Source organism: Ruegeria sp. CDSA020 (genome assembly GCF_059612345.1).
This window is the reverse complement of sequence record NZ_JBXWQK010000006.1, coordinates 1-55,745: the sequence shown is the minus strand read 5'-3', so window position 1 is coordinate 55,745 and position 55,745 is coordinate 1. Positions and strand designations below refer to the sequence as shown.

General features: G+C 56.0%; 55 protein-coding genes, 2 tRNA genes and 2 pseudogenes (1 of these 59 running past the window's edge). 29 read left to right on the top strand and 30 right to left on the bottom strand.

All coding sequences use genetic code 11. The features are described from left to right. The 6 genes in view from nuoL to AC2FJW_RS11790 are tightly spaced (at most 36 nt apart) and all read left to right on the top strand, a layout consistent with a single transcriptional unit that may run on beyond the window. Window positions 1-1,620, top strand: partial view of an NADH-quinone oxidoreductase subunit L gene (gene nuoL / locus AC2FJW_RS11815; RefSeq protein WP_282021421.1) — the 3' portion only. Its footprint begins 531 nt before the window's first position; 1,620 of the gene's 2,151 nt are visible here — the last part of the coding sequence; its start codon lies beyond the left edge, outside the window; its stop codon occupies window positions 1,618-1,620. Beyond that, entirely contained in the window at window positions 1,620-3,164 is a 1,545-nt protein-coding gene (locus tag AC2FJW_RS11810; protein ID WP_271950170.1) for an NADH-quinone oxidoreductase subunit M, read from the top strand. Before nuoL ends, AC2FJW_RS11810 begins: the two co-directional genes overlap by 1 nt. A gap of 15 nt (window positions 3,165-3,179) precedes the next feature. Further along, the gene (gene nuoN, locus AC2FJW_RS11805; protein WP_496750162.1) at window positions 3,180-4,622 is read left to right on the top strand and encodes an NADH-quinone oxidoreductase subunit NuoN; all 1,443 of its coding nucleotides are present in this window, start codon (window positions 3,180-3,182) and stop codon (window positions 4,620-4,622) included. A 36-nt stretch (window positions 4,623-4,658) separates the two neighbouring features. After that, complete coding sequence (locus AC2FJW_RS11800; protein WP_496690841.1) at window positions 4,659-5,408, top strand: biotin--[acetyl-CoA-carboxylase] ligase; 750 nt, start codon at window positions 4,659-4,661, stop codon at window positions 5,406-5,408. 11 nt (window positions 5,409-5,419) lie between these two features. After that, the gene (locus AC2FJW_RS11795) at window positions 5,420-6,199 is read left to right on the top strand and encodes a type III pantothenate kinase (RefSeq protein WP_496750161.1); all 780 of its coding nucleotides are present in this window, start codon (window positions 5,420-5,422) and stop codon (window positions 6,197-6,199) included. Then, a complete protein-coding gene (locus AC2FJW_RS11790; protein ID WP_496750160.1) occupies window positions 6,196-7,863 on the top strand; it encodes a ribonuclease J in 1,668 nt (555 codons plus the stop codon). Before AC2FJW_RS11795 ends, AC2FJW_RS11790 begins: the two co-directional genes overlap by 4 nt. 6 nt (window positions 7,864-7,869) lie before the next feature. On the opposite strand, the gene AC2FJW_RS11785 is transcribed toward AC2FJW_RS11790, so the two are convergent. Both AC2FJW_RS11785 and AC2FJW_RS11780 read right to left on the bottom strand, forming a co-directional pair. After that, a complete protein-coding gene (locus AC2FJW_RS11785) occupies window positions 7,870-8,574 on the bottom strand; it encodes an NUDIX hydrolase (RefSeq protein WP_496750159.1) in 705 nt (234 codons plus the stop codon). Between the two features lie 25 nt (window positions 8,575-8,599). Further along, window positions 8,600-8,998 carry a DUF983 domain-containing protein gene (locus AC2FJW_RS11780; RefSeq protein ID WP_142634860.1) on the bottom strand — a complete coding sequence of 133 codons (399 nt, stop codon included), beginning with the start codon at window positions 8,996-8,998 and terminating at the stop codon, window positions 8,600-8,602. Window positions 8,999-9,221: 223 nt separating this feature from the next. On the opposite strand from AC2FJW_RS11780, the gene AC2FJW_RS11775 reads away from it, so the two are divergent. The 4 genes from AC2FJW_RS11775 to AC2FJW_RS11760 are packed head-to-tail and all read left to right on the top strand — an operon-like array spanning window position 9,222 to window position 11,114. Beyond that, window positions 9,222-9,689 carry an EF-hand domain-containing protein gene (locus AC2FJW_RS11775; RefSeq protein WP_496750158.1) on the top strand — a complete coding sequence of 156 codons (468 nt, stop codon included), beginning with the start codon at window positions 9,222-9,224 and terminating at the stop codon, window positions 9,687-9,689. 6 nt (window positions 9,690-9,695) lie between these two features. Continuing rightward, on the top strand, window positions 9,696-10,310 hold the full coding sequence (locus tag AC2FJW_RS11770) for an RNA polymerase sigma factor (protein ID WP_281972822.1): 615 nt from the start codon (window positions 9,696-9,698) through the stop codon (window positions 10,308-10,310). Further along, window positions 10,303-10,644 (top strand): hypothetical protein, encoded by a 342-nt coding sequence (locus AC2FJW_RS11765; protein ID WP_496750157.1) that lies wholly within the window; start codon window positions 10,303-10,305, stop codon window positions 10,642-10,644. Before AC2FJW_RS11770 ends, AC2FJW_RS11765 begins: the two co-directional genes overlap by 8 nt. Beyond that, window positions 10,641-11,114, top strand: a complete 474-nt coding sequence (locus AC2FJW_RS11760; protein WP_496694900.1) for a periplasmic heavy metal sensor — start codon at window positions 10,641-10,643, stop codon at window positions 11,112-11,114. The genes AC2FJW_RS11765 and AC2FJW_RS11760 overlap by 4 nt, the downstream gene beginning before the upstream one ends. A 5-nt stretch (window positions 11,115-11,119) precedes the next feature. Here the strand turns inward: AC2FJW_RS11760 and AC2FJW_RS11755 are convergent, their stop codons facing one another. Further along, window positions 11,120-12,520 (bottom strand): diguanylate cyclase, encoded by a 1,401-nt coding sequence (locus tag AC2FJW_RS11755; protein WP_496750311.1) that lies wholly within the window; start codon window positions 12,518-12,520, stop codon window positions 11,120-11,122. 87 nt (window positions 12,521-12,607) lie between these two features. Here AC2FJW_RS11755 and AC2FJW_RS11750 point away from each other — a divergent pair, with 87 nt between their 5' ends. The 5 genes from AC2FJW_RS11750 (at window position 12,608) to AC2FJW_RS11730 (ending at window position 16,992) form a co-directional block, all read left to right on the top strand. Continuing rightward, window positions 12,608-12,892 carry a DUF3572 domain-containing protein gene (locus AC2FJW_RS11750; RefSeq protein WP_142634849.1) on the top strand — a complete coding sequence of 95 codons (285 nt, stop codon included), beginning with the start codon at window positions 12,608-12,610 and terminating at the stop codon, window positions 12,890-12,892. Window positions 12,893-12,917: 25 nt separating this feature from the next. Continuing rightward, the gene (locus tag AC2FJW_RS11745; RefSeq protein WP_496750156.1) at window positions 12,918-13,613 is read left to right on the top strand and encodes an HAD family hydrolase; all 696 of its coding nucleotides are present in this window, start codon (window positions 12,918-12,920) and stop codon (window positions 13,611-13,613) included. A 118-nt stretch (window positions 13,614-13,731) separates the two neighbouring features. Continuing rightward, window positions 13,732-15,291 (top strand): trimethylamine methyltransferase family protein, encoded by a 1,560-nt coding sequence (locus AC2FJW_RS11740; protein WP_496750155.1) that lies wholly within the window; start codon window positions 13,732-13,734, stop codon window positions 15,289-15,291. Window positions 15,292-15,412: 121 nt separating this feature from the next. Then, complete coding sequence (locus tag AC2FJW_RS11735) at window positions 15,413-16,000, top strand: heme NO-binding domain-containing protein (RefSeq protein WP_496750154.1); 588 nt, start codon at window positions 15,413-15,415, stop codon at window positions 15,998-16,000. Then, on the top strand, window positions 15,997-16,992 hold the full coding sequence (locus tag AC2FJW_RS11730) for a diguanylate cyclase domain-containing protein (RefSeq protein ID WP_496750153.1): 996 nt from the start codon (window positions 15,997-15,999) through the stop codon (window positions 16,990-16,992). The genes AC2FJW_RS11735 and AC2FJW_RS11730 overlap by 4 nt, the downstream gene beginning before the upstream one ends. Before the next feature lie 45 nt (window positions 16,993-17,037). Here the strand turns inward: AC2FJW_RS11730 and AC2FJW_RS11725 are convergent, their stop codons facing one another. From AC2FJW_RS11725 to AC2FJW_RS11690, 8 genes are all read right to left on the bottom strand, one after another. Further along, complete coding sequence (locus AC2FJW_RS11725; RefSeq protein ID WP_496750152.1) at window positions 17,038-17,736, bottom strand: CbiX/SirB N-terminal domain-containing protein; 699 nt, start codon at window positions 17,734-17,736, stop codon at window positions 17,038-17,040. A 69-nt stretch (window positions 17,737-17,805) separates the two neighbouring features. Beyond that, window positions 17,806-18,738, bottom strand: coding sequence for an AEC family transporter (locus AC2FJW_RS11720; protein WP_142634838.1), 933 nt, complete (start codon window positions 18,736-18,738; stop codon window positions 17,806-17,808). 62 nt (window positions 18,739-18,800) lie between these two features. Continuing rightward, complete coding sequence (locus AC2FJW_RS11715) at window positions 18,801-19,598, bottom strand: MBL fold metallo-hydrolase (protein WP_496750151.1); 798 nt, start codon at window positions 19,596-19,598, stop codon at window positions 18,801-18,803. Next, a complete protein-coding gene (locus AC2FJW_RS11710) occupies window positions 19,595-20,401 on the bottom strand; it encodes a TatD family hydrolase (protein WP_496750150.1) in 807 nt (268 codons plus the stop codon). The genes AC2FJW_RS11715 and AC2FJW_RS11710 overlap by 4 nt, the downstream gene beginning before the upstream one ends. After that, the gene (locus AC2FJW_RS11705; protein WP_496750149.1) at window positions 20,398-21,519 is read right to left on the bottom strand and encodes a DNA polymerase III subunit delta'; all 1,122 of its coding nucleotides are present in this window, start codon (window positions 21,517-21,519) and stop codon (window positions 20,398-20,400) included. Before AC2FJW_RS11705 ends, AC2FJW_RS11710 begins: the two co-directional genes overlap by 4 nt. A gap of 10 nt (window positions 21,520-21,529) precedes the next feature. Continuing rightward, on the bottom strand, window positions 21,530-22,153 hold the full coding sequence (gene tmk / locus AC2FJW_RS11700) for a dTMP kinase (protein WP_496750148.1): 624 nt from the start codon (window positions 22,151-22,153) through the stop codon (window positions 21,530-21,532). Beyond that, a complete protein-coding gene (locus AC2FJW_RS11695) occupies window positions 22,150-23,271 on the bottom strand; it encodes a D-alanyl-D-alanine carboxypeptidase family protein (RefSeq protein WP_281994856.1) in 1,122 nt (373 codons plus the stop codon). The genes tmk and AC2FJW_RS11695 overlap by 4 nt, the downstream gene beginning before the upstream one ends. A gap of 64 nt (window positions 23,272-23,335) precedes the next feature. Beyond that, window positions 23,336-24,520, bottom strand: a complete 1,185-nt coding sequence (locus tag AC2FJW_RS11690; protein WP_496750147.1) for an SPOR domain-containing protein — start codon at window positions 24,518-24,520, stop codon at window positions 23,336-23,338. 204 nt (window positions 24,521-24,724) lie between these two features. On the opposite strand from AC2FJW_RS11690, the gene AC2FJW_RS11685 reads away from it, so the two are divergent. Further along, window positions 24,725-24,814 (top strand) — tRNA-Ser (locus tag AC2FJW_RS11685). Window positions 24,815-25,074: 260 nt separating this feature from the next. Here the strand turns inward: AC2FJW_RS11685 and AC2FJW_RS11680 are convergent. Further along, complete coding sequence (locus AC2FJW_RS11680; protein ID WP_496750146.1) at window positions 25,075-25,509, bottom strand: hypothetical protein; 435 nt, start codon at window positions 25,507-25,509, stop codon at window positions 25,075-25,077. A gap of 182 nt (window positions 25,510-25,691) precedes the next feature. Between AC2FJW_RS11680 and AC2FJW_RS11675 the strand changes: the two are divergent. After that, window positions 25,692-26,128: pseudogene (locus AC2FJW_RS11675) on the top strand (transposase); the annotation flags it as partial. Here the strand turns inward: AC2FJW_RS11675 and AC2FJW_RS11670 are convergent. From AC2FJW_RS11670 to AC2FJW_RS11630, 9 genes are all read right to left on the bottom strand, one after another. After that, on the bottom strand, window positions 26,119-27,240 hold the full coding sequence (locus tag AC2FJW_RS11670; protein WP_496750145.1) for a Gfo/Idh/MocA family protein: 1,122 nt from the start codon (window positions 27,238-27,240) through the stop codon (window positions 26,119-26,121). The pseudogene AC2FJW_RS11675 and the gene AC2FJW_RS11670 sit on opposite strands and share 10 nt — an antisense overlap. After that, window positions 27,237-28,313 carry a Gfo/Idh/MocA family protein gene (locus AC2FJW_RS11665; protein WP_496750144.1) on the bottom strand — a complete coding sequence of 359 codons (1,077 nt, stop codon included), beginning with the start codon at window positions 28,311-28,313 and terminating at the stop codon, window positions 27,237-27,239. Before AC2FJW_RS11665 ends, AC2FJW_RS11670 begins: the two co-directional genes overlap by 4 nt. Before the next feature lie 12 nt (window positions 28,314-28,325). After that, window positions 28,326-29,333: an ABC transporter permease gene (locus tag AC2FJW_RS11660; protein WP_496690824.1), complete on the bottom strand. Its 1,008-nt coding sequence runs from the start codon at window positions 29,331-29,333 to the stop codon at window positions 28,326-28,328. After that, window positions 29,330-30,271 carry an ABC transporter permease gene (locus AC2FJW_RS11655; protein ID WP_496750143.1) on the bottom strand — a complete coding sequence of 314 codons (942 nt, stop codon included), beginning with the start codon at window positions 30,269-30,271 and terminating at the stop codon, window positions 29,330-29,332. The genes AC2FJW_RS11660 and AC2FJW_RS11655 overlap by 4 nt, the downstream gene beginning before the upstream one ends. After that, window positions 30,268-31,752, bottom strand: a complete 1,485-nt coding sequence (locus tag AC2FJW_RS11650; RefSeq protein WP_496694927.1) for a sugar ABC transporter ATP-binding protein — start codon at window positions 31,750-31,752, stop codon at window positions 30,268-30,270. The genes AC2FJW_RS11655 and AC2FJW_RS11650 overlap by 4 nt, the downstream gene beginning before the upstream one ends. A gap of 73 nt (window positions 31,753-31,825) precedes the next feature. Beyond that, entirely contained in the window at window positions 31,826-32,863 is a 1,038-nt protein-coding gene (locus AC2FJW_RS11645; protein ID WP_142634734.1) for an ABC transporter substrate-binding protein, read from the bottom strand. Between the two features lie 45 nt (window positions 32,864-32,908). Continuing rightward, window positions 32,909-33,823 (bottom strand): sugar phosphate isomerase/epimerase family protein, encoded by a 915-nt coding sequence (locus AC2FJW_RS11640; protein ID WP_496750142.1) that lies wholly within the window; start codon window positions 33,821-33,823, stop codon window positions 32,909-32,911. A 10-nt stretch (window positions 33,824-33,833) separates the two neighbouring features. Continuing rightward, entirely contained in the window at window positions 33,834-34,988 is a 1,155-nt protein-coding gene (locus AC2FJW_RS11635; RefSeq protein ID WP_496750141.1) for a Gfo/Idh/MocA family protein, read from the bottom strand. A gap of 12 nt (window positions 34,989-35,000) precedes the next feature. Next, window positions 35,001-35,729 (bottom strand): SDR family NAD(P)-dependent oxidoreductase, encoded by a 729-nt coding sequence (locus AC2FJW_RS11630; RefSeq protein ID WP_496750140.1) that lies wholly within the window; start codon window positions 35,727-35,729, stop codon window positions 35,001-35,003. A gap of 177 nt (window positions 35,730-35,906) precedes the next feature. Between AC2FJW_RS11630 and AC2FJW_RS11625 the strand changes: the two genes are divergently transcribed. The 5 genes and pseudogenes from AC2FJW_RS11625 (at window position 35,907) to AC2FJW_RS11605 (ending at window position 40,198) form a co-directional block, all read left to right on the top strand. Beyond that, window positions 35,907-36,935, top strand: coding sequence for a LacI family DNA-binding transcriptional regulator (locus AC2FJW_RS11625; protein ID WP_496750139.1), 1,029 nt, complete (start codon window positions 35,907-35,909; stop codon window positions 36,933-36,935). 69 nt (window positions 36,936-37,004) lie between these two features. Beyond that, window positions 37,005-38,165, top strand: a complete 1,161-nt coding sequence (locus tag AC2FJW_RS11620) for a fatty acid desaturase family protein (RefSeq protein ID WP_496750138.1) — start codon at window positions 37,005-37,007, stop codon at window positions 38,163-38,165. Next, on the top strand, window positions 38,165-38,476 hold the full coding sequence (locus AC2FJW_RS11615) for a MocE family 2Fe-2S type ferredoxin (RefSeq protein WP_496694939.1): 312 nt from the start codon (window positions 38,165-38,167) through the stop codon (window positions 38,474-38,476). The genes AC2FJW_RS11620 and AC2FJW_RS11615 overlap by 1 nt, the downstream gene beginning before the upstream one ends. 22 nt (window positions 38,477-38,498) lie before the next feature. Continuing rightward, window positions 38,499-39,548 (top strand): hypothetical protein, encoded by a 1,050-nt coding sequence (locus AC2FJW_RS11610; RefSeq protein WP_496750137.1) that lies wholly within the window; start codon window positions 38,499-38,501, stop codon window positions 39,546-39,548. Between the two features lie 105 nt (window positions 39,549-39,653). Further along, window positions 39,654-40,198, top strand: a pseudogene (locus AC2FJW_RS11605) (DDE-type integrase/transposase/recombinase). 217 nt (window positions 40,199-40,415) lie between these two features. On the opposite strand, the gene AC2FJW_RS11600 reads toward AC2FJW_RS11605, so the two are convergent. From AC2FJW_RS11600 to AC2FJW_RS11565, 8 genes are all read right to left on the bottom strand, one after another. Next, entirely contained in the window at window positions 40,416-41,513 is a 1,098-nt protein-coding gene (locus AC2FJW_RS11600; protein WP_496750136.1) for a M56 family metallopeptidase, read from the bottom strand. After that, window positions 41,500-41,895 (bottom strand): BlaI/MecI/CopY family transcriptional regulator, encoded by a 396-nt coding sequence (locus tag AC2FJW_RS11595; protein WP_142634715.1) that lies wholly within the window; start codon window positions 41,893-41,895, stop codon window positions 41,500-41,502. Before AC2FJW_RS11595 ends, AC2FJW_RS11600 begins: the two co-directional genes overlap by 14 nt. A 65-nt stretch (window positions 41,896-41,960) precedes the next feature. After that, window positions 41,961-42,365: a DUF2160 domain-containing protein gene (locus tag AC2FJW_RS11590; protein WP_281972348.1), complete on the bottom strand. Its 405-nt coding sequence runs from the start codon at window positions 42,363-42,365 to the stop codon at window positions 41,961-41,963. Window positions 42,366-42,373: 8 nt separating this feature from the next. Continuing rightward, window positions 42,374-43,171: a carbohydrate ABC transporter permease gene (locus tag AC2FJW_RS11585; protein ID WP_142634711.1), complete on the bottom strand. Its 798-nt coding sequence runs from the start codon at window positions 43,169-43,171 to the stop codon at window positions 42,374-42,376. Further along, window positions 43,168-44,031, bottom strand: a complete 864-nt coding sequence (locus AC2FJW_RS11580) for a carbohydrate ABC transporter permease (protein WP_496750135.1) — start codon at window positions 44,029-44,031, stop codon at window positions 43,168-43,170. Before AC2FJW_RS11580 ends, AC2FJW_RS11585 begins: the two co-directional genes overlap by 4 nt. Next, entirely contained in the window at window positions 44,028-45,104 is a 1,077-nt protein-coding gene (locus AC2FJW_RS11575; RefSeq protein WP_496750134.1) for an ABC transporter ATP-binding protein, read from the bottom strand. The genes AC2FJW_RS11580 and AC2FJW_RS11575 overlap by 4 nt, the downstream gene beginning before the upstream one ends. A 1-nt stretch (window position 45,105) precedes the next feature. After that, on the bottom strand, window positions 45,106-46,155 hold the full coding sequence (locus AC2FJW_RS11570; protein WP_142634705.1) for an ABC transporter ATP-binding protein: 1,050 nt from the start codon (window positions 46,153-46,155) through the stop codon (window positions 45,106-45,108). A gap of 62 nt (window positions 46,156-46,217) precedes the next feature. Beyond that, window positions 46,218-47,957 (bottom strand): ABC transporter substrate-binding protein, encoded by a 1,740-nt coding sequence (locus tag AC2FJW_RS11565; protein WP_496750133.1) that lies wholly within the window; start codon window positions 47,955-47,957, stop codon window positions 46,218-46,220. Window positions 47,958-48,276: 319 nt separating this feature from the next. Here AC2FJW_RS11565 and AC2FJW_RS11560 point away from each other — a divergent pair, with 319 nt between their 5' ends. The 7 genes from AC2FJW_RS11560 to AC2FJW_RS11530 are packed head-to-tail and all read left to right on the top strand — an operon-like array spanning window position 48,277 to window position 55,663. Beyond that, complete coding sequence (locus AC2FJW_RS11560; protein WP_282021390.1) at window positions 48,277-49,638, top strand: V-type ATP synthase subunit B; 1,362 nt, start codon at window positions 48,277-48,279, stop codon at window positions 49,636-49,638. After that, window positions 49,616-50,221, top strand: coding sequence for a V-type ATP synthase subunit D (locus tag AC2FJW_RS11555; protein ID WP_496750132.1), 606 nt, complete (start codon window positions 49,616-49,618; stop codon window positions 50,219-50,221). The genes AC2FJW_RS11560 and AC2FJW_RS11555 overlap by 23 nt, the downstream gene beginning before the upstream one ends. After that, on the top strand, window positions 50,218-52,014 hold the full coding sequence (locus AC2FJW_RS11550; protein ID WP_496750131.1) for a V-type ATP synthase subunit I: 1,797 nt from the start codon (window positions 50,218-50,220) through the stop codon (window positions 52,012-52,014). The genes AC2FJW_RS11555 and AC2FJW_RS11550 overlap by 4 nt, the downstream gene beginning before the upstream one ends. Beyond that, window positions 52,011-52,454: an ATP synthase subunit C gene (locus AC2FJW_RS11545; protein WP_281972343.1), complete on the top strand. Its 444-nt coding sequence runs from the start codon at window positions 52,011-52,013 to the stop codon at window positions 52,452-52,454. The genes AC2FJW_RS11550 and AC2FJW_RS11545 overlap by 4 nt, the downstream gene beginning before the upstream one ends. After that, window positions 52,454-53,131, top strand: coding sequence for a hypothetical protein (locus tag AC2FJW_RS11540; RefSeq protein WP_142634693.1), 678 nt, complete (start codon window positions 52,454-52,456; stop codon window positions 53,129-53,131). Before AC2FJW_RS11545 ends, AC2FJW_RS11540 begins: the two co-directional genes overlap by 1 nt. 1 nt (window position 53,132) lies before the next feature. Beyond that, complete coding sequence (locus AC2FJW_RS11535; RefSeq protein WP_281994823.1) at window positions 53,133-53,825, top strand: hypothetical protein; 693 nt, start codon at window positions 53,133-53,135, stop codon at window positions 53,823-53,825. Further along, entirely contained in the window at window positions 53,822-55,663 is a 1,842-nt protein-coding gene (locus AC2FJW_RS11530) for a V-type ATP synthase subunit A (RefSeq protein ID WP_496750130.1), read from the top strand. Before AC2FJW_RS11535 ends, AC2FJW_RS11530 begins: the two co-directional genes overlap by 4 nt. 5 nt (window positions 55,664-55,668) lie before the next feature. On the opposite strand, the gene AC2FJW_RS11525 is transcribed toward AC2FJW_RS11530, so the two are convergent. Continuing rightward, window positions 55,669-55,743 (bottom strand) — tRNA-Glu (locus AC2FJW_RS11525). Window positions 55,744-55,745 lie beyond the last annotated feature (2 nt).

Genomic DNA, 55,745 nt, shown 5'->3' with positions numbered 1-55,745 from the left:
GTTGGGGACTTTGGCTTTGCGCTTGGTATCTTTGCGCTATTCCTGCTGACCGACAGCATCAATTTCTCGGACATCTTCGCCTCTGCCCCGGCATTGGCCGAAGAGAAGCTGCACTTCCTGTGGGGTGAATGGACCGCGATCGAGGTGATCTGCGTTCTGCTGTTCATCGGTGCGATGGGCAAATCGGCACAGTTGTTCCTGCACACCTGGTTGCCGGATGCGATGGAAGGTCCGACGCCTGTATCAGCCCTGATCCACGCCGCGACCATGGTGACCGCTGGTGTCTTCCTGATCTGCCGCATGTCGCCGCTGATGGAGTTCGCGCCGGGTGCGACCGGGTTCATCACCTTCCTTGGTGCGTCGACGGCGTTCTTTGCCGCGACCGTGGGTTTGGTGCAGACCGATATCAAACGCGTCATCGCTTATTCGACCTGTTCGCAGCTTGGTTACATGTTCGTCGCCGCGGGCGTTGGTATGTACTCGGCTGCCATGTTCCACCTGTTGACGCACGCGTTCTTCAAGGCGCTGCTGTTCCTTGGCGCTGGTTCCGTGATCCACGCGATGCATCACGAGCAAGAGATGACCGAGTATGGCGGATTGCGGAAGAAGATCCCTTATACGTTTTGGGCGATGATGATCGGTACGCTGGCTATTACCGGGGTTGGCATTCCGCTGACCACATTCGGTTTTGCCGGGTTCTTGTCCAAGGATGCCATCATCGAAAGCGCCTTTGCCGGAGGCACCGGCTATGCGTTCTGGATGCTGGTGATTGCGGCGGTATTTACGTCATTCTACAGCTGGCGTCTGATTTTCCTGACCTTCTATGGCGAGCCGCGCGGGGACAAGCACACGCATGACCATGCGCATGAAAGCCCGTTGGTCATGCTGGTTCCGCTGGGCGTTCTGTCGCTGGGTGCGGTTTTCGCCGGGATGATCTGGTATGGCAACTTTTTTGGCCACACCGACAAGGTCGGCCAGTTCTATGGCATTCCGGTTGCAGAGGCTTCGGTGGATGGCCACGCGGCAGAGGGCGCGCATGGGGACGATACCCATGCCGAAGATGATCACGGCGACGATACGCATGCGGATGCTGGTCACGCGGAGGACAGCCATGGTGAGAAGGACGCGCAGGGCGGCGATCACCATTATGCCTTTGTTGGAACGCCCGGAGAAGGCGCGCTCTACATCGCACCGGACAATCATGTGCTGGACGATGCGCATGCTGTTCCGAAATGGGTCAAGGTCTCACCCTTCGTTGCGATGCTGCTTGGTTTCATCGTGGCCTATTGGTTCTATATCGTGAATACGACGTTGCCCGCGCGCTTGGCAGCAAACCAGCGTCCGCTTTATCTGTTCCTGCTGAACAAATGGTACTTTGATGAGATCTATGACGCGATCTTCGTCAAACCTGCCTTGGCACTTGGGCGGTTCCTGTGGAAACGCGGCGACGGCAACACGATTGACGGTTTCCTGAACGGGGTAGCGATGGGCATCGTGCCATTCTTCACCCGCCTCGCAGGCAAGGCGCAGACTGGTTACATATTTACCTATGCCTTCTGGATGGTCCTGGGAATTGCTGCCCTGGTCACCTGGATGTCGATCGGCGGAGGCGCACACTAATGGACAATATCCTCTCGATCGTCACCTTCATCCCCGCAGCGGCGGCCGCCATTCTGGCGCTGTTTCTGCAGGGCGACGACGCAGCCGCGCAACGCAATGCCAAATGGGTGGCCATGGTTGCGACGACGGTGACCTTCCTGGTCTCGATTGGCATCTATACTGGCTTTGATCCTGAAAACACCGGCTTCCAGATGGTGGAAGAGGGCCAGTGGCTGATGGGTCTGAAATACAAGATGGGTGTGGATGGCATCAGCGTCCTGTTCGTGTTGCTGACCACTTTCATTATGCCGCTGACAATTCTGGCCAGCTGGAATGTGACAGACCGTGTCAAGGAATACATGATTGCTTTCCTGCTGCTGGAAACGCTGATGCTTGGCGTGTTCATGGCGCTGGACCTGGTGCTGTTCTACCTGTTCTTCGAAGCAGGTCTGATCCCGATGTTCCTGATCATCGGCATCTGGGGTGGTAAAGAGCGCATCTATGCCAGCTTCAAGTTCTTCCTCTACACGTTCCTTGGCTCTGTGCTGATGCTGGTGGCTATGGTTGCGATGTATGCGGATGCAGGCACGACGGATATCGAAGCGCTGATGGCGCATCATTTCTCGTCCGACAGCTTTACCGTTCTGGGCATCCATATCGTAGGCGGTATGCAGACGCTGATGTTCCTGGCGTTCTTTGCCTCATTTGCGGTGAAGATGCCGATGTGGCCGGTCCACACCTGGCTGCCCGATGCACACGTGCAGGCGCCAACGGCGGGTTCGGTCGTACTGGCGGCTATTCTGCTGAAGATGGGTGGCTATGGCTTCCTGCGGTTCAGCCTGCCGATGTTCCCGGTGGGGTCGGCGGTGATGACCGATCTTGTGCTGTGGATGTCGGCCATCGCTGTGGTTTACACATCGCTGGTTGCTCTGGTGCAGGAGGATATGAAAAAGCTGATCGCTTATTCCTCGGTCGCACATATGGGCTTTGTCACCATGGGCATCTTTGCGGCAAACCAGCAGGGTGTCGACGGAGCCATCTTCCAGATGCTCAGCCACGGGTTCATCTCGGCGGCGCTCTTCCTGTGTGTCGGCGTGATCTATGACCGGATGCACACCCGCGACATCGAGGCCTATGGCGGTCTGGTAATCCGGATGCCGGCCTACGCGCTAGTCTTCATGCTGTTCACCATGGCCAATGTTGGCCTGCCGGGCACCAGTGGGTTCATCGGAGAGTTCCTGACCCTGATGGGCGCATTCCAGGTCAATACCTGGGTGACTGCTGTGGCCGCGACCGGTGTTATCTTCTCGGCGGGATATGCTTTGTGGCTGTATCGTCGGGTCGTATTTGGGGATCTTATCAAAGAAAGCCTCAAGGCGATGACTGATATGAGCTCGCGCGAGCGGTTGATATTTGCCCCCCTGATCGTCATGACGATCCTGTTGGGTGTGTATCCATCGCTGGTAACAGATGTGATTGGCAACTCGACTGCCGCGCTGATTTCGAACTATGATACGGCTCTGGCCGCGGCTGAGACCGCGACCCAGACAGCCGCCTCGCATTAAGGAGGCTTTGGAGACATGATCCAGGCTGATCTGACAATTATCCTGCCAGAGATCGTTCTGGCACTATATGCGATGGCGGCATTGCTTGCGGCTGTTTACACCACCAAGGACGGGCTAGCGCCGACGCTGGTTTGGGTGACCGCCGGGCTGATGGCGCTGCTGGCGTTCTGGATCGCAACAAATGGCGACGGAACGAACATCGCGTTTAACGGCATGTTCGTTGATGACGGATTCGCGCGCTTTGCCAAAGTGGCGATCCTGCTATCTGCCGCAGCCGTTTTGATGATGAGCCAGGACTATATGACCCGCCGCGGGTTGTTGCGGTTCGAATACCCTTTGCTGGTGGCACTGGCTGCTGTTGGCATGATGATGATGGTCAGCGCGGGCGATCTGATGTCCCTTTATATGGGGCTCGAACTGCAGTCGCTGGCGCTTTATGTTGTCGCCGCGCTGCGCCGTGACAGCGCCAAATCCACCGAGGCTGGACTGAAGTATTTCGTTCTGGGCGCGCTTAGCTCGGGTTTGCTGCTCTATGGGGCGTCGCTTGTATACGGCTTTACCGGGACCACGCTGTTCTCGGGCATCATTCAGACCGTTCATCACGGCGATGTGACCCTCGGGTTGCTGTTCGGGTTGATCTTCCTGATCTCGGGGCTTGCGTTCAAGGTTTCGGCTGTTCCGTTCCACATGTGGACGCCGGATGTCTATGAAGGATCGCCCACACCAGTCACTGCCTTCTTCGCCACGGCGCCCAAAGTGGCCGCCATGGCCCTGTTTGCCCGCGTGTTGCACGACGCATTTGGAGGTGTCGTAAAGGACTGGCAGCAGGTGATCGTACTCTTGTCTGTTCTGTCTATGCTGTTGGGGGCCGTGGCTGCCATCGGACAACGCGACATTAAACGGCTGATGGCGTTTTCGTCGATTGCCCATATGGGGTATGCGCTGATCGGACTGGCGGCTGGGACCGAGCTGGGTATCAAGGCGATGCTGATGTATCTGGCGATTTACGTGACCATGAATGTCGGAACTTTCGCCTTTATCCTGATGATGGAACGGGACGGTAAACCTGTTACCGACATTGACGCCTTGCGCCAGTATTCCAAACGCGATCCGGGTAAGGCTCTGGCCGTGCTGGTCCTGATGTTCAGCCTTGCCGGTGTTCCACCAATGCTTGGGTTCTTTGCGAAATTCGGCGTCTGGCAAGCGGGTATTGAGGCTGGCCTGACCGGTCTGGTTATCATGTCTGCCATCGCCTCGGTGATCGGTGCATTCTATTACCTACGGATCGTATACTATATGTATTTCGGTGCCGAGAATGACGACCCGATCGACGCAAATTCGTCTCCGGTTCTGTGGGTTGCTCTGATGGGGTCAGCTGCATTGATGTTGGTTGGCGTATTCTATCAGTTTGGGATTGAGGGCGCAGCGGCAGCTGCAGCGGCGACGCTTGTTAACTGATTTCGACCATTGCCCGCGGCCTATTGTACTTGTGATATGAGTGATTGGCCGGATGGATATGGCCTGCATGTATTGCAAGAGGTCGATAGCACTCTGAACGAAGCCGCCCGGATCGCGCCGATGGCTCAGGGTCCGGTCTGGATCCTGGCGCACCGCCAGACACAGGCGCGCGGTCGGCGCGGACGGGTCTGGACCAACCCCGAGGGAAATCTTGCCGCAACGCTGCTGATGCGGCCCGCAGGACGCCCGGAACAGGCCGCTCTGCGCAGTTTTGTCGCTGCCTTGGCCCTGTTTGATGCATGTGTGGCGGTCACCGGACGCATATCGGGTTTGTCGCTAAAATGGCCCAATGATGTGTTGCTGAACGGTGGTAAGCTTGCGGGGATTCTGCTGGAAAGTACCGGGCAGGGGCGAGACGTCTCGCATTTGGCAATCGGCATCGGCGTAAATCTCGCGCAGGCACCGACTGCAGATAAAGTCGAACCAGGTGCGCTAAGGCCGGTTTCGCTGTTGTCCGAGACAGGGGCAGATGTCACCACCGAAGATTTTTTGACCGAGCTTGCATCGGCCTATGCGCGTTTTGAGGCCCAGTTTGTAACCTACGGGTTCGAACCCATCCGCGCTGCCTGGTTGTCCCGCGCAGCTAAGCTGGGCGAGGTCATCACCGCGCGTACTGTCACCACTGAGACGGTCGGGACCTTCGAAACGGTGGACGCAGGCGGTAACCTTGTCCTAAACACCGCGAAGGGCCGCGTCAGCATACCTGCGGCAGACGTATTTTTCTGAAAGGGGCACCAATGCTTCTAGCCATCGACTGCGGCAACACCAATACCGTTTTCTCGATTTGGGATGGTAAGGAATTCGTCTGCACGCTGCGCACGTCTACGCACCATGCCCGTACGGCAGATGCCTATTTCACCTGGTACTCTACGCTGGTCAAACATTATGAGATCCAAGCTGATATCACCGATGTGATTATCGCCTCGACCGTGCCGCGTGTGGTTTTCAATCTGCGCGTCTTTGCGGACCGGTTCTTTGGCTGTCGCCCATTGGTCGTGGGCAAGCCGGAGTGTCTGCTGCCTGTCAGCCCGCGCATTGATGAGGGTACGGTCCCTGGCCCGGATCGCCTGGCCAATGCGGCCGGGGCATTTGAACGGCATGGTGGGGATGTGGTTGTTGTCGATTTTGGAACGGCCACCAACTTTGACGTGGTGTCTTCGGATGGAGCATATGTCGGCGGCATCATCGCCCCAGGTGTAAACCTGAGCCTTGAGGCGTTGCACCAGGGGGCCGCCGCGTTGCCGCATATCGACATCACACGTCCCGAAAAAGTGATTGGAACAAATACGGTTGGCTGCATTCAATCTGGCGTGTATTGGGGCTATTCCGGTCTGATCGAAGGGCTGATTGCCCGGATCAAGGCGGAATATGGCATGCCAATGAAAGTCGTGGGAACCGGGGGGCTTGCGCCTCTGTTCGATCAGGCAGATGTTGGGTTTGACGCTATAGAAGACGATTTGACGATGCACGGACTGACCGTGATCCATCGCTATAACAAGGAAAATGGCTCAACATGAGCAGTGAACGACTGATCTATCTGCCCCTGGGCGGGGCGGGCGAAATTGGGATGAATGCCTATGTCTATGGCTATGGCAAGCCGGGAAAGGAGAAGCTGATCCTTGTCGATCTTGGTGTAACCTTCCCAGATATGGACACAACACCCGGTGTCGACCTGATCCATGCCGATATCAACTGGCTAAAAGAACGTGCCGACCGGCTTGAGGCGGTATTCGTCACCCATGCCCACGAAGATCATGTCGGCGCTGTGGCGCATTGCTATGACGACTTGGGCGCCCCGATCTATGCACGCGCCTTCACCGCAAATCTCGCGCGTCGCAAGATGGAAGAGAAAGCCCATCCGACAGACGCGGTTCAGACCCTGTCAGCCTGGCCTGAACAGGTGACGGTTGGCCCGTTTACAGTCGGGTTTTTGCCGGTATCGCACTCTATCCCCGAAAGTGCGGCGCTTGTCATAGACTCGCCTGCGGGGCGGATCGTGCATACAGGGGATTTCAAGCTGGATGCCAACCCTGTGGTAGGTGAACCGTTCGATCAAGACCTTTGGGCAGAGATTTCAAAGGACGGTGTGAAAGCACTGGTCTGCGACAGCACGAATGTGTTTTCAACGCATGCGGGCCGCTCGGAATCCGAAGTCGGGCCTGAGATCACCAAATTGGTCGAAAATGCCAAATCAATGGTGGTTGCGACGACTTTTGCCTCGAATGTCGCACGGGTGAAGACGCTGGCCGAGGCTGGGCAGCGCGCGGGACGCTCGGTCGTACTGTTAGGTCGTGCGATGCGGCGGATGATCGAGGCCGCGACGGAAACCGGTATTCTCACGGATTTTCCCAAGGTTATCAGCGCCGAAGAGGCCGTAGATATCCCGCGCCAGAACCTGATGCTGATCGTAACCGGCAGCCAGGGCGAACGCCGTGCGGCCAGTGCCCAGCTTGCACGCGGTAAATACCGCGGGATCGAGTTGAAGGAAGGCGATCTGTTCCTGTTCTCGTCGAAGACGATACCGGGCAATGAGAAGGGCGTGATCTTCATCATGAACCAGCTCAGCGAAAAAGGCGTTGATGTGGTGGATGACAGCTCGGGTCTGTATCACGTCTCTGGCCATGCCAACCGGCCTGATCTGGAAAAAGTGCACGCCATAGTCAACCCGCAGATGGTTATTCCCATGCATGGTGAACACCGACATCTGCGCGAACATGCTAAACTGGCCGAAGCGGGTAGTCGTACCGGGGTTGTGGCAGTCAATGGCACGATGCTGGATCTCAGCGGCAATGCCCCCAAGGTCGTCGACTACGTCGAGACAGGCCGAACTTATCTGGATGGATCCGTAAAGGTCGGAGCCTTGGATGGAGTTGTCCGCGACCGCATTCGCATGGCCTTGAACGGGCATGTAACCGTGACGGTTATTTTAGACGAAGAAGACGAACCGTTGGGTGAACCGTGGTGCGATACGATGGGCTTGGCCGAGACCGGAACATCGCGCGCAGCACTGGTCGAAGTTCTGGAAGAGGACCTGAACCAGTTCCTCATGCGGGCGGATACCAAAACCCGGCGCGACGATGACAAGCTGGAAGAGGCATTGCGCCGGATCGTGCGTCAGACAGCAAAGACCGAGATCGGCAAAAAGCCCGAGGTGACCACGGTGATCAGCCGAATGAAGTAGGTTCGGCTAGAAGTCCTGTTCGGACATTGGATAGCCTTTGATCTGTAAGAACAGGCTTTGTTCTTCTTGATTGAGGAAGAACGGAACGCTTTGGGGTGGTTCGGGTCGTGTGACCCGGGCTGCAACTTCGGCCAGAACAACTTCGGTTATGAAGGGAAGATCAAGCTCGCGCGCCTTGTTCAACGGAACCCATTGCAGGTGAGACAACTCATCCGAAGCGCGGCCAAAGTCATCCAGATCGCCTTGCAGGGCGTCTGCATCTACCAAAAAGAATCGTGCATCAAACCGGCGCGTACGGCCGGGCGGGGTGACGGCGCGAAAAACAAACTGCAATGCCTGTGCAGAGGGCAGAAATCCTGCCTCTGCATAGCTTCGCCAGTCAATCGGCACCTCACCTGTCCAAGCGCCGGGAACTCCAAGCACCAGGCCGGTTTCCTCCCAGAGCTCGCGGATTGCGGCGGCCGCCAAAGCATTCTGCAGCCCGGGCGGAGACTGTTCAGTAAGCCGATCGCGGCAGAGCTGGGACATGTCAGCCGATAGCGGGACCAGAGCGTCCTCTGCGTCTACCGCGCCACCTGGAAACACGAATTTGTTCGGCATAAAAACGGCTTTTGCGCCCCTTTGACCCATCAAAATGGAAGGGTTCGTCATCCGGTCCCGCAACACGATAACGGTTGCAGCGTCCCGTATAGCCGTTTTGTCTGTACTCATCTCAGGGCCGACCCAATCATTCCAGTCATCGGTCCGTTTCGAACCCATGCATCCGTCGTGCCCACTGATAGGCGACAACGGCCCCTTTCATTCGCGGTAACAGGAACAGTGTCAAGGCTGTACATCCGAATGCAAAAATCAGGAACATGTTCAGCGGGTCAGGGCGCCACTGGACATAAGAGATGTGCAAAGCGGGCGCCAGCAGGTGACCGACCAACAGGATCGTCAGATAGGCTGGACCGTCATCCGCACGGTGATGAAACAGTTCCTGACCACAGCTGCTGCAGCTGTCATTCACCTTCAGGTAGCTGTGCAACAGCTTGCCTTCACCGCATTTTGGGCAGCGGCAACGGAAGCCTTTGATTAGCGCAGGCCGGGTTGGACGGTCGTTCTCGGATATTGTGTCGATCGTTTGATCTGTCATTTTGAAACTCGCGCATTCAGATTGCCCTGATATTGCGCTTGTTTTGCCCCACAGAAAAGGGGGGTGCGTCGCTTTGTGCCGCGATGAGATGTCCGGAAATTATGTGGTCGTTGGCAGTGAGCAACAGAAAAAAAATAAAATTGGGCGACGGAAACCGAAAACTGCACCGTTTTAACCTATGTGAGCAGCGACAAACCGGTCGCGAGAAACAAAGGAAAACGATATGAAAAGCGCGAAACTTATCCCGGCCATTCTGGTATCGGCCATTGCATTGACAGGCACAACCGCCTTGGCTGTCGGTCCGAAAGGCCGAGAGGACGTGACCTTTCAAGAGCTGGACCTGAACAATGATGGTCAGGTCACGCAGGAAGAAATGCAAACCTATAGGCAACAGCGTTTCACCAATGCCGACACCAATGGCGACGGCATGTTGAGCGTCGACGAGATGCAAGCGGCTGGCCAGAAGAAGGCGAATGAGCGTGTGAATCAAATGTTCGAAAAGCACGACGCCAATCAGGATGGCCTCTTATCCGATGATGAGTTGCCCAAGCCGCGCCGTGCTGGCAAGATGTTTGACCGCATCGACGCGGACAAAAATGGCACGATCTCGGAACAGGAATTTGCCGATGCGAAAAACCGGATGGGCCGGCATCACAAAAAACGTGACAAGGCTGGCACAGACGACAGCTAATGAAGGATGCGGGACCTGAGTACCTCATCAACGAGGGCTCGCAGCCAAAGTCAGGCTGCGGGCGACCCCGGAGACGATGCATTGTTGCGGCGGTTCGCCGAGGGTGACGCTGATGCGGCACGCATTTTGACCGATCGGCTTGGGCCGCGCAGTTTTTCGGTGGCGCTCAGGCTGTTGAACGACCGGGCCGAAGCCGAAGATGTCACACAGGAAGCCATGATGCGCCTATGGAAGATGGCGCCGGATTGGGTTGCTGGACAGGCAAAGGTGTCGACTTGGCTTTACCGGGTCACTCTGAACCTGTGTGTCGATATTCGGCGGAAGAAATCGGCGGACAGTCTTTCTGATGTTGCCGAACCTGAAAGCGATGCGATCAGTGCAACCGAACACCTTCAGGATGCCGCTAGGTTGGACGCACTGCAGTTCGCGTTGGCGCAACTTCCGGATCGGCAACGTCAGGCTGTTGTCTTGCGCCACATCGAAGAGTTGCCCAATCCCGAAATCGCGGGAATCATGGATATTTCCGTCGAAGCTGTAGAGAGTCTGACAGCTCGGGGAAAGCGGGCACTGGCACAGCAGTTAGCCGCAAGAAGAGACGAGTTGGGATATGCCGATGGATGAAAATAGCGACCTGAATCACCTGTTTTTACGTGCCCGTCAAGAAGATGAGCCGTTACCCGATGCTCTCGCCCGTCGTATTCTGGTCGATGCGGAAACCGTTCGTTTGCAAAGGCTTCAGAAATCGCCCCAAGGGTTCTGGGCACAGGCATTGGATAGTTTCTTTGGCTGGCAGGGGATGGGAGGTTTGGCGGTCGCGGGCATTGCTGGCATCTGGATTGGATTGACTGCCCCGGCCTTTTTGCCCGATCCGGCGACGTTGCTTTATTCGCAATCCTCTGGCTTTGAGGTTGCGGATATGGATCTGAATACAATCTTCCTGGAGGAAGGCGAATGAGCGAACAGTCAAAACCTAAACGCCGGTGGATGCCTGTTCTGCTGATCGTGTCCCTTGCTATCAATCTGCTAGTCATCGGTGCAGTTGTTGGCACGGCGCTGCGCATCAGAAACAATGACCACGTCAAAGCCCCTCCGGGATTTGGATCGGCGCTTTATCGCGCGCTTCCCAAGCATGAACGCCAGGCGATGCGGGCCGAGCTTTCGGGCCTGCACCGCCAAGGTGTCGATCATCGGACGGCGGATTTTCAAGCCCTTGGCGACGCACTTCGTGCCGAACCCTTCGCGGTTGACGCTGTAGAGACTTTGTTGGGTCAGCAGGCGCAGGTGATGTCAGAGATGCAGTCTGCTTTGCAGGAACAGTGGCTGATCCGTGTGTCAGCCATGAGCCCGAAAGAACGCGTCGAATACGCTGATCGTCTGGAAGATGTGGTGCACCGAAAATCGAAAGCGGGCAGAAAGCGCGACTGACCGGATCAGGCTGCGTGATTCTGGACCATGACCTGATTGCGTCCCGCCTTTTTCGCAGCATACAGGGCCGTATCCGCAGATTTTATCATGTTGTCCAATGGTGCGGGTGGGATGCCCTGGCGAAACGTGTTGTCATCGGCTGTAATGAGGCCGATGCTGATTGTCACTGCGATTGGTTCGGCGGCCTCGGATAGGTCAAATGGACACTGGCAGATGTCATCGCAGACGGTTCGTGCGATCCCCAATGCTCGAGGCCCCGTAGTTTCAGGCAGACCGATCAAGAATTCTTCGCCCCCGATCCGTGCCACAAAGCCGTCAGAACCAATGGAATTGCACATGCGCTTGGCTGTTTCGATCAAGACCTGATCGCCTCCGGCATGGCCAAACTTGTCGTTGATTGATTTGAAATGGTCCAGATCGGCCACCATCACGGTAAAACCGCGCCCGGTCTGCGCAGACTGCCGGGCGATTTGCTTCAATGCTCGCATTGCATAGCGGCGGTTATGCAGGCCGGTCAGTGGATCCACCCAGGATTCCGCGATGCCACGCCGCAAAGAATCCCGCATCTGGTCAATTCGGCTTTTGCGGGCAAGCTGGTTATCAAGCCGCAACAGAGTTTCACGGGGGCAGAACCCCGCCATACAGATGGTATCCGCGCCACGATCCAGCGCTTCGGCAGCCAGAGACGCGTCATCCTTTCTCAAGATGCCGATCAGCACTGTGTGCCGCGTTGCCCCGCGCGATTTCAAATCCGCCAGAATACTCAGGCCTGAAGATTCGCCATCAATTTCGACAATAATCGCGTCCGGGATGGGGCCAGAAAGCAGGCGGTGAAGGTTTGATATCGTGTGAATTGACAGACTGTGATGCGCATGTTCGGACAGCGCCTTCTGCCAAAGCGCCCCGGTTTTAGGGGATTGCGTCAGTAGGGCGGCGCGCGCAGCTTTGGGTGGCGCGGCAAAGGTGCTTGTCGCTTCGGCAAATCCCAAACATGGCGATCCGCTATTGTCTTGCAATTCCTGCGTATCGGCACGTGCCCGTAACAAGCTGCGAACCCGAGCTAGCAACAACGTGTCCTTGAACGGGTGCGCCAATACATCGTCCAACCCATCTGACAATGCCCTCAACCTTGCGGATTTGTCGTTTTGCGGCGCGATAGCGACAATGGGAATATCCGCCAGATCCGGGTCGGCCATTACCACTTTCTTGACATCAGCCGCTGTTCCATCCGGCAATGACTGCGCGGTTAAAATTAAATCGGGGCGCACACGTTTCAGCAGCCCATCAAGACCCCGCAGATTTTCCCCCTGTGCGACGTGATACCAGGCCGCGGTTAGCTGTACTTTCAGCATAATTCGATTGGTTGAGGTCCCGTCCAGGACAAGGATCGTTCCTTGCACCGACATATCAGTCACCGTTGATTGCATGCGTTGCTAAAGTGTTTATGACTCTGGTTAACAAACCCTTTCCAATATCAGATCAGGGGCTTCTTTATGCCAATTTCCGCTCAATCCGCCGAAACGCTGGCGCTGAATGCCCTTGCCTGGCTTGTGGGCAATGATGACCTGCTGCCTGTATTTCTGGGTTCGACGGGGGCTTCGGTACAGGACATAAAAGACAGGGCAGCAGAGCCGGAGTTTCTGGGCTCTGTTCTGGATTTTCTAATGCTTGACGATTCGTGGGTAGTCGAGTTTTGTGACGTCAATTCTGTGCCGTATGATCAGCCGGGCCAGGCCCGCGCCTTGTTGTCTGGCGGCGCGGAAGTTCATTGGACCTGAAAGCCTACCGGGCAGGAGTTTCACAATGCCAATCCAAGCCATCCTGTTCGACAAAGACGGTACCTTGTTTGATTTCGCGGAAACCTGGGGCACGTTCGGGCGCAATTTTTTACTGCGAGTGACGAACGGAGATCATGCCCGGGCGGCCGAGCTTGGGCAGGTGATCGGCTTTGACCTCGAACAGGTTGCCTATTCTGAGGACAGTGTTGTCATTGCGGGCACCGTCGAAGAAATCGCCGAGGTTCTAGAGCCGCACGTCCCGGAAGTGCCGCGCGAAGAGTTGGTGGATCTGTTGAATGCCGAGTCGGCCTCATCTCCGCAAGCCCAGGCCGTTCCGCTTATCCCGTTCCTTGATGGGCTGCGCGAGGCTGGGCTGAAACTGGGTGTTGCGACCAATGACGGAGAGATGCCCGCATCCGAACATCTTTCGTCTGCAGGGATCCGCGAACATTTCGATTTTGTCGCCGGTTATGACAGTGGGCACGGATTCAAGCCAGGCCCGGGTCAACTCTTCGCCTTTGCGCAGCATGTGGGGGTAAACCCAGAAAACATAGCAATGGTGGGCGACAGCCTGCATGATCTGCAGGCCGGACGGGCAGCAGGTATGAAGACGATCGGGGTTCTGACGGGTCTGGCGCGTGCAGAAACGCTCGAAGCGATGGCCGATGTCGTCTTGCCAAACATCGGACATATACCTGCTTGGTTGTACGAAAATGCGTGATCGGGCTGTGAATTCGGCGGTTCAGACGTCGAAACCGACATAGCCTGTCGCAGACAGAGCGGCCAACAGTACGCGTTCGGGGCTTGCTTCTAGAAAGCCAAGTTCCGAGGAGTGTCCAATGGCCGACAAGAAAGCACGCAGAGGTCGCAGCGGAGGACGGGCCGGTGCCGCCGAGAGACGGGGCGCAGCGGTTATTGATCAGATGCCGTGGAGCCCTCCGATCAACATCGACAAACCAACCGAACCGTTGGACGAGATTGGCGTCGCGGCGATCCACGAGGGCGCAATGCGGATTCTCGAAGAGATCGGGATCGAGTTCTACAACGAAGAGGCAATCGGAATCCTGCGTGAGGCCGGATGTACGATCAACGGTGACAACGTTCGAATGGGCCGGGACTTTGTCATGGAAATGGTGCGTAAAGCCCCATCCACCTTTACCATCACACCGCGTAATCCCGACCGCGCAATCGAGATCGGGGGCAAAAACCTGCTGTTCGGAAATGTGTCGTCCCCGCCGAACTACTGGGATATGGAGATTGGCACCAAGGTACCGGGAAATCGCGAGATGTGCCGGAACCTGTTGAAGTTGACGCAGTATTTCAACTGTATCCATTTTGCCGGCGGATACCCGGTCGAGCCAGTGGATATACATGCCAGCGTCCGGCATCTGGATGTTCTCTACGACAAGCTGACTCTGACCGATAAGGCGATGCATGCCTATTCGCTGGGCAAGGAACGCGTCGAAGACGTCATGGAAATGGTGCGGATCGCAGGGGGTCTGAGCCATGAAGAATTCGAAGCCAAGCCGAGGATGTATACCAACATCAACTCGACCTCGCCGTTGAAGCACGATCAGCCCATGATCGACGGTTGCCTGAGGTTGGCGCGGCGCGGGCAGGCGATTGTTGTGACGCCGTTCACCTTGGCCGGGGCGATGGCCCCCGTCACAATGGCCGGTGCAGTAGCGCAATCCCTGGCCGAGGCGCTGTGCGCGATTGCATTGTTCCAATATGTGCGACCAGGGATTCCTTGTGTCATCGGTACGTTCACCTCGAATGTGGATATGAAATCTGGTGCTCCGGCTTTTGGAACGCCGGAATACATGCGGGCGACACAGATGACCGGCCAGATGGCCCGATTTTATGACCTGCCCCTGCGGTCTTCGGGTGTCTGCGCGGCAAACGTTCCGGATGGCCAATCTGTATGGGAAACCTCGAACTCATTATGGGCGGCGGTGCAATCGGGCACCAACATGGTCTATCACGCTGCAGGTTGGCTTGAGGGTGGCCTGATCGCAAGCCCTGAAAAGTTCATTATGGATTGCGAGATATTGCAGCAAATTCAGCGGTATATGCAGCCGGAATTGACGGCAACCGGCCCTGACGAGATTGCTCTGGATGCGATCCGGTCAGTCGGCAATGACGGGCATTTCTTTGGCATTCAGCACACTCAGGATCGCTATACCACAGCGTTTTATCAGCCGTTTCTGAGTGACTGGAAGAACTATGAGGGTTGGGAAGTCGCAGGAGGCGTCTGGACCGCTGAGCGCGCGCATCACATGTTCAAGGAAATCATCACCAGCTTTGAAGCTCCGGCAATGGATGAGGGCATCCGGGAAGAGCTTGCTGACTTTGTCGCACGACGCAAAACCGAAGGCGGAGCGCCGACAGATTTCTAGCGTAATCTCAGTCACTTCCACTTCGATACTTGCGTGAATTCTATGTGGTGACGCCCGAGTGTTGGGTGTTTGTTAACAAATTTCAGAGCACACTGCGTGAGAAACCAATTTGAGGTCTCTCATGCATGGTCTGATCAACCGGGCGATTCAATCCTTTGTTGCGGTGACCTACGGGCAGCCGTGCTGGATGCGCGTGATGGATTCAGCCGAACTGGGCTTTGCCGAGTTCGAGGCCATGCTTGTTTACGACGATGATATTACCGAGCAGGTATTGGATGAGGTATGCACGGTCCTGAAACGTTCACGCAGTGACGTTCTTGAAGACTTGGGAACGTACCTTGTGTCTCATCCCAACATGGAAGACCTGCGCCGTCTGTTGCGATTTGGCGGTGTCAGCTATCTGGAATTTCTCCATTCGCTTGATGATCTGTCTGACCGGGTCAGATTGGCCGTATCGGATCTAAATCTTCCGGCACTTGAATTGCACGAGCTTTCACCGACGGAATACAGACTGTCCTGCCATCCAGGCCTGCCTGGCTTTTCAAGCGTCATGGTTGGTGTATTGCGCGCGATGGCTGATGATTACGGGGCTCTGGCCATGCTATCGCATGAGGGCCAGCAGGATGAGATCGAGTTTATCTCAATCGTTCTGGTAGAAAGCGCTTTTTCAGAAGGTCGGCATTTTGATTTAGGGGCGCGAAAAGCATGATGAACGCGAATAATCTGGCAGAGCTTTTGCAAACCCTGTGCCCGATGTTTTTGCTGGTGAACGAGGATGGGAAAGTGACTCGCGTCGGATCAACCTTGCAAAAGCTGCGCCCTGAAAAGCCGATGGAAGGTCAAAGCTTTCTGGATATCTTTGAGCTGCTTCGCCCTAGGGCGGTTACCACGGTTTCAGGCTTGATGTCCCAGGCCGGCACCAAGTTACAGCTCAGGTTCCATGACGCCCCGCGCACAGCATTGAAGGGCCTTATCGCTCCGCTGCCCGAGGGGAAGGGGGCGGTGATCAACCTGTCCTTTGGGATTTCGATCCTGGATGCTGTCCGGGATTATGCCCTGACCAGCGCTGATTTCTCGGGCACCGATCTGGCAATCGAGCTGTTGTACCTGGTCGAGGCGAAATCGGCAGCGATGGAGGCGTCCAGATCTCTGAACCTGCGCCTTCAAGGGGCGATGCTTGCCGCCGAGGAAAAGGCATTTACAGATACACTGACGGGGCTGAAAAATCGCCGGGCGATGGATGTTCTATTGGATCACATGATCTCGTCCAAATCTCCATTCGCGCTGATGCATTTGGATCTTGATTTTTTCAAATCGGTCAATGACCAATTCGGGCATGCCGCGGGCGACTATGTGTTGCAACAAGCGGCGCGGATCATGGGTGAGGAAACCCGCGGAGACGATACAGTGGCGCGTGTCGGCGGGGACGAATTTGTAATTATATACAAAGGATTGACGGACGAGGGTGTTCTCTCTGCAATCGCCAGCAGGCTGATCGAACGTCTGCGGGAACCGATGATGTTCGACAACGTGTCGTGCCAGGTTTCAGCCAGTATAGGCACGGCGCTTTCGACCCAGTTTCCATCGCTTAAACCGGCTGAGATTTTGCATGCGGCAGACCTTGCCCTGTATGCGGCCAAGCGAAATGGCCGGTCTCGCCACTGTCTATATTCGCAGCTTGTGGATCACTCACACAGATAGGTTTCCCCCTAAAGGAACCGGCAAAGTGTATGTGGTCAGACGACTCTATTTCGATGAAGAAAAAGCTTTGAGAACGGACGCTATGTGTTGCTGCACCAGTGGCAGTTCACCCACAACCGGTAAAACCTGTCCCTTGAACTTGGCCTTGCTTAGTTCTTGCGGCACATCCTCAAGAACATGGCCACCCGTGCAGGCAAAAAATGGCAAACACAGGGTTTGGGCGCCGGTTCCTGCGGCGGCCACAGAAATCGAAGGGGCCTCTTCGACAAACCCAAGGCGCAGGGATCCAAGTGGTATCAGTTGCAACAAAGCGTCGCCGAATGCCGTTGCAACGGCGGAAGGGTTTCTGCTGCGGCCCGATCCATGCGCAGCGATCACAAGGTCCGTTTCTTGTGACCGCCAGTCTTTGTCCTGCAGCGTTCCCTCAAGGGTTTGCGCGACCAACTGGGGCAATTCCGGGTCCGCGCCCAAGGGATCCAGAATAGGGTTTCGGCGGTCACCAATACGTTTCGGCAGCACATCTGTGACAAACCACCCTTTGGCCATGAATAGGGGATAGATGACGGCGTCGCCGGGAATCTTGTCCAGTGCGCTGTCAAGTGCCCCAGGGGCTGCCAGCGTTGCAGAATGAACCGAAACACCGGCACACAGGGCATTTACATCGGCCGCATAAGCCGCCAAGGCCGCTTCGGCTGGTTCTGGGTCAGAAGGTTGGCCATGGGTAACGATAAGGGCGTGTGTCATAAATCTGTCCTGTCCGCTTTAGCGATAGGTGCGCCGCGTCGTGTAAAAGTCAATCCGCCTGCCGCACCGTCAGCCCAATAGGGTCAGCCAAAACCAGACGCTCAGGATAGATACTGCCGTACCCAACAGAACAGAGGATGCAGCAACCCGTTTGGCGCGGCCATAGATGTTTGCAAAGATATAGGCGTTGAAACCAGGGGCCATGGCGGCTGTCATCACTCCGGACCGGAATAGATCCTGTGGCAGTCCAAGGGTGGATCCGAAAAGCCAGAAAAGGCTCGGGTGCAGCAGCAGAGAAACGCCGCAGACAAAGGCGATCGCCCTTAGGTCACCTTCGGGTCTGTATTTAACCAGAACGCCCCCAAGCGCGAATAGCGCGCCGGGAAGGGCCGCGCGGGTCACCAGGCCAAGGGCATCATCCACAACGGCTGGCACGCCGAGCCCGGACAGATTTACGATGAAACCCAGTGAGATCCCGACAATCAGAGCGTTGCGAAACATCGCGGTCAGGACCGAGCGAACCATTCGCGATCCTCCGTGACCCCGGTTCCGGATCACCTCCATTACCGTGATGCCTAGGCCGTAACAAAACGGCGAGTGAAAGGCGATGACGGCATAATTGCCCGTAAGGCTTTCAGGGCCATAAGCCCGTTCAGTAATCGGCAATCCCAGCAGGACGGAATTGGAGAACAGGCAGCAAAAACCGATTGCGACGCAATCCTCCCATTCGCGGTTGAAGATCAGTCGCGCGCCGAACAGGCCGGCACAAAAGCAAAGCGCAGCAGCAGAATAAAAGCTGATCAACAGCTTAGGATCAAAACTGACACTGAGGTCGAGATGTGAAATCGCAAGAAACAGAAGGCAGGGGATTGCAAAACCCTGAGTGAACTTCATCAGCCCATCAATGTGGTTTTCCTTGAAGTATCCAAGAAGAGTGGAGACGTAACCTGCTCCAATAACAAGAAAAACTGGAAGGATGACTTCAATGAGATTTTGCAGCATGTCAGCGTTCCGCAACAGTTTTCAGCGCGGGAAGGGATATCTGCATGATCTCGGCCAGGGCTCTACAGAGCCTGATGTATCACCATGCCGTCATAAGCAGGGGTGATGTTGTCTGCGGTTTCTGCGTCGACCGTGGTATAGTCAAGATCGATATGCATGTTGGTCAGAACCGCGGTTTTTGGTTGCAACAGGTCGATCCAACCAAGGGTCTTTTCCAGATGCGCATGGGTCGGGTGCGGGGACCGGCGCAGCGCGTCGATCACCAGACAGTCCAGACCCTTTAATGTGGTCCAGGCATCGTCATATATCTCTGCCACGTCCGGCAGGTAGGCCAGATTGCCCATTTTGAAACCAAGCGCGTCGATTGAACCGTGGTTCACCTTAAAGGGGTGAAATGGGATAGGGCCTCCCGGGCCAGTGATCTCGAACGGGCCGTCGATTGTCTTGAGGTTGAGGATCGGCGGGTAGGGTGAGTTTTCGGGTTGGATGAAGGCATAGCCAAATCGGCCCAAAAGATCATTCTGGGTGTCACCATCAGCCCAGACCGGCACCCGTTCGCGCATGTTGAAGACAATCATGCGCAAGTCGTCAATGCCGTGGACGTGGTCGGCATGGGAATGGGTATAGACCACCCCGTCCAACCGCCCGGTGCCGGTGTCCAGCAGCTGGCTGCGCATATCCGGGGTTGTGTCGATCAGAACCGAGGTGGTGCCTTCGGGCCCGTCACGTTCGACCAGCATCGAGCAGCGGCGGCGGATGTTCCTGGGGTTTTCGGGGTCGCAGTCGCCCCAGTGACCGCCAAGACGTGGCACTCCACCTGACGAGCCGCAGCCCAAAATAGTGCAGCGCAGCGTGGTCATGCCGCCGCCTTGTAAGAGGCGACCTTGGTGAAAAGTCTTTCGAAATTGGCCTGCGTCTGCGCCGCGAAATCGGCATAGCCCATGCCAAAGACCTCCGCGCCTTTGCGGGCGGTGTGGGCGGTATAGGCCGGTTCATTCCGTTTGCCGCGAAACGGGGGCGGCGCCAGATAGGGCGCGTCGGTTTCAACCAGGATGCGGTCTACTGGCGCATTTGCAAAAATATCGCGCAATTCCTGGCTTTTGGGAAAAGCGGCGATGCCCGATATGGACAGGTAAAACCCAAGATCCAGGGCGGACTGTGCCAGCTCGGCCGAAGACGAAAAACAATGCATCACACAGGAATAGGGGGCATTGCTGTGTTCTTCGGCCAGAATGCGGGCCATGTCTTCGTCCGCCGCGCGCGCATGAATGATCAAAGGCAGTCCGGTACGCTGGGCGGCCTCGATATGAACGCGCAGGGATTGCTGCTGAACCTGCGCACTGTCGGCGGTATAGTGATAATCCAGCCCGGTTTCACCGATACCAACAAATTTGGGGTGCTGTGACAGTGCCACCAGCTCGTCCACAGTTGCCATCGGTTCATCGACTGCGCTCATCGGATGCGTGCCTGCAGCGTAGAAAACCGGCGCGTGAGCCTCAGCTATGGCGCGCACAGTCGGTTCGTTCCTCAGCCTGGTGCAGATCGTCACCATCCGGGTCACACCGGCTTCGGCCGCATTTGCGACGATCAGGTCCAACTGTCCTTCAAAATCGGGGAAGTCCAGATGGCAATGGCTGTCGGTGATTTGGGGGGTGTCGCTCATCTGTTCTGACCGGCGGTTTCCTGTATCTTGAACACCGTATCTAGGACCAGAGCGGCAGGGTCAAGGTTCACCGCCTGCCCGTGGCGGGCGCGGGCGGTGATCTGGGCTGCGGTTTCCGCCCAAAGGCGCGCCTGCTCCGGCGATCTGGACAAACGGGACAGGATATCACCTTCGTTTGGCGCGGCCTCTGGCAAGGGTGGGGCACCGGTCGCACCGGTCACAGCAAGACGTGACAAGGCAATGTCGATCAGCGTCAGCAGCAATTCAAACCGCTCAGCCGCTCCGCGCTGTGCGGCGGCCTCGGCCAAGGCCAGAGCGCGTTGCCTGTCCATCCGGGGCAGGGTGCCCAGGATCGCGATGAGCTCGGCATAGATTTCGAGCCCACCAAGATTGATCAGGCGGACAGCGTCCCCAACGGACCCGCCAGCCAGAGCGGCCAGATGGTCAGGGTTCCCGGTCAGCTCAGCCCCGGTCTGGGTCAGTGCAGCGTTCATATCTTCGGCGTTCAGCGGCGAAAGGCGCAGGGTGCGGCACCGGGATCGGATCGTGGGCAAAAGGCGCGACGGCTGATGCGAAATCAACAGCAGCGTCGTCCTCGCAGGCGGTTCTTCGAGCATTTTCAGCAATGCGTTGGCGGCGCTGATGTTCATTTCATCCGCAGAATCTACGATGACGACACGGCGGCCCCCATCGGCCGAGGACAGGCCGAAGAATTTCCCAAGTTTGCGAATGTCGTCCACAACGATTTCATTCCGCAACCTGCCCTGATCGTTCACGGATCGTTTGATGGCGGCCAGGCCAGGCTCGGCACCAGCCAGAATACGATGAACAACCGGGTGATCTGGTGGAACGTCAAGCGTTTCAGGGGGAGGTGGCGCGCCAAACAGCCCGTCCTCTTCGACAGCCGGGGTCGCCAGCAGAAACCTCGCGATCCGCCAGGCCAGCGTCGCCTTGCCCACACCTCGGGGGCCGGTCAGCAGCCAGCCATGGTGCAGGCGATCAGAAGCATAAGCGCTAAGAAAGGCCTGCTCAGCCTCTGCCTGCCCAAACAGATGTGGCGTTTCGCGCGGATGAAGGGCACCGGGTGCCTGGTCCGGGATTGGGATGTCGTTGTTCATCAATCGTCCGTCACAAGGCTTGCATGACGATATCTGTCACATCGCGGGCAACACTGTCCATGTCCCTGTTGCCATCGACCAGGCGAAACCGGTCGGAAAATTCATCCGCCAGTTCCAGAAAACCGGCCCGCATCTTCTGTTGCAGGTGAATGCCGAAATCCTCGAACCGTTCTTCGGTGCCCTGCCGGCCCTTGGCCCGAGAGAGGCCGGTTTCAGGATCCATGTCGATCAACACGGTCAGATCCGGTTCACGTTTGATCATCAGCCTATGCAACTGATCGACCAATCCCCGCAGGTCGCCGCGCGACAGGCCCTGATACATGCGGGTGCTATCGGCAAACCGATCACAGATCACGATCTTGCCCGCCGCCAAAGCGGGTTCGATGGTGCGTTCCAGATGGTCGCGGCGCGCAGCGGTGAACAACAGGATTTCCGTTTCGGCCGACCAGCGGTCGGGATCGCCCTCAAGAACCAGCCTGCGGATTTCCTCGGCCCCGGCTGAGCCGCCAGGTTCGCGCGTCAGTACGACATCATGCCCGAGAGCGCGCAAATGCTCGGCCAGCAGGCGCGCTTGCGAGGATTTGCCCGATCCGTCAATGCCTTCGAAGGTCAGAAACAACCCGCCCGCCGTCACATCGCGCCCAACGGGTTACCGATGACATCTTTCGCAACAATGCCGCCAACTGTCATAATCCGCACGAAGAAACCACCCTTTTCGACGCTTTCCGCTGCAACCAGGGGTCTGCGTATCTCGGGCAGGCCATCGGGTTTGATGACAAGCTCAGCGATTTCCTGTCCTTTGGCGATGGGGGCCTCAAGCGGACCGTCATAGACGATTTCGGCCTCAACATTCTTATCCCCGAGAACAGGCAGCAGCAGTGTCAAATCCTCTTGCGGGACAAGATCAACCGTTTTCGAAGTGCCCATCCAGATATCGGCTTGTCCTATCGGTTTTTCTGCTTCGGCAAGCTGCCTCTCGACAAAATTGCGAAACGACCAGTTAACGACGGCCTCAGCCTCCTCTGCGCGGCGAGCGACGCTGTCGAGCCCCGACAAAACGAAAATGACCCTGCGATCCCCCTGCTGTGCCGATCCTACAAGGCCATAGCCCGCTTCTTGCGTGTGGCCAGTCTTTAGCCCATCCGCACCAATCCCAAGTTTCAGTAAGGGATTCCGGTTACGCGAATTTGACGGCACCCGGTTGTCGAATTCGAACTCTTCCTCGGCGAACAGAGGGTAATATTCGGGAAAGTCGCTGATCAGATGGTCGGCCAGAATGGCGAGGTCATGCACAGACATCATGTGGCCTGCGGCTGGCCATCCGTTCGAATTCGCAAAGTTCGAATTATTCATGCCCAGCTGTTGCGCGCGTTGGGTCATGAACCGGGCAAACCCAGCTTCGGTTCCGTCCGGGCTGAGGGCTTCGGCGATAACAACACATGCGTCATTTCCTGACAGGACTATGATCCCGCGCAGCAGGTCTTCGACCCGTACACGGTCCTGCGTGTTCAGGAACATGCTTGAGCCCTTATAGCTGGTCGCATGTTCGGAAACCGGAAGTTCCTCATTCAGTTCCAGGCGACCGTCCCGCAGCGCTTCGAATGCTACAAACAGGGTCATGAGCTTGGACATGGACGCGGGCGGCAACGGCTGGTCTGCGTCTTTGGACAAAAGAACGGTTCCTGTCGTTTGGTCCATGACATAGGCAGCACGGGCTTGCGTATCGAAAGCTTGTGCGGGCAGGGCAAACATAGCCAAACCGAGGGTCAGTACAGATGATCGAAATGAGGACAGCACGAGGGGGACCTCCTTTTGCTTAATTCTTCACGGTATAGGCGTCAGAAAAGCCCAGATCTTTGACGTCGCTTTGCATTGCGTTTCGTTCCGCCCGCGTCAAAGCAGGACCAACGATCACCCTCCAAACAGTTTTGCCATTGGCTTCGAGTTTTTGAACTTTCGCAGGCAACCCGTTTCGCCGAATTTTCTCGGCAGCACCTTCGGCATTTTCTTCAACTGTGAAGGTGCCCACCTGAATAAACGGTTTTGAAAGCGATGAAACGGTGGTTGCCTCAGTGCTGGCTGCGGTTGCTGCCGGGGTAGGGGCGGCCTCTTCGATGGCCGCTGCAGCGCCCTCAATCGGGTCCAGAGGTGTTTCGGTGATTTCGTCGGCAGGCTTCTTTTGCCACCATTTCCGCTTCGGTGCAGCCTCGGTTGGCGGCGTGACAGTGGGATCGGTCAGATTTGCGGTTGGTGCTGGCTCAGGCGCCGCCTCGATAATCTCTGTTGCCGCCTTATCGGTCTTTTCTGCGGTTTCAGCCACGGCTGCAGCTGTCGCAGCACCAGCTGCGGCAACTGGAGCCTTCTTTTGCCACCATTTACGCTTGGCTGGTTTATCAACGTCTTCGGACACATCTGCCGTGGCCTGGCTATCGGTTTTCTTGTCCTGAGGTTCAACCGCCTCAGCCGTTGGGGTCTCTTCGGGTTCAGCGACCTCTTCGGGCTCAGGAGCTTTTTCTTCTACTTTCTCGGCAGGCTTGCGCCGCAGGGCAACAACTTCAACCCGAGTCGGTGCGCCTGCGAGGATACCCAGTTTTGCGGCGGCAGCCGAAGACAGTTGCAGCGCAGGGCCCGGCAGGTTGCGTTCACGGCGGAAAAGTGCGCCGGTTACGGATTTGTTGTTCTTTGTATTCGTTATCCGGACACGTTCAGGCTGTGTAACGTCCGGGTGCGCGACCCAGATTCCGCCCAACGAGGGGCGCCCATCCCACAAACCGGCTTCGGTGACCTTGAAGACATCAGGAGCTTCAACATCATCACGCGCGTTCCCTGTCGTTTTGGGAAACAGCTCTAATTTGCCGTCGTCCTGCACGCTTTCGTCCGCCTGCTCGGTGGATGTTCCACCCGATGTCAGGGCCTCGTCGCACCCTGACAGAGCCGCAACTGTTATTACCAGAACCGCGAGTGCCCGCGGTTTTGCGCGTGTCGTGGTCGCTCGATCCATATTTGCAATCCCTTGCCTGTAAGGGGCCTCTTTCATCGTACCCCGCCGCCGATCGCTGGTTCTGAACTGCCAGCCTGTCACGGTCTTTCACGCAAAGCATAGCCTGCACGTTCGGCCATGGAAAGTCTGCTGCACAGGCTTCGGCAAGATTTCCCTATTTGGTCTTGCCACCGTTTAAAGATAGCCTTAGACCCGGCCCCACGCGGGGAGGTGGCAGAGTGGTCGAATGCGGCGGTCTTGAAAACCGTTGGGCGTGAGAGCGTCCCCAGGGTTCGAATCCCTGTCTCCCCGCCACTCATACTTGTCTCACTTCAGTTGTATTTTCTGACCCGGAATTGTGCCGCAATTCCCGCGAGTTGGCGCATGCGCTTTCAATCAAAGACGGAGCAAACCGTACACTCAGAACGCAATTCAGGCCTCAGTCTCAGTGGCGCATTTTGGCGGGGTCGCTTTGGGAGGGATTTCCCTGATACCCGGCAACTTACAGGGAATTTTCGTGAGATCGGTCTGGAACCCAGAGTTTCTCCTCTCAGAAATGTATGTTTTTCAGAGGTCTATGCTGCAAATTCCCAAAAAGGTGGAGTAGGGAATTGTTCCCACAGATCAAGGAGGGCGAACCCTGTATCTGGGAGGCCGGTTCTTGAGGTGTCAAAAGTCGAACGACATTCCTGTTCGGCCCAATCAAGTGCGTGGGTAACGCTGACCAGACGCTTGAGTGTGAGCTCGGGCGGCCGGGTGCCGTCGAGAATCGCGACCTGAATCTTCGGTGAGAGAAAGGCAGTCAGGTCGCAACTCCCGATGAAGCGAGAGAAATCCTGGACTTGAAAGGAGGGGACCGCGTCGCGTTTTGAGGATAGGATGACTGACATCAACTCCCATCGAGCAACATATTTTTGGATTTCTGAAAACCCTAAGGAGATCGAACCATGCGAGTGAGTGTTTTGACATTCAGCGCGCTTCTTACTGGATTTACTGCCGTTCAAGCTCATGCTCAGAACGCGGCTCAGGACATCACCAATCTTTTGCCCAGCAACCGGTCTGGAGACTGCGCGGACTATGCTGGAGTATATTCTGCTTCAGTGGAAGACGTCACGCGACAACAATAATTTAGGCCCATTGATTTCCGTTTGGCTGCGTGATTCATCGCGTTCAAAATGAGCGGTGCACATGTCTGATCGGGCACACCAAGGCCGGCATGAACACAAAGTTGCATGCGGTTTGTGACAGATGAGCCCTTTTGCGCTATTGGTTAAAGCACAATGGCGAATGAAACCCCTGGGATCTGTCTGTCACTGCCGGTTAGGTCAGCACCTACATTAGCGCGAGGGCATTGGTCAGCAGCCCGCCAAATGTCGAATGGTTGCTGGGTGAGCGCGGATATGATGCCGATTGGTTTAGAGAAGCGTTGAAAGATAAAGGGATACGCGCGTGCATCCCAGGCCGCAAACAGCGCAAGACAACTGTCCGATACGACAAGTGCCGCTACAAACGCCGCAATCGGATTGAGATCATCTTTGGCAGATTGAAGGACTGGCGCGGCGGTTCGACAGGTGTCTCAAAGTCTTCCTCTCAGAAATCGCTCTCGCCGCTTTGGTCATCTATTCGCTATGTGTCTTGTGCCTAATGCTTCCTATCTCGACCTCCCTTTTGCGTTTAGACGAAGCAACCGCGGCGAGAACGATGGCCAATGATTTTAGGTTGGTTCTTGCAGATGTTGAGGGCTCTCGGTCGTCTTCAATTGAACAAAGAAGCTCCCCCATGGCGCCACGAAACCCGTCGTTGAACCATTGTCCTTCGAGTGCAGGCCGCGCAATGCCATGCGCTGTCTCAAGTGTCACAGATTGCGTCGACAGATCCGGTCCAACTGATGTCAGGCTACCGGTCGTACCTGCAACGTATATTGTATCGCGAGGCCCATAGGGAACGCCCCCGTCAAAAACCAGGCTTGCTTGGCCTTGGTCCAAACGAACCAGAGCCTGCGACATCAGAGGCACTTTGTTGGCTTGGCCGCGCGCAGATGTAGCAGTTGCAAAGACGCTTTCTGCTCTGTCTCCGACAAGAGACGCAAGAAAGTCGAACCAGTGAATTCCAAAGTCGTAAAGTATCAGCTGGTCGATTTCGTCAAACGGGGTACCTGCAGTCCAGCTGTGATCCCAGTGAATTGAGATATGGGCCGACAGAACATCACCGATCAATCCGGCTGAAACCGCCTCACGCATCCAGGACAGGTGCGGGGACCAACGACCGTTCTGGTTTACCGCTAGTTTAACGCCTTGATCATCTGCCAGCTTCACAAGGTCATTACCCAGATCGAGGTCGGTGACAAAAGGCTTCTGGCTGAGCACGTGTTTGCCCGCTTGCAAGGCAGCTTTGATGATTGGCACGCGATGTTCGGGGTGCAGCGTGACATCGACAACGTCGATCTCGCTATCGGCAAGAAGCGCCTCCCAGTCATCTTCGATGCGGGCAGACGGGCAGTAAACAGCAGCTTTCTCTTCAGCCTTTGCGCGCGTACGGTTCCAGATTGCGGCGACGTCCCAGCCTGCTGTTCGGTAGGCATCAAGATGGCTTGCAGAAATCCCACCCGTACCAATAACCCCGATCCGGGGTCTATAGCGTCGAGGCATTGGTGGAAGATACTGCAGATCCGGCGCATCGATTTCGTGCCGATGCGCAGATTTTAGTGCGTACTGGTCTGTATTGGCACTGTCTGAGGTCATGCGAGTAACCGAAGTGTTCGTTTTTCATATGCCGAGCGGAGCGCCGTATCGACGATCCGTTGCGCTGTCAGGCAAAGTGCTGGATCCAGTGGCCCTTTGACCGGGATTTCTCTGGATATGCAGTCAAGGACGTACTCAATCGCATTTCGTTCACCTAACGGTAGCGGAGTCACTGGTATCTCGTGCCGGTCAGGTCGTGTGCGGGTTTGAACCGTTATGTGATCGGCATAATCGGGCGATGAAATGGTGCCGTCTGTGCCCACAAAGACGAATCCGCAAGTTGGTTGAGGTTGCGCTGTCCACGGGTCGGTGAAGGTGCCCCAGCGCGTTTCCATTTTTGAGAGCCCCGTTTCATAACGGCAAACGGCAATGGCGTGTTGATCGACCTCAATCCCCGGCGTCTCATCGACTGTGCATGTCACCTCGATCGGCTCCTTTCCCCCTAAATACCAAGTTCCAAGCGTCGCGCCGTAGCCAAGGTAATCCAACAGCGACCCACCACCCGATGCCCGCTTATACCACCATGAGTTCGGTTTCTGACGCTCAACCTCGTCCGGGGTGACTTCGACCTTGTCGGCCAGATGGTATAGGGGGCCGCGATTTCCGTCGTAGAAATGCACTTCGCGCAGGTTGCCGATCATCCCCTCATCAATCAACCGTTTGGCCGTGACGTGGCTTTCGACCCATCGTAATGGCCAGTTGATGATCAACTGCTTGTCGGTCCTATCCATTGCAGCCATCATGCGGCGCGCATCATCAGAAGATGCGGCAAAGGGCTTTTCGACAAAAACATGCAGGTCGTAAGAGGCCAGACGTTCAGTATATTCCGCATGCTGAGCCGTTGCCACACAAAGAATTGCCATGTCGTAGGGTCCCGCAGCCATGCATGTGTCGAAGTCGGTAAAGATCCGATCTTCGGGAACGCTGAATGCCGTTGCCGCCGCCTTCATCTTGTCCCAATCAGGATCGAATATACCGGCGATTTCAGCGTCTGGATGATCGTGCACCATCCGAAGCAAGTCACCCATATGCATGTGATCGAAACTGATGCCGACGATCCGGAATTTGGCCATTGGAAACTCCCTTTAGCGCGTGCCGGTGATCCTGACGTAGAGTGCGGTAACTGCAAGAATGATCAACCCAAACAGGGCCGTGCGCGCACCTTCCGGCATTTGCATCAATGTTAGCATAGTATCCAGCACACGCAGAATAAGTGCGCCCACAATCGCACCTGCGAAACTGCCACGACCTCCGAAGATTGATGTGCCGCCAATCACCGCCGCAGCGACAGAGGGTAACAACAAGGGGTTGGCAAGGCTCAGCGAAGTTTGACGGATCATGCCGAGATAGAGCAAGCCAGCCAGCGCAGCGATCAAACTTGAAAGCACGTAGAGCCCCAGATAGACCTGCCATGCTCGGACCCCGGACAGCTTAGCGGCCTGCTCATTGGAGCCTAAGGCGAACAGCAGCCGACCAAATCCTGTATAGCGCATGAGCCACAGGATAAAGAGCGCAAACGGGATGAATACAAAAAGGCCGTTCGGCATTCCAGCGGTGCGGCCGGTTCCGAGCCAGGCAAGGAAGGCGGGAATTTCGGTGCCAGCATTGATAACGAGGCGTTGATAGACCTGCAGACATCCGGTGGCGATTAACCCCGATCCCAGTGTCATGATCAATGGATGGACCCGGACCAATCCCACACCGATGCCATTTACAACGCCCACAACTAGGCCAGCTGACAGCGCGATCAATACTGCAGGTGTCACGCCCCAAATCGCACTAAGTGTTGCGCAAACGAAGGCTGACACGGTGGCAACTACCCCGACCGAGAGATCAATTCCTGCGGTTAGCATTGTCAGCACCTGACAAGCCGCAAGCATCGCCAATGGAATTGCGAACTTGATCAGGTTGCCAACCCAAAAGGTTGAAATCAGCCCATCCCGACCTGCTCGGACCGGGGTAACGATACCTGGCCGCAATACTTCCAGCACAGCGATCATCAGGACAAGGAAGACCAATAGCGGGATAATTGGGTTGTCCCGCAGATAACGGCCAAAGCGGACCATCGGTGGATCTATGGTGTCCATGCTCATCCGCGGGCTCCCTTTAGTGAAGCCGCCGTGCCCAGCATAACGACGAGAACCATAATCGTGCCTTCGATAATCGTGGTCACGTTTGGATCGACGGCCAGCAATGTCAGGATCGTCCGAATGATCCGCAAAATGAACACCGCGATGATCGGTCCAAGCAGACCGCCTTTGCCACCGCCCAGCACGACACCGCCCAGAACTACGGCCGCGACCGAGGCCATAAGATATGGCCCCGGTACCGGCTCTCCAATCCCGGTCAGCGCAGCGAGGCTTAGACCGCCCATGGCACAAAACAGCCCGCATAGCGCATAGGCTGCTATCTTTGTTCTTCCCACTGAAACACCAGAGCGGAAGGCGGCAAGCTCGTCTGATCCGGTGGCGTAAATCGAGAGCCCGAGTTTGGAGCGCCGGACCGGCAACCAGACAACAGCGATGCCCAAGGCAATGACAAGCAATGCCTTAGGCAGCCCGTCGAATAGAAACTGACCGCGTATTGCCTGTTCCAGCCAATCTGCAGTCGCGCCGCCCGGTGTCTCAAGGATCAACAGCGCGACGCCTTCCCACACAAACAGCATGGCGAGTGTCACAACGATATCGGGCACGCGCGTTACAACGATCAAAAGACCATTGATCAACCCCATCAAAAACCCGACCCCCAACACGATAAACAAGGCCGGTGCACCGGCCATGCGCTCCATCAGAACGGCTGCAGTCACAGCACAGACAGCCATCATAGACGCAACAGACAGGTCGATACCGCCGACAATTACGACGATGGCCATACCGGCGGTTGCGAAAGCAAAGGGCAGGGCGGCGCGGGCAATACTCTCCAGTCCTGACGCACCGAAAGTTGGTTGTATCAATTTTGTGATGGTCAAAAGGACCATGAGAAGAACCGCTAACCCCATGACCCATGCGTGTTTTCGGATGGCCACGCTCACGCCGCGCCCTCCGTTTCGGTCAGGCCATAGGCCGCACGCATCAGTGTTTGTTCATCCGCGTCAGCGGCATCAATCACATCAACCACGCGACCGTTGAAGATTACGACCGCGCGGTCACAGGCAAGTGGGATTTCTTCCAACTCGGACGTGTAGAATAGAACCGCCGCTCCTTGATCTGCCAACTCACGGACAAGCGGGTAAATCTGGCGTTTTGTGCGCACATCGATGCCACGGGTCGGATCGAATAGAAGCAGGGTTTCGACACCTGTCGCGAGCCAGCGACCAATGGTGACTTTCTGTTGGTTGCCACCTGAAAGCCTTTGCACCTCGCCCTGCGCGCGTGTGTCGATCTGCAGTTTCTCGACCGCATAAGCGACCCGATCGCGCTCATGCCGCAATTTTATTGGTCCCCAGTTCTTGAGCCGGGCAGAAAATGGCAGAGCGATGTTTTCTTTAACTGACCTTTGCGCCAGCAGAGCGTCTGAACGATCGCCCGGAACGAAAGTTATCCCGACGGCAATGGCGTCGGCGGGGTGGGCGAAGTTTACGGGCTTTCCATCAACTTCCATCGATCCTGAAGACGGGCGATCAAAGCCCGCCAGAACCTCAAACAGTTCATCCTGCCCCTGACCCTCAAGCGCGACCACCCCTAGGACCTCGCCGGGGAATAAGTCGAACGAAACATCCGAGAAACTGGGCTCAAAAGCCAGTGACTTAATGCCTAGGCGCGGTGTCTTGGCCTGTGGTTCATTTGCTCGAAGGATCTGACGTGTTCCAATGTCAATCTTCTGACCCAGCATCAATTCGACCACGCGTTCTTCTACGCCGGGTTCAATGTCGAGATCTCCGACAGACATGCCATCCCGCAACACAGTGGCCCGATCGCACAGTTCCGAAATCTCGGTGAAACGGTGAGAAACATAGATCACACCCATCCCGTCATTTGCTTTGCGCCTTACGGTCTTCAATACGCGTTCAACCAGATCCGTCGGCAGCGCCGCGGTCATTTCGTCCAGCAAGAGGACATCTGGTTCAACTGCCAGCGCGCGTGCCAGATCGAGGATGCGCAGCGTAGCAAGTGGCAGGTCGCCAATCATTGCCGATAGTTTCAGGCCTTCGATGCCAAGTTCTGTAACCCAGTTTTGAAACTGATCGACAGGTGTGTCTGTCAGCCGAAGATTGTCGGATACGTCGAGATCAGGAATGAGTGAGGGTTCTTGATAAACCGGCACCAAACCGGAACGGCGCGCCTCGGCGGGGCTTCCGACAAACGCTTGTTTGCCTCTGATCAATACCTGACCAGCGTCGGGTTTAAGGGCACCGGTAATGATCTTGACGAAAGTGGACTTGCCAGCGCCATTTGCGCCCATCAAGGCAACGATCTCGCCTTCGGCAACCGTGAGGTGCGCATTGGTCAACGCCCGTACGGCGCCAAAACTTTTGGCCACGTCAGACGCGTCGAGAAGTGGTGTGCTGCTCATGGAAGTCCTTGAATGCCGAGTGGGTTGGATTTGCCTTCCGCCCAGCAAAAGGCGGAAGGCCAGTCAATTCGGATCAGCCCTCGCCGGGTCCTTTACAGTCGATGATTTGTTCCATCGTGTAATCGGTCCAGCCGGGAACGGTCACTGATACGGGCCACTCTGGGTCAAGGTTAGGATTCTGAGCCGCTGTGATCGTTTCACGGCCTGCGTCCGTCGCATTCTCCCAAAGCACAGGATCTACAAGAACGGTTTTGTTCTCAGGTGCCTTGCCGTTAAGAATGTCGACAGCCAGAGCAATGCCTGCGCCGCCGACTGAGCCAGGATTTGTTACCGCTGCGCCATTCAATCCTTCAACCTCGGTCAAGTATTGAACAAAGCCCGCGTTGTCTGCGCCGACGATCGGCACCAAAGGTGCCCCGGATTCGGTGAACGCATCGACGATTACGTTGTCGATGCCGCTGGTCCAGACACCGTCAAACGGGATGCCGGTGGCCAGGTAATCAAAGATCTGTTGCTTACCCTGGTCTTGCTGCCAGCCGGTGAAAACTTCATGCACCACATTGATATCGGGGTGTTCTGCCAACGCGCGTTTAAAGCCGTTGTCGCGGTCAGTATCGGCTGAGACGCCAGCAATGCCTCGCATATAGACAACGTCACCTTTGCCACCGAGCTGTTCAAATAACCACTTGGCGCCAAGATAGGCGTATTCTTCTTGATTGTTCGAAAGAATGTAGGCGCCTTCAGCCGAAACACCGGCATCCACGGCAACAATGACGATATCTTGCGCCATTGCTTTTTCCAGTGCCGAATTCAAAGCATCCGGGTTGGATGGGTTTAGCACGATGGCGTCTACACCCGCTTCGATGAGGTTGTTGATGTCTTCCAGTTGCCCGGCTGAATCGGTGTTGCGATGCGCAACGATCAGGTTCGTCACATCGGCTTCGACCAGAGCTTGGGCACGCATGGCGCAAATCATCTGTTCGCGCCAACCATTACCTTGAACGGTGTTGGACACTCCGATTGTGTATTGCTTGTGCCCGTCAGCCATCGCCACAGTTGAAAGAGACGCTGAAACTGCAAGAGCAGCAACACCATAAAGTAGGTTCTTCATTTTAGTTTCCTCCCAGTTTTAGTCATTTCAAATTTGATAATTTCTTCACTTGATGAATGGTGACAGGACATCCCGGGCCAGCAGAAAACCCCGCTTGACCTTTTCGTCAGTCCCTTCGAACAATCTGTCTTCATGTTCGATAATGATCGGACCGTCGTATCCGGCGCGGTACAGGCCGGAAAAGAAACCGGACCAGTCCACATCGCCCAGCCCGCAAAGCCGTGGGATTTGCCATCCCATGCCGGTAGACATCACACCGTTCTCATAAAGCCCGTCCTCATCAACCATCACGTCTTTGGCATGGGCATGAGCCATGTGAGAACCGAACTCCTTGATGAACCGTGTCTGATCGATGAACTGCCAGATCAGATGTGAAGGATCGAAGTTCATGCCAACCGCATCGCCCCATTCCTCGAATATTCGCCGCCAGATTCTTGGCGAGTAAGCAATGTTGTGACCCCCGGGCCATTCGTCATAGCTGAAGATCATCGGGCAGTTCTCAAAGCACAGACGCACACCAGAGTTTTGTGCATGCTTCACGATCGGATCGAAAATTTCGGTGGCACGCTCCCAGTTCGCGTCTAGATGCAGAGTGCGATCTCCGCCGACGAATGTGTTGACAACTTTGATGCCCATAACACCGGCGGCGGTGATTACTTTGTTAAGATGTCCAATAACTTCAACCCGATACTCTTCATCGGCGTGGAGCGGGTTGGGATAGTATCCCAGACCTGAAATCTCGATCCCCTGATCGCCGAGTTGCCCGACAATTTCATTGCCCTGATCCGCGGAAAGGCCATCTACGTTGATGTGGCTGGTTCCCGCATAGCGCCGTTGTTCGCCACCTGAAGATGGCCAGCAGGCGACCTCCATCGCCGAAAACCCATTGGAACCGGCCCAGGCCGCCACCTCAGTCAATTGAGAGTTTTCGAATGGTGCAGTCAGTAAGCCCAGTTTCATGTCATCGCCCTCAAATCTCGCTCAAATCGACCCAGCGGCTCTCACTCGCCGATTTCACGACGGCATCGCAGAACTGCATCTCATAGTGGCCGTCCTCAAATGTCGCCCATGTGCTGCCTTGTTGCCGCCCGCCTGCGATGACGTCGGCATAGACCGCCCGGAAAAAGTTGAAGAATGAATCTGCGAAACCTTCGACATGCCCGGGCGGCAAGGTGGCGGCTGCGATCCCCGGACCGTTCATCAAGGTGAAGTCACGCATCAGGGTCTGGTTGGGCGCGTCACGATGCCCAATGAACAGATGATCAGGAGTTTCACTGTCCCAAGCCGCACTGGCATTTGCTCCGGCGATGTCCCATTGCAATGAGTTCTTTCGCCCCATATTCACTTGGGATGTGCTCATCACGCCGCGTGCTCCGTTTTCGTAACGGATTAGGATCATAGCAGCATCATCGGTATCGATATGCACACTTTCGGTTTCGCCGGTTCCGCTGGCAAACGTCTCAACCGAGCCGAGAGGTTTCTGGCGTTCCGGGATAAAAGTAGCCAGTTCCGCCATGACCGATGCCGCTTTCAAGCCAGTGACAAAGCTCGTCAGGTCAACCCAGTGCGTTCCAATGTCACCGACCGAACGCAACACACCACCCATTTCGCTTTCCAGCCGCCAGTTCCAGTCGTTGGGCTTGGCAAGCCAGTCCTGATGATAGTGCCCGGTAACAAAACGGATATCACCCAGATCCCCGGCCATAACCATTCCGTGAGCCTGCTGGTTCAGTGGATAAAACCGAATGTTGTAGCAAACCGCTGCAACCTTGCCAGAAGCCTTGGCAAGGTCGACCATTTCGGCGCTTTCTACGGACGTCATGGCAAGTGGTTTCTCGCAGATGACGTGTTTGCCCGCAGTCAGGATCGATTTCACTTGCGGATAGTGTGCGTGGTTAGGGGTCGTTACGTGTACTATATCGATGTTTTCATCCGCCAACAGATCCTCCAGAGAGTCATAAGCTCGGGCCACGCTCATTGCCCGCGCTCGTTCCCTTCCGCGCTCTGGCGATGACCCAAGAACACCTCTTACGTCCACGCCCAGACGCCGAAGCGCCTGAACGTGCACTGTTCCTATGAAGCCGGTCCCGATCACCGCAGCGCGGATTTTTGCGAAGTCACTCATCGTGCGCTCCTGTCAAACAACCGAATACCCTCCGTCCACGATCACGCAGGCACCGGTCACAAAGGCTGCCGCATCGGATGCGAGAAACAAGGCTGTTCCAGCGATATCTTCTGGGTGACCCCAGCGTGCCAAGGGTGTGCGTGCTTCTACAGCTGTTGAGAAACTGGCGTCTTTTCGGGCTTTCGCCGATTGCTCGGTCACGATGAACCCGGGCGCGATCGCGTTCACCCGAATACCGTCTTTGGCCCACGCAATCGCCAGTGATTTTGTTAGTTGTTCCACGCCGGCTTTTGATGCGCCATAGGCTGGGTTGAGCGGTGAACCAAAGCGCGCATACATGGAGGCCACATTTATGACGCGCCCTTTCGCGACCGAAAGGGCAGGGTGCAGCGCTTCGGCGCAGCGAAAAGACCCGGTCAGATTTACGTCCAGCACGTGGGAAAAGAACTCAGGTGCCATTTCTTCACCGCGTCGAGTCACCGCCGCACAGTTTACCAAGACGTCAATATGGTCCCGCTCACCTGCAAAATTGTAGACTTCCTCGGTGTTGGTTACATCCAGTTGAATGTAGTCAAACCGGGCGGCGTCCTCTTCGACGCATTGCGGTTCCACACCGGTAATCTCCACTGTGGCACCCGAGTCCTGGAATTCTCTTGCAATAGCGGCACCAATGCCGGCTCGGCTGGCACCGATCACCAGGACCTTTGCCCCGGCAAAGTCGAATGTGACCTTCGAAACCATCAAAGAACCCGGCTTTTGTTGCGTTTGAATTCGGATGCCATCAGTTTCCCTCGTTTGGCGAAATCGTTACTGCAAACGATTACATTTTGGGAAATACCTACTTTCCAAATTGTGTAAACGATTACATAATCGGCATCACATGAGATTCGAGTCAAGCCAGAAATCGACTGCCAAGCAATGAGCAAGATACCCAAACCCGCCACAATACAGGACGTCGCACGTGTTTCGCAGGTGTCGACAGCCACTGTCAGTCGTGTTCTGTCCAATCCCGATCTGGTGTCAAAATCAACACGTGTTGCTGTTTTGGAAGCTATTCGCGAGACGGGATATCGCGTTAATCAGGCAGCCCGAAACCTGCGGATGAAAAGGGCGGGGGCCGTACTGATCCTTGTTCCCAACCTCGGCAAACCTTTCTATTCGGGCATACTTGCCGGTATCAGTGAGGGGTTTGCGGGCTCGGACTATGCAGTTCTGATCACCGACACCGAAAGCAATCCGCTTCAGGAAGAAACTCTTGCTGGGTACTTTCGAGACGGCCGGATAGATGGCGCAATCTCTTTGGATGGTGGCATTCCTTCGACCGCACTTCAGCAATGCGTCACATACGGCGCGGGCGACCGCATAGTATTTTTGTGTGAATGGGTGGAAGGCGAGGCCTTTCCGGTGATTTCCAGCGACAACGCCGAAGGTGCGCGATTGGCGATCAGGCATCTGCATGATTTGGGCCACAAAAATATCGCGCATGTTACCGGTCCCGACGGGAATGTTCTGACGACCGCTCGGCGTAAGGGCGTGGTCGAAGAACGGACACGCCTGGGGCTTCCAGCGCGGCCCGAGTGGATTATCAGGGGCGACTTTTCGCTGGAATCCGGACATGAGGCCGCCAGACGAATACTTGCGATGGATGAGCGCCCAACGGCGGTGTTCTGCGCCGCGGATATGGTTGCCTTTGGGTTGATTTCTGGGCTGGTCGCGGGTGGTTTGAAGGTGCCCGGTGACATTTCGGTTGTTGGTTTCGATGATATCGAAATGTCAGGATCTTATGTTCCGGCTCTGACAACAATCCGACAGGACCGACACCAACTGGGACGCCGTGCGGCAGAGGTTTTGCTTGGCCAGTTGGCGAACACTGGCAAAGCGCTTCCAATGAAATCAGCGCTTCCCGTAGAGCTTGTAACGCGGGCGAGCTCTGCGCCGCCCAATTAGCGAAGTCAAAATTTTGGCGCCTTTGCTATAGTCAACGAAGACGCGCTGTGAGCGATGGAGACAGGGGAAATGAGTAAGTCGACCACACCCATTGGCTCTGAACTCACTGTTCGGGATTATTCCCTGACTGGTGTGAATACGCGTCAAGCGATAGAAAACGGTCTTTCGGCCGCAGAGTGGTACCACAGCGATGTTCCTCGTAAGAAGCTGAAATCGCTTATGAAGCGCAGGGATGCGCCGGCCATTCGTGACACAGTGATCTGGATCGCTTTGCACTTTGTATTTGCGGCTGGCGGGCTATACTTCTGGGGTAGCTGGCTTTGCGTGCCTTTCTGGTTTGTTTACGGTGTCGTGTATGGTTCGGCCTGCGACAGCCGTTGGCACGAATGCGGACACGGAACAGCCTTTCGAACCCGATGGATGAATGACGTCGTGTACCACATCGCGTCCTTCCAGATCATGCGAAACCCGGTCAATTGGCGATGGAGCCACGCGCGGCATCACACCGATACACTCATTGTTGGCCGCGATCCGGAAATAGCGTGGATGCACCCGATCAGCCTGATCCTGAAGGCGCTTGCATTTGTAGGGATTTTTGAGACCTGGACTTCACTCAAAGTTCTAATGCGAAATGCCATGGGGAACTTGTCGCAAGAAGAGCAGGATTACATTCCGGAAAGCCAATGGCCCAAAGCGGTCCTTTGGGCGCGGATTCACATTGCGATCTACGCCGCTGTTTTGTTGATTTCATTTGTTTTGCTTGTCTCCGGGGCCGCATGGAAATCCCTGATCCCCATACTCTTGATCGGAGGTCCTCGGGTCTATGGGTGTTGGCATTTTGTAATGACGGGGTTGCTTCAGCATGGAGGGCTTGCGGAGAACGTTCTTGATCACCGTTTAAATTCACGTACACTTTATATGAACCCGATAAGCCGTTGGGTTTACTGGAACATGAATTACCATATTGAGCATCACATGTTCCCGATGGTTCCGTATTACTCTCTTCCAGCGCTTCATGATCTGATCAAGGATGATCTGCCGCCGCCGAATACTTCGATTTGGGACGGCTACAAAGAAATGATGGGTTCCGTCATGAAGCAGCGTGTTGACCCGAGTTACGCCATACGAAAGTCTCTCCCGCCGACGGCCCGCCCATATCGGGAACATTTTCACTTGGGAGTTCCGGAGAGAAACACGGGGTTAGAAATCGGTGATCGAGGAGGAACGTAATGCCTTGGGTTGACGCATGCGCCGTAGACGATGTTGAGGAAGAAGATCTCATTCGTTGGGACCACGACGGTAGAACCTACGTGATTGTTCGCAGTTTGGACAATGAGTTCTATTGCACCGACGGCCTCTGTACACACGAACAAGTGCACTTATCGGACGGTCTGGTGATGGACAATGAGATAGAGTGCCCCAAGCATAATGGGCTATTCGACTATCGCACGGGCAAAGCTTTGAGGGCACCCGTATGCGAAGATCTTCGCACCTACGAAACCAGAGTAGGAAATGGTCGCGTCATGGTATTGGTGGAATGACTTTTTGGGCTAGGAGTGGTTTGTGATCGAGCTGTCCGCAACAGGCATCCGGCTTTCATTCGATTTGCAGTTGGGGTTGATCGAGAGTTTCAGTGTGTACGACGGTAACGCTGAGATTTCACCACTACATCGCGCACCTTGGGTTGGCACAGACGAAGTTATGCCCGAAGGTATAGCACCTCATTTGGAAAAACTCGGCGGTGATTTCTTCTGCGCCCCATTCGGGTCAACTGAGGGGACATCGCCGCTGCATGGGTGGCCAGCTAACTCTCGTTGGAGACTTGAAGAAAAGACCGACAGCTATTTGCGCGCTGAGCTCGACAGAACGGTCTATGGAGCTAGGCTGCAAAAAGAGATTACACTGCATCCTGAGCATCCATTCGTCTACCAGCGTCACACTTTCATTGGTGGCGACGGCACGATGCCGGTTGCAAATCACGCAAATGTATCCTTGCCCAATGGTGGGATCATTCATACCTCTCGAAAGCAGTGTTGGAGAACGCCTAAGGTTGAACAGGAAGTTGATCCGGCATTAGGCTATTCAGCGCTTAGATATCCGGCTGAAAGCCAAACGTTGGCGTCTTTTCCCGGGAAAGACCGCGAAGTGAATCTGTCAAACTACCCATGGACTCCACAGAGTGAAGACTTTGTTGTTGGATTGGATTCGCCTGATGAGAAATTGGGTTGGACCGCGGTAACTCGCCCCGTGGAGGGCGACATGTTCCTGTCGCTTAAATCGGCTCAGGCTTTGCCGATGACGATGTTGTGGCATTCGAACGGTGGTCGATATTATGCTCCTTGGTCGAGCCGCCACTTCGCCTGCCTTGGGGTTGAGGAGGGGGCCGCTTCGCCCATCCTGGGAAATGTCGAAAATAGTTTCCCGAACGATCACGGCGTCATTCATCTAAACCCCGATCGCCAAGTTGAGGTTACACATGTCATCGGGGCGCTTCGTTGGCGTAGTGGAGCCAGGGTGATTGCAGTTGAAACTCTGGGAAACCAACTTTTGATCCGAGGTACAGAAAATCAGGAGATTCTTGTGCCATTCGATCCGCAAGCCCTGAACATTTGAACGGGTGGTGCAGGGGAAATTGGCTTGAGACAGGCAGGGCAGTTTCGTAGCTTCGCTTGATGACAAAAACGCTCACTTTTATGCTGCTTCAAAACCAAGCCTGAGATCATTCGTCTAGCAGTGATGGTGTATGTTCGATTCTGGTTGAATAGGTTTGGCCCTATCTGTGCCGCAGAAAATAGCCGAAAACGCATAGATCGGATGCGATGTTTCGCGAACTGGTAGCGGCATCTAAAAAAGGTTATTGTTGAAGATCAACGGCAAGCAATATCACCTGTGGCGGGTAGCCGACCATGAAGGCGAGGTGCTGGATATCTATGTCACGAAGCGCCGGGATCGTGTTGCGGCCTTTCTACACTTGAAGAAAGCGATGAAACGATACGGCCAGTCAGGTTTCGTCGTCACTGACAAGTTGCACTCTTACAACGCGGCGATGAAAGTCATAGGTAATGCCTCAAGGCAAGAAACTGGCCGTTGGAAGAACAATCTTGCTGAGTATTCACATCTTCCGTCGGCGAAAAGAACGTGCGATGCTCTGCCTCCGGCAAATGTGATGTTTGCAAAATTTTGCCGCAGACGACACTTCCGTCCATAGTCACTTCAATCATGAACGGCAGCTTTACTCACGCGACAAGTTCAAACTCAGTTGAACTGCCGCCCTTTCGGCGTGGAGCCAATTTAGTTTCGCCTAATTTTTAGCTTTCTGAGGTAGACTGAGACTGGTTCGAATTTGCCTGACAGCACCGCCACTCAGCCTGTTTCACCAAGCAACCTGCGATTTCTTTCTTCTGCAAACGCAGATTGGCTTCGCTGCAAGAATGTGCGTCGCGCTGCAGATCCTTCGAGAATATTTCCCACGAATAAGGGTCAGTTGCCCTGATTGCGGGCTTCCAACCGTTCAAGGTTCACAACGGTCGACAACATCAACCTGTCATGGCTCCAGTCGTCTACAGGCTGCAATGACGCAGCGCCTAACGCCAATGTCACAGCAAAAGCTGCGCTTAGGGCAAAGAACAGAGGGGGCATTGTGGGTTGGATTGCAGGGGCATCTGCCAGGGCAATCACACGTTGACGCAAGACGCGTTTGGCCTTGCCCCCTTTAACCAAAGCCACATTCAATACACGCGGGCTGCCGCGCATTACTGTATTGGAGCAATAGTTCAGCAGGCAGGAGGTGTATTCGACCGCGTTGATTCCACGGCGCGAAACGACGGATTGATCACAGGCCAGCTCGCGCAGCCGATCGAATTGAAACTTGAGAATCAGATATGCCGGGTTCCAGAACAGGAACGGCCGCAAAAGCTCGAACCCCAGTTCCCATTCAACATCGGCAGCCCTGACATGTTGCAGCTCGTGTGCAAGGGCAAACCGCATATCGCTGGGGGTGTTGAGCAGATGGCTGGGCAATACCACATGCCTGCGCCACAAACCGCGAACGGCGAAGGGGACTGTGACCCGGTCGGACAGGCGGATATCGACCTTTTCCGAGCTTCGCCACAGATAGCTGGAGCGCACAATGCCTCGGATTGCTAACCCGTCACGGATAATGCGCAGGATGCAGACCGCAGAATAGAGCGCCATTACCACCAAGATTGCCGATATAATCGGGTTTTCGCCTGAGAGGGTCTGTTCGATCCACCTTTGCCGGGTATTTAGCAGGGCCTCGAACTGGGTGGCGGGCATGGCGATATCGCCACGCAGATAGGCGGCAACCGCAAGATCCCCAATGGCGACCCCGCCTTCAACGGAATACATCGCCATGACCAAACCAGCCCCGATTGCCAAAAGGGGGCTGAGCAGGACGCAAAGACACAGAATTTTCAATGCGCGTAGCTGTGCAACAAACCCGTGTCGCATCTGCGTCATTGAAACCACGTATCTTGCCGCGATCCATACAATAGCCGCTAGGGCAAGAACCAGATTCAGTTCGAGAAATGCGTCGAGAACCGGTTTAACCGCTGTCATTTTGCAGTCTCCTCTCTACCAGTGCCCGAATATCCTCAAGATCTGCCTCGCTCAGACCGGCGTCATCTACCAACCGTGCAACCAGCGTGGCTGGTGTGTCATCGAACAGGGTTCGTGACAGGTTCTGCAGTGAACGCGCCTGATACCTATCCTTTTCCAGAAGCGGCGTATAACTCAGGGTCTTGCCGTTTTTGCGACTTTCTACAAAGCCTTTTTCGTCAAGAATGCGAAGGATTGTTGCCCCTGACGTATAGGCCAGGTTCCGATCTGGTGGCAGCCGGTCCAGTACATCACGCACCGAGCCCTGACCCAGAGCCCAGAGTTCGTTCATGAACTCCAGTTCGACCTCGGTCAGCAGGTTTGTCGTCTTTTTCTTTCGCATTGATCCCAGTGCCGTCATTTTTCCTGTGCCTGACAGACAAGCATCCTTTGATGGTTTCGCAAAGCCTAAACTTTCCAGAACACGAAAACGCCCCAGCCGATGGACAGGAACAGCGGTGTCCAGACCGGTTGCCCGACTAGCCCTAACCAGGCCAGAAAAATGTAAGCTGCCCCAAGCAATGTGATGAACAGCCGGTCGCCCAATGTGGTGGTCAAGCCCAGAACGCCGCGCCGTTCAATCCCGTCGCGGAATTTGAACCCTTCCAGCAGACCGATCAGCGCGATGGCTGAAAAGATGCCGACAAATACGGCCAGGGTTGCCGGTGTCCACGCCATCCAGAAATCCGGCCACAAGGGCGCAGTCCAGGAAAACTCTTTTTCTTCGGGCTGACCCACACTTCCCCACCCGGCCTGTGCTTGCGCCAAGGCCGAACCCGGGATCAGAAAGGGGATCAAAAGCAGTTTACGCATATCGAACCTCATACACGCCCCATCGCGAAACCACGCGCGATGTAGTTGCGGACAAACCAGATGACGATGGCTCCGGGGATGATGGTCAGCGTCCCGGCGGCGGCCAGCAGGCCCAATTCGTACCCGGCGCTGGACGCGGTTCGGGTCATTACGGCAGCGATGGGTTTGGCCTCGACCGCTGTCAGGGTCTTGGCCAACAGCATTTCGACCCATGAGAACATGAAGCAGAAGAATGCCGCAACGCCTACACCCGCTTTGATATTTGGCAGGAATATCGTGACGAAAAAGCGCGGGAAGGAATACCCGTCGACATAAGCGGTTTCGTCCAACTCTTTGGGGATGCCACGCATGAACCCTTCCAAAATCCACACCGCTAGCGGCACGTTGAACAGCGTATGCGCCAGCGCCACCGCCAGATAGGTGTCAAACAACTGGATTGACGAATAGAGCTGAAAGAACGGCAAGGCGAACACCGCAGCCGGTGCCATCCGGTTGGTCAGCAGCCAGAAGAACAACTGCTTGTCCCCTAGGAACCGATAGCGTGAGAACGCATAGGCCGCTGGCAGGGCGACACAGACGGAAAGTACCGTGTTCAGCGTCACATAGGTGATCGAGTTGATGTAGCCCCAATACCACGTTGGGTCTGTGAAGATCGTGATGTAATTTTCCAGCGTAAAGGTCTGCGGGAACAGAGAAAAACCCGACAGGATCTCGTTCGTGGTCTTGAAGGACATCGCCACCAGCCAATAGATCGGCAGCATCAGGAACGCGATATAGAGGATCGGGATGAGGGAGCGCTTTTTCATTCGGCGTCATCCTTTGTCATCAGAGTGTAGAAGACCCATGAGACCAGCAGTGTGATGGCGAAATAGATCAAGCTCATCGCAGCCGCAGGGCCAAGGTCGAACTGTCCCAGCGCGATCTTCACAAGGTCGATCGACAGTAAGGTGGTCGAGTTTCCGGGACCCCCGCCAGTCAAAACGAAGGGTTCGGTGTAGATGTTGAAACTGTCCATGAACCGCAGCAGGATGGCGATTGTCAGAACCGTCTTCATCTTGGGTAACTGGATATACCGGAACACTGACCACGGGCTTGCACCGTCGATCTTGGCCGCCTGATAATAGGCGTCCGGGATCGAAACCAGGCCCGCGTAACACAGTAGAACCACCAGCGAAGTCCAGTGCCAGACATCCATGACGATGACAGTGATCCAAGCCGACAATGGTTGCTGTGTCATGTCATAATTGATGCCCAGCACGTCATTCAGAAAATACCCCAGCAGGCCGATTTTGGGCAGGGTAAAGATGTTCCACATCGAGCCGACGACGTTCCAGGGGATGAGCATCGGCAGAGCCATCAGCACCAGACAGACCGGCACCCAAAAGCCTTTGCGCGGCATCGACAGGGCAACAATGATGCCCAGCGGCACCTCGATGATCAGGATCATGAAGGTAAACAGGAACTGTCGCCCCAAAGCGGCCTGAAAACGGTCGGAGCGCAGGATTTGTTCGAACCATCCCAGCCCTTCCCAGAAGAACTGGTTATTGCCGAAGGTCTCCTGCACCGAGTAGTTGACCACCGTCATCATTGGCACCAGCGCGTTGAACGCGACCAGTGCCAGAACCGGCAGGACAAAGAACCATGCTCTTTGGTTTATTGTTCTCATTGGGCCCGCTCCTGCGTTGCGATCCAGCCGTCGCGATAGACGCGGGACTGCTCGGGTTTGAATTGCAGAAAGACCATCGAGCCTTGTTCGGGCGCATTGTGTTCGGTGACGGCCTTGATCGGCGTGTTCCCAACCATGGCACTGACCACGTAATGGCGCCCGATATCGGCTACTTTGGTGACATGTGCCGGTATGCCGGATTGGCCGAAGCCTACATATTCCGGGCGTATTCCCAGATCGGTGCGACCACCTTCACCATGGGTCGGACCTTCCAAGGCCACCTCATGCCCTTCGAAAATAGCGCGATCGCCCTTAGTCTCGCAGGGTAAGACATTCATGCCGGGCGAGCCGATAAAGTGACCAACGAATGTATGCTGAGGCCGCTCGAACAGTTCAACCGGCGTACCGATCTGAACCACTTCACCATCCTGCATGACCACGACTTCATCAGCAAAAGTCAACGCCTCGGTCTGGTCGTGGGTGACGTAGATCATTGTGGCTTTTACGCGCTGGTGCAGCTCTTTCAACTTGGACCGCAGTTTCCATTTCAGATGCGGGTCGATCACGGTCAGCGGCTCATCAAACATCACCGCATTCACGTCATCGCGCACTAGTCCGCGCCCCATCGAGATTTTTTGCTTGTTGTCCGGGCTCAGGCCAGAGGCTTTGGTGCCCAGCATATCCGCGACATCCAGCATTTCGGCAATCTCATCAACACGCCGCTTGATGGTTGCCGCGTCAACGCCCCGGTTTTTCAGAGGAAAGGCTAGGTTCTCGCCTACGGTCATCGTGTCGTAGATCACTGGAAACTGAAAAACCTGCGCAATGTTGCGCTGATCAGGGGGCAGGGCGGTCACGTCGCGGTCATCAAACAGGATCTGCCCCTCGGAGGGTGTCAGCAGGCCCGAGATGATGTTCAGCAGCGTAGACTTGCCGCAGCCCGATGGCCCCAGCAACGCATAGGCCCCACCATCGCGCCAAGTGACGTCGATTTCCTTCAGCGCATAATCCTCGGGGCCTTGCGGCGATGGCAAATAGCTGTGTCGAAGGTTTGAAAGCTTGATCTGTGCCATGTCAGGCCACCCTTTTGCCGTCTTGGCCGAAATACCGGCAATGGGCCGGATTCATATAGAAACTATGGTCTTCGCCAACCTGATAGGGATGTACGCCCGCCGCCAATGAAACCCATGCGTCGTTCCCATGTTGGAAATGCGCACTGGAGTCAGATCCGGATAGCTCGGTCACGATCACACGCCCGGTCAATTCTACATCTGCGTCCGATGTGCGGAATGGCGTCACGCGATGCGGGCGTACCGCAACTGTGTATTCACCGTCTGCGATGCCGGTGACGGCCCATCCACCGCCCCCTGCAAGTTGCGCCTGCGCACCCGAGACGGTGATATGCGCGACGTTGATGGGCGGATCCGAGAACACACGTGCGGCAGCGATGTTTTCCGGATTGCGGTAGATATCAGCGGTTGGCCCAAATTGGGTGACCCGGCCGTCTGCCATCAGAGCGGTATGACCACCGAGCAGCAATGCTTCTTCCGGTTCTGATGTCGCATAGACCACAACGGCCCCGCGTCCGGCAAAAAGATCAGGAAGTTGCTCGCGTAGCTCTTCGCGCAGTTTGTAGTCCAGATTGGCAAGGGGTTCATCAAGGAACACGGCCCGGCTTTCCTTGGCAATCGCGCGGGCCAAAGCGGTGCGTTGTTGTTGTCCACCCGACAGCTCGTGCGGGCGGCGCTGCAGCATCGGGCGCAGCTGCAGCAGATCAGCGGCCTCTTCCACGCGGCCTTCGATTTCGCTTTTCGCCATGCCTGCTACGCGCAGGGGCGAGGCAATGTTGTCGAAAACGCTCATATGGGGGTAATTGACGAAAAACTGGTGCACCAGACTGATCTTACGCTTCTGCGTATTCAGCCGAGTCACGTCCTGACCGTCCATCAGGACTTTGCCTGCGGCGATCGGATCCAGTCCGGCCATCATCTTGATCAGTGATGTTTTCCCGGAACCGGTGGCACCCAGTAACACATTGAAATGGCCTGTTTGCAGCGTCAGATTCGTGGGTTTGATATGGATGACGTTGCCGACCCGTTTGGTCGCGTCTTGAAGTTCGATCATCTGGTGTTCTCTGGGGGTATTTGGGGGTAGGCCGGGTCTGAGCCCGGCCTACGAGTTTACGCTTACTTGGACTGCCAGCGCTGAACCAGTTCGTCATAGTTGACGGTCTGGCCTTGCGGCTTTTCGTTCTCCAGCTTGGCTTTTGGCGAACCCGGCTTTTCCAGCCAGAAGGACGCATCCTGCGGCTCGTTCAAGCGCGGACCACAACCGCCGTAGACACCGGCGCTTTCATCCGCGGCCTGCATCCGGCCCATTGTGATGTCCATCTCTTCGGCCAGACGATCCATCGCTTCTTGCGGAGTGAAGGCACCCGAGTTCACGTCACCAATCTGCTGCCACCAGATCTGGGCCAGCTTCGGATAATCCGGCACGTTGATGCCGGTGGGCGACCATGCCACACGGTCAGGCGAGCGGTAGAACTCGACCAAACCACCCAGCTTGGGCGCGCGTTCGGTGAACGACTCGTGGTTGACCGAGCTGTCGCGGATGAAGGTCAGACCCACGTGGGACTTCTTCACGTCGACCGTCTTGGACGTCACGAACTGGGCATAGAGCCAAGCCGCCTGAGCACGATCCGCCGGGGTCGACTTCAGGAAGGTCCAGGATCCCACGTCCTGATACCCAACCTTCTGACCGTCTTCCCAATAGGGGCCATGCGGGCTCGGCGCCATCCGCCAAAGCGGTGTGCCTTCGTCGTCGACGGTGTTGTTGCCTTCGGACTTCGGCTTCACCATGTCGGCGGTAAAGGCGGTGTACCAGAAGATTTGCTGGGCCACGTTGCCTTGGCTAAGCGCCGGCAGCGACTGGTAGAAGTCATAAGACGCGGCACCTGGAGGCGCATAGTTGCGCAGCCATTCGTCCCATTTGCGGATCGCATAGACCGCAGCCGGACCGTTTGCAGCACCACCGCGCGACACAGATGCGCCAACAGGGTTACAAGTGCCCGCTTCCATGCGGATGCCCCATTCGTCAACGGGGATACCGTTCGGCTCACCCTTGTCGCCAGCACCAGCCATCGACAGCCACGCGTCGGTCATACGCCAACCCAGGTCAGGTGCGCGTTTGCCGTAATCCATGTGGCCATAGATCGCGGTACCGTCGACTTCTTTCACATCGTTGGTGAAGAAATCGGCGATGTCTTCGTAAGCGGACCAGTTGACCGGAACGCCCAGATCATAGCCGTACTTCTCTTTGAACGCGGCTTTGTTTGCCTCATCGTCGAACCAGTCCTTGCGGAACCAGTAGAGGTTCGCAAACTGCTGATCAGGTAGCTGATACAGCTTGCCATCCGGACCGGTGGTGAACTGAATGCCCATGAAGTCATCCAGATCCAGCGTCGGAGAGGTCGTGCCCGCCCAGTCGCCACCCATCATGTCGGTCAGCGGATACGCCAACTGCAGACGCGAGTGGGTGCCGATCAGGTCACTGTCGTTCACGTAGCCGTCATACAGGTTCCGACCTGTTTGCAGCTGGGTTTGAACGGCTTGAACTACTTCGCCTTCACCCAGAATCTGGTGATTGACCTTGATGCCGGTAATTTCTTCGAACGCCTTGGTCAGAACCTCAGATTCGTAAGAGTGCGTAGGGATGCCTTCGGACAGGACGTTGATTTCCATGCCATTGTAAGGCTGTGCAGCTTCGATGAACCATTGCATCTCGGCCATCTGTTCGTCTTTCGACAGGGTTGATGGCTGGAATTCGTCGTCGATCCAGCGTTGTGCTGCGGCTTCGTCGGCCCAAACGGGACCGTGCCCCGCAATGACGGCAGCCGCCGCCACTGCGGAAAGTAGATGTCTCCGCATCTGTTTCCTCCCAAAGATAATGTGATCCGGCGCAGACCGGATGACGATCAGCATCAGCGATTTGCCTCCTGCGTGTCAAACTAAATTTTTAGTAATTGAGGTGATGACCGGTATAAATTTCTGAAAATGAATTGATTTATGTCATGTTTTAAAGCACCATTTGCCCATTAATTTCAGTTCGCAGACCCCTTGAATGCAGGGTCGCGCGCATGGTTTTTCGGCAGACGCTGTGATGCGGGTCCATTTGAAAAGCAGACTTTTGTGACCGTTTGCTGCACGATTTGAGTTCAATCAAGTTTTCAGGCTATGAGGATCGGAAATGTCCCGAAGTCTTCTGAAATTTACCCGCGTTCTCGAGATCGTGGGGGATACGCTAAAGATAAAAGTTCCGAGTGACGGGTCCGCTGACGCGACGGTGCGTTTCAACGATCTGGCCGTGATCGAAACTGTCGATGGGCACAGAACGCTGGCACAAGTCATCTTCATCGACCGCGATGTGATAACCTTGCAAGTGTTCTCGGGTACCAAGGGGATTTCGACCGAGGCGACAGCAACGTTCCTTGGTCATCCGATGCAAACCCCGTATTCGGCCAATATTCTGGGCCGGGTGTTTGACGGCGCAGGCGAGGCGATTGACGGCGGTCCGGATTTGTCTGCCGAACCGCGCATCGACATTGGGGGACCGACGGTGAATCCGGTTGAGCGGTCGGTTCCCAACAAGATGATTCGCACGGATGTGCCGATGATCGACGTGTTCAATACGCTGGTCGAAAGCCAGAAGATCCCAATATTTTCGGTATCCGGCGAGCCGTTCAACGCGTTTCTCAGCCGCATCGGCATTCAGGCGGATGCGGATATTGTTGTGTTTGGCGGGCTAGGGCTGATTTTTGACGACTACCACACGTTCAGAACCTCGTTCGAGGATGCGGGCGTGTTCTCGCGGACCGTGATGTTCGTCAATCAGGCCATGGACCCGTTGGTAGAACGCCTGCTGGTGCCGGATATGGCGCTGGCCGTTGCCGAGAAATTCGCTGTGGAAGAGGGCAAGCGTGTTCTGGTCCTGCTGACGGATATGACCGCCTATGCCGATGCGATGAAAGAGGTTGGGATCAGTCAGGAGCGCGTCCCATCGCAGCGTGGATATATGGGCGATCTCTACTCGCAACTGGCACGACGGTATGAGAAAGCTTGCGACTATGCCAAAGGTGGATCGGTTACTGTGCTGACTGTCACAACCATGCCCGGGAATGACGTGACGCATCCGGTGCCGGACAACACCGGATATATCACTGAAGGCCAGTTTTACCTGCATTCCGGGGTGATCGACCCGTTCGGCAGTTTGTCGCGCCTCAAGCAGAATGTAATCGGCAAGACCACGCGCGAAGACCACGGCCAGATCATGAACACGATGATTCGGTTCTATTCCGAAAGCCGAGATGCCGCGCAGAAACAGGCCATGGCGTTTGACCTATCGGATTATGACAACCAGTTGCTGAAATTCGGCGCTTTGTTCCGCAAACGCTTTATGGACATCAACGTCTCGATCCCGCTGGAGGATGCGCTAGATCTGGGATGGAAGACACTAGCTGAATGCTTTGCCCCCGAGCAGTTGCTGATGAAGCAGGATCTGATCGACAAATACTTCCCAAAGGATGCACATGGCGCGGTTGCAGCTGAATAAATCGTCGCTTGCGCGCGAGCAGACGCAGCTGAAAAGCTATGAGCGGTTCTTGCCGTCTTTGGACCTGAAGCGTCAGCAACTGATGGCTGAACGGGCCAAGGCACGTAAAAATGTGCAGTACCTGCAGGAGGAGGTGACGCGCTTAGCACAGCAGGTCGGGGAAAAGCTGCCCATGCTGGCGCAACTAGGTGTCGACCTGGAAGGGTTGGTCGAACTAAAGGATTACCGGCTGAAGAAGGTCAACGTTGTTGGCGTTACCATGCCCGATCTGGACCGAATCGAGGTCGCGGTACGTCCGTATTCCCTTTTGGCCAAGCCACATTGGGTGGATGCAGTGGCGCTTTTGTTGCATGACATGATCGAAGCCCGATTGCGCGTGAAAGTGGCCGAAGAAAGGGTTAGGATTTTTGACAAATCAGTCGCCACGATCACCCAGCGCGTCAATCTGTTCGAGAAGGTGTTGATCCCGCGCGCCAGGGCCAACATCAAGAAAATCCGCATCTATCTGAGCGATGAACAGATGCAATCCGTTGTGCGCTCGAAAATCTCCAAACGCAAACATGCGAAGGAGGTTGCGGCATGAGTGTTGCAAGGCTGAAGAAACTGTCTTTGGTCGGCCGCGCCGCGAACAAGGGGGACACTCTGGGCGCGCTGCAGACATTGGGATGCATGCATGTTTTACCTTTGGCACCGCCGCCGGCAGAGCTAGAGCGGATCAACGAGCGTGGAGCCCGAGATGCGTATAAAGCATTGCGGTTTTTGAAAGAATCGTCGGAAACGCGCCGTCAGGTTCGGCGCGATTCTGATTTTGATATGGACCAGTTCGTCGGTGAAGTCCTGGACTTGATGCAGCGCATAAGGGATATGACCGACCACCGGGATTTTCTATCCCACCGGATCGCTCAGGTGCGCCCGTGGGGAGATTTGGATTTTCCGCCGAGTGATGTGTTGGCAGGCAACCGGCTTTGGTTCTATCAACTGCCGCTAAAGCACCGTGAGGCACTGGCGGAGCTTCAGTTGCCCTGGGCCATCCTGCAAGAGGATCACCGGTTTCTCTACGCCGTTCTGATCGCCCCGGAAGATCCCGAAGACGACATCCTTCCAGTGCCGCGCACCCATACGGGTTCGTTGCCCATTCACGAGCTTGAAGCTCAGCTGGAAGAGGCCGAAATCGCCATTGAGGCGCTGGAAGCCGAGCGTATCGGGCAGACCCGTTTTCTGACGTTGATGCGGCGTAATCTTGCCGCCGCCGAAAGCGCAGCCGAACTGGCCCATGCCACGCAAAAGGTCCGCGACGAAGGCAAAGTGTTTGCCTTGCAGGGTTGGGTGCCCAGCGATCAGGTCGAGGCTGTCCTGGACATGGCCAATTCGCAGAACGCCGCTGTTTTGATCGAAGACCCGGGCCCGAACGAGATGCCTCCGACGCTGCTTGAGCAGCCGGAAAATCGCAGTGCAGCGGTAGACCTTGCCCTGTTCTATCAGGTTCCTGGGTACCGAGAATGGGACCCCAGCATAATCGTGTCCGTCTCGTTCGCGATCTTCTTTGCGATGATCGTTGCGGATGCCGGCTATGGCCTGGTTATCCTGCTGGGGCTGTTGACCTTCTGGAAACGTCTCGACAATACACCGGCGAAAAGATCGTGGCGGCTTTATGGTCTGATCATCTCGGGCGCGACGGTCCTATACGGGATTTTGGTTGGAAGCTATTTTGGCGCTTCCCCGGCCTCGGGCACGATCTGGGGGAAACTCAAGCTGTTGGACCTGAACAATTTCGACTCGATGATGATGATTTCAATCGTGGTCGGCGTTCTGCACCTGATATTGGCGAATGCGCTTGCAGCACGCGCGTCTTGGGGGCGGCGCAGTTCCGTTGCCAATCTTGGCTGGATCGCGGTGTTGATCGGCGGGTTCATACTGTGGCTGAGCTATATGAAAGGCGGACCAACTGCACCGGGGGCCGCGATCATGATCGCTGGGGCCTTGGCGATCCTTCTGTTCACCAGCGAGCGCGAGATTGCCAAACCCTCTGACTGGCTGTGGCGCCTGATAGAGGGCGTGCAGGGGTTGGCCGGGGCGATGGGGGCCTTTGGCGATGTGCTTAGCTACATGCGCCTGTTTGCGCTGGGGCTGGCCTCGGCTTCGCTGGCGATCACGTTCAACGATCTGGCGGTCTCGGTGATGCAGTCCCTGAAAGGGCTGGGCCTTCTGTTCGGAGTGTTGATCCTGATCGCCGGGCATATCCTCAATTTCGCGCTCGCCATGATGAGCGGCGTCGTTCACGGATTACGTCTCAATTACATCGAATTCTTTAAATGGGGCCTGCCGGATGAAGGCATCGTCTTTCGCCCGTTCGCCCGCAAGGAGGTTCAGGAATGAATGAGCTTGTACTTACATTGGGCTGGTTGGGAATCTATGCCCCCATGGCGCTGGGCGCCGCAGCAAGCGCGATTGGCTGTTCCATTGCTGGACAGGCCAGTATCGGAGCGATGACGGAAACCGAAGGCGGGTATGGCCGGTTTATCGGCGTGTCGGCCTTTCCATCGACGATGGTGATCTACGGCATCGTCATCATGTTCACGCTGAACCGCGATGTGACGCCTGAAAATGCAGGCGGGCTGTTCGGGATCGGTATCCTGTCGGGCATCGCCCTGATGTATTGCGGCATCTGGCAGGGAAGGGCCTGTGCTGCAGCGATTAATGCAACCAAGGAAAAGCCCGAGATTTTTGGCCTGGCACTTGCGCCGGCTGCAATCATCGAGGGCTTTGGCGTATTTGCCTTTGTCTTTGCTTTGGTCATCAGCGCGGGGATTAGCTGATGGCACAGGACGGGATGATTTCGCATGGGGTGGATGCGCTGATCGACAAGCTGCGCAGCGATGGTGTGGCTGCCGGTCAGGCCGATGCAGACAAGCTGCGCGCTGATGCCAAAGCCGAGGCGGCCAAAATTCTTGCCGATGCCAAGCGCGACGTAGATGAGTATCGGAAAAAGGCCCGTGCCGAGGCGGATAATTATCGCACAGCCGGAGAAGAGGCGCTGAACACAGCGATGCGTGATGCGGTGCTTACAATGAAGGCCGGTCTGACAGATCGATTCCGCAAGGATGTTGAACGGCTGGTCACCCAAGAAATGACTGATCCTGAACTGCTGAAACAAATGATCCTTGAAGTCGTCGGTCGCGCCGCGTCAGACGCCAGACTGGAAGGGCCCGCGCAGGTCATACTGCCCCCCAGGGTCGCCACTCAGGATGACATCAAACAGAACGCCGATGATATTCAGTCGGGAAAGCTGACGCGTTACGTTCTGGGACTGACGGCTGAAATGCTGAAGGAACAGGTTGAGCTGCACAGCGCGGATGACACCCAGAATGGCATCCGCATCCGGGCTGATGAACAGGGGGTTGTTCTGGATCTGACCGATAAGGCCGTCGCCTCGTTGTTAATGGAACATTTGCAGCCGCGCTTTCGTGCTGTTTTGGAAGGTGTGATCCGGTAACATGTCGGACCCTGACGCCTATATCGCGCTGATCAGCAGCTTGCCGGGTTCGGAACGGTTGTTCATCGCCAAACAACCTCCGCTGTCGCGGCTCAGGCTGGACCGGCGCTTGCGGGCGCTGACACCAGCGGATGCGCGGGTTCTGGAGGTAATGGAACACGCTCTAAACTGGAACAACTATGATATGAACGTCACGGATGCACAGACCATTGAGCGATGCAAAGAAGCGTTGCGGCACATTCCACAACCGACCTTGCGCAAGCTGTTCATGGAACGGATGGATTTGAGGACGGCGGTTGCCGCGCTGCGCCTGCGCAAACAGGGGGGTGCTGCACCTAGTGGCGTCTATGGCATTGGACGCTGGAGCCGACACATTCCAGCCAACTGGGGCGACCCTGCCTTTCGGCTGGAAACCCCAATGCCCTGGATCAAAGAAGCCAAACACTTGCTGGATGTCGATGACCCCCTGGGGCTTGAACGGTTGCTTTTGTCGGTCAGCCATAAGCAACTGAAACGCTACGCCGCGCGCCATCTGTTCGATTTCGAAGCCGTGGCGATTTATGTTCTGATCTGGAATATTTTTGATCGCTGGGCGCAAAGCAATGCGCGTGACGCGGCAACGCGCTTTGAGAAACTGGCGCAACACGCCATGGCAAGTGCGATCGACTTGGATTTTGAGGGAGTAAGCGCATGACAGCCCCAACCTCCGCCACGCAGACCTCTACTGCCCGCGTCGTCTCGGTACAGGAAGGGCTGGTACAGATTCAGGCGAACCCTGATGCCACAGGCCATCCCGGACAGCTGGTCAAGAATGAGGTCGTTTTCATTCTGCCCACGCGGCCCGGCCCCGGTGGACGTCAGGAACGTCTGAAAGCCGAAGTGTTACGGGTGCGGGGCGACACTGCCGATGTGCAGGTTTACGAAAGCACTGATGGCGTCGCCGTGGGCGACCCAGTCGAACAATCCGGGCAGCTGCTCTCGGTCGAACTTGGTCCTGGGCTGTTGGGGCAGGTGTTTGACGGCTTGCAGTCGCCTTTGGCCAAAGTGGCGGCAGAATTCGGAACCTTTCTGCCGCGTGGGGCGGACGTGGCGCCGCTGGACACTCAGGCAAAGTGGTCGTTTACCCCATCGGTCAAGGTGGGCGACACGGTCACTGCAGGCGACAGCATCGGGGCGGTGCCCGAGGGGCATTTCACCCATAAGATCATGCTGCCCTTTAATTGGGTTGGGGATTACAAAGTCATTTGGGTTCAGAAGGGTGCGGCCATGATCCATGATATCGTGGCGCGGCTTGAAGATGCACAGGGGGGTGAGCACACGCTGACCCTGTCGCAGAAATGGCCGGTACGGCGGGCTTTGCCGGAAAACGTTCTGAAACGCACCTTGTCCGAGCGGCTCTATCCAACCGAACCTGTCCTGACCTCTCAGCGCCTGATCGACACGTTCTTTCCGATTGCCCGCGGTGGGACGGCCTGTATTCCCGGTCCGTTCGGCGCAGGCAAGACGGTGCTGCAGAACCTGGTTGCACGCAACGCCAAGGTGGACATCGTGATCGTGGTGGCCTGTGGTGAACGCGCTGGTGAGGTTGTCGAGACGATTGCGGAATTCCCGAAGATGACCGACCCGACCACTGGCGGCAGTCTGATGGACCGGACGATCATCATCTGCAACACCTCCTCGATGCCCGTAGCTGCACGCGAGGCGTCTATATTCACCGGAATCACTCTGGGCGAATATTACCGTCAGATGGGGTACGATGTGCTGCTGATTGCGGACAGTACCAGCCGCTGGGCACAAGCGATGCGCGAGACATCGGGCAAACTGGAAGAAATCCCCGGCGAGGAGGGCTTTCCCGCCTATTTGGAAAGCTCAATCAAAGGGCTGTACGAGCGGGCCGGAGCGATGAAGACCAATGATGGGGACACCGGCAGCCTGACCCTGATCGGGACCGTGTCACCGGCAGGTGGGAACTTTGATGAACCGGTCACGCAATCGACGCTGTCCACGGTGAAGTGTTTCCTCGGCCTGTCGTCCGAACGCGCCTATAAGCGGTTCTATCCTGCGGTCGATCCGATGCTCAGCTGGTCGCGTTATCTGGAACAGCTCTCGGACTGGTACGACACCAACGCCGAGGCCGGATGGACAGGCAAAGTGCGCGACTTGCTGGCATTGATCGAAAGGGGTGAACAGGTTGACCAGATGATGCAGGTGACCGGCGAGGAAGGGGTCACGATCGAGGATTTTGTGACTCAGCAAAAGGCGCTGTTTGTCGACATGGTCTATCTGCAGCAGGATGCCTTTGACCCGGTGGATGCGTCGGTGCCGCTAGAGCGTCAGAAGATGACGTTCAAACTGGTCTATGGCGTCACTCAATCCACCGCGCAGTTCGCCGACAAGGCCGAGGTGCGCCAGGTCTTCACTCAGCTTACGGGATTGATGAAGAACTTCCACTATGCCGCCGAAAACACGCCGGAATTCAAATCTGTCTGGGGACAGGTGCAGGCCCTGTGTCAGGAAAAGTTCGGTGTGTGAAGAAATGGTAGCCCGTAGGGGAATCGAACCCCTCTTTCCAGGTTGAAAACCTGGCGTCCTAACCGATAGACGAACGGGCCAC

Excerpts from the sequence above, each read along its gene's own strand:
- AC2FJW_RS11810 (WP_271950170.1), top strand. The coding sequence starts at position 1,620 with ATGGACAATATCCTCTCGATCGTCACCTTCATCCCCGCAGCGGCGGCC.
- nuoN (WP_496750162.1), top strand. The coding sequence starts at position 3,180 with ATGATCCAGGCTGATCTGACAATTATCCTGCCAGAGATCGTTCTGGCA.
- AC2FJW_RS11800 (WP_496690841.1), top strand. The coding sequence starts at position 4,659 with ATGAGTGATTGGCCGGATGGATATGGCCTGCATGTATTGCAAGAGGTC.
- AC2FJW_RS11795 (WP_496750161.1), top strand. The coding sequence starts at position 5,420 with ATGCTTCTAGCCATCGACTGCGGCAACACCAATACCGTTTTCTCGATT.
- AC2FJW_RS11790 (WP_496750160.1), top strand. The coding sequence starts at position 6,196 with ATGAGCAGTGAACGACTGATCTATCTGCCCCTGGGCGGGGCGGGCGAA.
- AC2FJW_RS11785 (WP_496750159.1), bottom strand. The coding sequence starts at position 8,574 with ATGAGTACAGACAAAACGGCTATACGGGACGCTGCAACCGTTATCGTG.
- AC2FJW_RS11780 (WP_142634860.1), bottom strand. The coding sequence starts at position 8,998 with ATGACAGATCAAACGATCGACACAATATCCGAGAACGACCGTCCAACC.
- AC2FJW_RS11775 (WP_496750158.1), top strand. The coding sequence starts at position 9,222 with ATGAAAAGCGCGAAACTTATCCCGGCCATTCTGGTATCGGCCATTGCA.
- AC2FJW_RS11770 (WP_281972822.1), top strand. The coding sequence starts at position 9,696 with ATGCGGGACCTGAGTACCTCATCAACGAGGGCTCGCAGCCAAAGTCAG.
- AC2FJW_RS11765 (WP_496750157.1), top strand. The coding sequence starts at position 10,303 with ATGGATGAAAATAGCGACCTGAATCACCTGTTTTTACGTGCCCGTCAA.
- AC2FJW_RS11760 (WP_496694900.1), top strand. The coding sequence starts at position 10,641 with ATGAGCGAACAGTCAAAACCTAAACGCCGGTGGATGCCTGTTCTGCTG.
- AC2FJW_RS11755 (WP_496750311.1), bottom strand. The coding sequence starts at position 12,520 with ATGTCGGTGCAAGGAACGATCCTTGTCCTGGACGGGACCTCAACCAAT.
- AC2FJW_RS11750 (WP_142634849.1), top strand. The coding sequence starts at position 12,608 with ATGCCAATTTCCGCTCAATCCGCCGAAACGCTGGCGCTGAATGCCCTT.
- AC2FJW_RS11745 (WP_496750156.1), top strand. The coding sequence starts at position 12,918 with ATGCCAATCCAAGCCATCCTGTTCGACAAAGACGGTACCTTGTTTGAT.
- AC2FJW_RS11740 (WP_496750155.1), top strand. The coding sequence starts at position 13,732 with ATGGCCGACAAGAAAGCACGCAGAGGTCGCAGCGGAGGACGGGCCGGT.
- AC2FJW_RS11735 (WP_496750154.1), top strand. The coding sequence starts at position 15,413 with ATGCATGGTCTGATCAACCGGGCGATTCAATCCTTTGTTGCGGTGACC.
- AC2FJW_RS11730 (WP_496750153.1), top strand. The coding sequence starts at position 15,997 with ATGATGAACGCGAATAATCTGGCAGAGCTTTTGCAAACCCTGTGCCCG.
- AC2FJW_RS11725 (WP_496750152.1), bottom strand. The coding sequence starts at position 17,736 with ATGACACACGCCCTTATCGTTACCCATGGCCAACCTTCTGACCCAGAA.
- AC2FJW_RS11720 (WP_142634838.1), bottom strand. The coding sequence starts at position 18,738 with ATGCTGCAAAATCTCATTGAAGTCATCCTTCCAGTTTTTCTTGTTATT.
- AC2FJW_RS11715 (WP_496750151.1), bottom strand. The coding sequence starts at position 19,598 with ATGACCACGCTGCGCTGCACTATTTTGGGCTGCGGCTCGTCAGGTGGA.
- AC2FJW_RS11710 (WP_496750150.1), bottom strand. The coding sequence starts at position 20,401 with ATGAGCGACACCCCCCAAATCACCGACAGCCATTGCCATCTGGACTTC.
- AC2FJW_RS11705 (WP_496750149.1), bottom strand. The coding sequence starts at position 21,519 with ATGAACAACGACATCCCAATCCCGGACCAGGCACCCGGTGCCCTTCAT.
- AC2FJW_RS11695 (WP_281994856.1), bottom strand. The coding sequence starts at position 23,271 with ATGTTTGCCCTGCCCGCACAAGCTTTCGATACGCAAGCCCGTGCTGCC.
- AC2FJW_RS11690 (WP_496750147.1), bottom strand. The coding sequence starts at position 24,520 with ATGGATCGAGCGACCACGACACGCGCAAAACCGCGGGCACTCGCGGTT.
- AC2FJW_RS11680 (WP_496750146.1), bottom strand. The coding sequence starts at position 25,509 with ATGAGCTTGAACGGCAGTAAATCCAGTAAGAAGCGCGCTGAATGTCAA.
- AC2FJW_RS11670 (WP_496750145.1), bottom strand. The coding sequence starts at position 27,240 with ATGACCTCAGACAGTGCCAATACAGACCAGTACGCACTAAAATCTGCG.
- AC2FJW_RS11665 (WP_496750144.1), bottom strand. The coding sequence starts at position 28,313 with ATGGCCAAATTCCGGATCGTCGGCATCAGTTTCGATCACATGCATATG.
- AC2FJW_RS11660 (WP_496690824.1), bottom strand. The coding sequence starts at position 29,333 with ATGAGCATGGACACCATAGATCCACCGATGGTCCGCTTTGGCCGTTAT.
- AC2FJW_RS11650 (WP_496694927.1), bottom strand. The coding sequence starts at position 31,752 with ATGAGCAGCACACCACTTCTCGACGCGTCTGACGTGGCCAAAAGTTTT.
- AC2FJW_RS11645 (WP_142634734.1), bottom strand. The coding sequence starts at position 32,863 with ATGAAGAACCTACTTTATGGTGTTGCTGCTCTTGCAGTTTCAGCGTCT.
- AC2FJW_RS11640 (WP_496750142.1), bottom strand. The coding sequence starts at position 33,823 with ATGAAACTGGGCTTACTGACTGCACCATTCGAAAACTCTCAATTGACT.
- AC2FJW_RS11635 (WP_496750141.1), bottom strand. The coding sequence starts at position 34,988 with ATGAGTGACTTCGCAAAAATCCGCGCTGCGGTGATCGGGACCGGCTTC.
- AC2FJW_RS11630 (WP_496750140.1), bottom strand. The coding sequence starts at position 35,729 with ATGGTTTCGAAGGTCACATTCGACTTTGCCGGGGCAAAGGTCCTGGTG.
- AC2FJW_RS11625 (WP_496750139.1), top strand. The coding sequence starts at position 35,907 with ATGAGCAAGATACCCAAACCCGCCACAATACAGGACGTCGCACGTGTT.
- AC2FJW_RS11620 (WP_496750138.1), top strand. The coding sequence starts at position 37,005 with ATGAGTAAGTCGACCACACCCATTGGCTCTGAACTCACTGTTCGGGAT.
- AC2FJW_RS11615 (WP_496694939.1), top strand. The coding sequence starts at position 38,165 with ATGCCTTGGGTTGACGCATGCGCCGTAGACGATGTTGAGGAAGAAGAT.
- AC2FJW_RS11600 (WP_496750136.1), bottom strand. The coding sequence starts at position 41,513 with ATGACAGCGGTTAAACCGGTTCTCGACGCATTTCTCGAACTGAATCTG.
- AC2FJW_RS11595 (WP_142634715.1), bottom strand. The coding sequence starts at position 41,895 with ATGCGAAAGAAAAAGACGACAAACCTGCTGACCGAGGTCGAACTGGAG.
- AC2FJW_RS11590 (WP_281972348.1), bottom strand. The coding sequence starts at position 42,365 with ATGCGTAAACTGCTTTTGATCCCCTTTCTGATCCCGGGTTCGGCCTTG.
- AC2FJW_RS11585 (WP_142634711.1), bottom strand. The coding sequence starts at position 43,171 with ATGAAAAAGCGCTCCCTCATCCCGATCCTCTATATCGCGTTCCTGATG.
- AC2FJW_RS11580 (WP_496750135.1), bottom strand. The coding sequence starts at position 44,031 with ATGAGAACAATAAACCAAAGAGCATGGTTCTTTGTCCTGCCGGTTCTG.
- AC2FJW_RS11575 (WP_496750134.1), bottom strand. The coding sequence starts at position 45,104 with ATGGCACAGATCAAGCTTTCAAACCTTCGACACAGCTATTTGCCATCG.
- AC2FJW_RS11570 (WP_142634705.1), bottom strand. The coding sequence starts at position 46,155 with ATGATCGAACTTCAAGACGCGACCAAACGGGTCGGCAACGTCATCCAT.
- AC2FJW_RS11565 (WP_496750133.1), bottom strand. The coding sequence starts at position 47,957 with ATGCGGAGACATCTACTTTCCGCAGTGGCGGCGGCTGCCGTCATTGCG.
- AC2FJW_RS11560 (WP_282021390.1), top strand. The coding sequence starts at position 48,277 with ATGTCCCGAAGTCTTCTGAAATTTACCCGCGTTCTCGAGATCGTGGGG.
- AC2FJW_RS11555 (WP_496750132.1), top strand. The coding sequence starts at position 49,616 with ATGGCGCGGTTGCAGCTGAATAAATCGTCGCTTGCGCGCGAGCAGACG.
- AC2FJW_RS11550 (WP_496750131.1), top strand. The coding sequence starts at position 50,218 with ATGAGTGTTGCAAGGCTGAAGAAACTGTCTTTGGTCGGCCGCGCCGCG.
- AC2FJW_RS11545 (WP_281972343.1), top strand. The coding sequence starts at position 52,011 with ATGAATGAGCTTGTACTTACATTGGGCTGGTTGGGAATCTATGCCCCC.
- AC2FJW_RS11540 (WP_142634693.1), top strand. The coding sequence starts at position 52,454 with ATGGCACAGGACGGGATGATTTCGCATGGGGTGGATGCGCTGATCGAC.
- AC2FJW_RS11535 (WP_281994823.1), top strand. The coding sequence starts at position 53,133 with ATGTCGGACCCTGACGCCTATATCGCGCTGATCAGCAGCTTGCCGGGT.
- AC2FJW_RS11530 (WP_496750130.1), top strand. The coding sequence starts at position 53,822 with ATGACAGCCCCAACCTCCGCCACGCAGACCTCTACTGCCCGCGTCGTC.